The 57,671-nt window shown below is 64.9% G+C and carries 40 protein-coding genes, 1 tRNA gene, 2 rRNA genes, 10 pseudogenes and 1 other annotated feature (2 of these 54 only partly in view); of the genes and pseudogenes, 34 read left to right on the top strand and 19 right to left on the bottom strand.

Going from position 1 to position 57,671, the window contains the following annotated elements:
* From AC6IW9_RS07195 to AC6IW9_RS07205, 3 genes are all read left to right on the top strand, one after another.
* A 23S ribosomal RNA gene (locus tag AC6IW9_RS07195) occupies positions 1–946 on the top strand; it begins 1,900 nt to the left of the window's first position.
* 75 nt (positions 947–1,021) lie between these two features.
* Positions 1,022–1,137, top strand: a 5S ribosomal RNA gene (rrf, locus tag AC6IW9_RS07200).
* 104 nt (positions 1,138–1,241) lie between these two features.
* A tRNA-Met gene (locus AC6IW9_RS07205) sits at positions 1,242–1,318 on the top strand.
* Positions 1,319–1,427: 109 nt separating this feature from the next.
* Here AC6IW9_RS07205 and AC6IW9_RS07210 read toward each other — a convergent pair.
* The 4 genes and pseudogenes from AC6IW9_RS07210 to AC6IW9_RS07225 form a co-directional block, all read right to left on the bottom strand.
* Entirely contained in the window at positions 1,428–1,853 is a 426-nt protein-coding gene (locus AC6IW9_RS07210; protein ID WP_497770766.1) for a protein NO VEIN domain-containing protein, read from the bottom strand.
* A gap of 107 nt (positions 1,854–1,960) precedes the next feature.
* A pseudogene (locus tag AC6IW9_RS07215) lies at positions 1,961–2,884 on the bottom strand (IS3 family transposase); the annotation flags it as partial.
* Positions 2,786–2,898 (bottom strand) — a sequence feature (AL1L pseudoknot). It overlaps the preceding pseudogene by 99 nt.
* Before the next feature lie 5 nt (positions 2,899–2,903).
* Positions 2,904–3,474: pseudogene (locus AC6IW9_RS07220) on the bottom strand (integrase core domain-containing protein); the annotation flags it as partial.
* Positions 3,475–3,870: 396 nt separating this feature from the next.
* Positions 3,871–4,622, bottom strand: a protein-coding gene (locus tag AC6IW9_RS07225; protein ID WP_497770768.1) for an IS5 family transposase whose coding sequence is annotated in 2 segments (ribosomal slippage) — positions 3,871–4,292 and positions 4,292–4,622 — 753 coding nt in all. Because the reading frame shifts where the segments join, the coding sequence is not laid out codon by codon here.
* Positions 4,623–4,890: 268 nt separating this feature from the next.
* Between AC6IW9_RS07225 and AC6IW9_RS07230 the strand changes: the two genes are divergently transcribed.
* From AC6IW9_RS07230 to AC6IW9_RS07245, 4 genes and pseudogenes are all read left to right on the top strand, one after another.
* On the top strand, positions 4,891–5,346 hold the full coding sequence (locus AC6IW9_RS07230; protein ID WP_497770770.1) for a hypothetical protein: 456 nt from the start codon (positions 4,891–4,893) through the stop codon (positions 5,344–5,346).
* A gap of 55 nt (positions 5,347–5,401) precedes the next feature.
* A pseudogene (locus AC6IW9_RS07235) lies at positions 5,402–6,116 on the top strand (transposase); the annotation flags it as partial.
* Between the two features lie 355 nt (positions 6,117–6,471).
* Complete coding sequence (locus tag AC6IW9_RS07240; RefSeq protein WP_497770772.1) at positions 6,472–9,189, top strand: hypothetical protein; 2,718 nt, start codon at positions 6,472–6,474, stop codon at positions 9,187–9,189.
* A 143-nt stretch (positions 9,190–9,332) separates the two neighbouring features.
* Positions 9,333–9,455, top strand: a pseudogene (locus tag AC6IW9_RS07245) (IS256 family transposase); the annotation flags it as partial.
* 70 nt (positions 9,456–9,525) lie between these two features.
* On the opposite strand, the pseudogene AC6IW9_RS07250 reads toward AC6IW9_RS07245, so the two are convergent.
* Positions 9,526–10,105 (bottom strand): annotated as a pseudogene (locus tag AC6IW9_RS07250) (transposase); the annotation flags it as partial.
* Between the two features lie 138 nt (positions 10,106–10,243).
* Positions 10,244–11,176, bottom strand: a complete 933-nt coding sequence (locus AC6IW9_RS07255) for a PhnA-like protein (RefSeq protein ID WP_497770774.1) — start codon at positions 11,174–11,176, stop codon at positions 10,244–10,246.
* Positions 11,177–11,767: 591 nt separating this feature from the next.
* Between AC6IW9_RS07255 and AC6IW9_RS07260 the strand changes: the two are divergent.
* Positions 11,768–11,946: pseudogene (locus AC6IW9_RS07260) on the top strand (IS3 family transposase); the annotation flags it as partial.
* A 223-nt stretch (positions 11,947–12,169) separates the two neighbouring features.
* On the opposite strand, the gene AC6IW9_RS07265 reads toward AC6IW9_RS07260, so the two are convergent.
* From AC6IW9_RS07265 to AC6IW9_RS07275, 3 genes are read right to left on the bottom strand one after another with little or no spacing between them, the layout of a single operon-like run.
* Positions 12,170–13,090 (bottom strand): response regulator, encoded by a 921-nt coding sequence (locus AC6IW9_RS07265; protein ID WP_497770777.1) that lies wholly within the window; start codon positions 13,088–13,090, stop codon positions 12,170–12,172.
* Positions 13,080–16,448, bottom strand: coding sequence for a hybrid sensor histidine kinase/response regulator (locus AC6IW9_RS07270; RefSeq protein WP_497770779.1), 3,369 nt, complete (start codon positions 16,446–16,448; stop codon positions 13,080–13,082). The genes AC6IW9_RS07265 and AC6IW9_RS07270 overlap by 11 nt, the downstream gene beginning before the upstream one ends.
* 20 nt (positions 16,449–16,468) lie before the next feature.
* Entirely contained in the window at positions 16,469–16,780 is a 312-nt protein-coding gene (locus AC6IW9_RS07275; RefSeq protein ID WP_497770782.1) for a hypothetical protein, read from the bottom strand.
* Positions 16,781–16,990: 210 nt separating this feature from the next.
* Here AC6IW9_RS07275 and AC6IW9_RS07280 point away from each other — a divergent pair, with 210 nt between their 5' ends.
* The 14 genes from AC6IW9_RS07280 (at position 16,991) to ureG (ending at position 29,319) form a co-directional block, all read left to right on the top strand.
* A complete protein-coding gene (locus tag AC6IW9_RS07280; RefSeq protein ID WP_497770784.1) occupies positions 16,991–18,181 on the top strand; it encodes a hypothetical protein in 1,191 nt (396 codons plus the stop codon).
* A 36-nt stretch (positions 18,182–18,217) separates the two neighbouring features.
* Entirely contained in the window at positions 18,218–19,492 is a 1,275-nt protein-coding gene (gene urtA / locus AC6IW9_RS07285) for an urea ABC transporter substrate-binding protein (protein WP_497770786.1), read from the top strand.
* A 64-nt stretch (positions 19,493–19,556) separates the two neighbouring features.
* Positions 19,557–21,137, top strand: coding sequence for an urea ABC transporter permease subunit UrtB (gene urtB / locus AC6IW9_RS07290; protein WP_497770789.1), 1,581 nt, complete (start codon positions 19,557–19,559; stop codon positions 21,135–21,137).
* A 10-nt stretch (positions 21,138–21,147) separates the two neighbouring features.
* Positions 21,148–22,290 (top strand): urea ABC transporter permease subunit UrtC, encoded by a 1,143-nt coding sequence (gene urtC / locus AC6IW9_RS07295; protein ID WP_497770791.1) that lies wholly within the window; start codon positions 21,148–21,150, stop codon positions 22,288–22,290.
* Positions 22,287–23,048 carry an urea ABC transporter ATP-binding protein UrtD gene (urtD, locus tag AC6IW9_RS07300; protein WP_497770794.1) on the top strand — a complete coding sequence of 254 codons (762 nt, stop codon included), beginning with the start codon at positions 22,287–22,289 and terminating at the stop codon, positions 23,046–23,048. The genes urtC and urtD overlap by 4 nt, the downstream gene beginning before the upstream one ends.
* 3 nt (positions 23,049–23,051) lie before the next feature.
* Entirely contained in the window at positions 23,052–23,750 is a 699-nt protein-coding gene (urtE, locus tag AC6IW9_RS07305) for an urea ABC transporter ATP-binding subunit UrtE (protein ID WP_497770797.1), read from the top strand.
* On the top strand, positions 23,747–24,559 hold the full coding sequence (locus tag AC6IW9_RS07310) for an urease accessory protein UreD (RefSeq protein ID WP_497770800.1): 813 nt from the start codon (positions 23,747–23,749) through the stop codon (positions 24,557–24,559). Before urtE ends, AC6IW9_RS07310 begins: the two co-directional genes overlap by 4 nt.
* A 40-nt stretch (positions 24,560–24,599) precedes the next feature.
* Positions 24,600–24,902 (top strand): urease subunit gamma, encoded by a 303-nt coding sequence (locus AC6IW9_RS07315; protein ID WP_497770803.1) that lies wholly within the window; start codon positions 24,600–24,602, stop codon positions 24,900–24,902.
* Positions 24,899–25,222: an urease subunit beta gene (locus AC6IW9_RS07320; RefSeq protein WP_497770806.1), complete on the top strand. Its 324-nt coding sequence runs from the start codon at positions 24,899–24,901 to the stop codon at positions 25,220–25,222. Before AC6IW9_RS07315 ends, AC6IW9_RS07320 begins: the two co-directional genes overlap by 4 nt.
* Complete coding sequence (gene ureC / locus AC6IW9_RS07325) at positions 25,212–26,924, top strand: urease subunit alpha (RefSeq protein WP_497770808.1); 1,713 nt, start codon at positions 25,212–25,214, stop codon at positions 26,922–26,924. Before AC6IW9_RS07320 ends, ureC begins: the two co-directional genes overlap by 11 nt.
* 11 nt (positions 26,925–26,935) lie before the next feature.
* Positions 26,936–27,427 carry an urease accessory protein UreE gene (locus AC6IW9_RS07330; protein WP_497770812.1) on the top strand — a complete coding sequence of 164 codons (492 nt, stop codon included), beginning with the start codon at positions 26,936–26,938 and terminating at the stop codon, positions 27,425–27,427.
* Positions 27,354–28,100, top strand: a complete 747-nt coding sequence (locus tag AC6IW9_RS07335) for an urease accessory protein UreF (protein WP_497770816.1) — start codon at positions 27,354–27,356, stop codon at positions 28,098–28,100. The genes AC6IW9_RS07330 and AC6IW9_RS07335 overlap by 74 nt, the downstream gene beginning before the upstream one ends.
* Positions 28,097–28,702 (top strand): HupE/UreJ family protein, encoded by a 606-nt coding sequence (locus AC6IW9_RS07340; RefSeq protein WP_497770820.1) that lies wholly within the window; start codon positions 28,097–28,099, stop codon positions 28,700–28,702. The genes AC6IW9_RS07335 and AC6IW9_RS07340 overlap by 4 nt, the downstream gene beginning before the upstream one ends.
* Positions 28,699–29,319 (top strand): urease accessory protein UreG, encoded by a 621-nt coding sequence (gene ureG, locus AC6IW9_RS07345; RefSeq protein WP_497770823.1) that lies wholly within the window; start codon positions 28,699–28,701, stop codon positions 29,317–29,319. The genes AC6IW9_RS07340 and ureG overlap by 4 nt, the downstream gene beginning before the upstream one ends.
* Before the next feature lie 175 nt (positions 29,320–29,494).
* Here the strand turns inward: ureG and AC6IW9_RS07350 are convergent, their stop codons facing one another.
* The 3 genes and pseudogenes from AC6IW9_RS07350 to AC6IW9_RS07360 form a co-directional block, all read right to left on the bottom strand.
* Positions 29,495–29,908 (bottom strand): plasmid pRiA4b ORF-3 family protein, encoded by a 414-nt coding sequence (locus AC6IW9_RS07350; protein WP_497770826.1) that lies wholly within the window; start codon positions 29,906–29,908, stop codon positions 29,495–29,497.
* Between the two features lie 77 nt (positions 29,909–29,985).
* Positions 29,986–30,033, bottom strand: a pseudogene (locus AC6IW9_RS07355) (hypothetical protein); the annotation flags it as partial.
* Between the two features lie 80 nt (positions 30,034–30,113).
* A pseudogene (locus AC6IW9_RS07360) lies at positions 30,114–31,019 on the bottom strand (DUF6880 family protein); the annotation flags it as partial.
* On the opposite strand from AC6IW9_RS07360, the gene tnpB reads away from it, so the two are divergent.
* From tnpB to AC6IW9_RS07405, 9 genes and pseudogenes are all read left to right on the top strand, one after another.
* The gene (tnpB, locus tag AC6IW9_RS07365; protein WP_497770829.1) at positions 30,952–31,299 is read left to right on the top strand and encodes an IS66 family insertion sequence element accessory protein TnpB; all 348 of its coding nucleotides are present in this window, start codon (positions 30,952–30,954) and stop codon (positions 31,297–31,299) included. The pseudogene AC6IW9_RS07360 and the gene tnpB overlap by 68 nt on opposite strands.
* Positions 31,300–31,367: 68 nt before the next feature.
* A pseudogene (locus tag AC6IW9_RS07370) lies at positions 31,368–31,735 on the top strand (IS66 family transposase); the annotation flags it as partial.
* A gap of 224 nt (positions 31,736–31,959) precedes the next feature.
* On the top strand, positions 31,960–32,508 hold the full coding sequence (locus tag AC6IW9_RS07375; protein WP_497770831.1) for a hypothetical protein: 549 nt from the start codon (positions 31,960–31,962) through the stop codon (positions 32,506–32,508).
* A complete protein-coding gene (locus AC6IW9_RS07380) occupies positions 32,508–32,741 on the top strand; it encodes a hypothetical protein (RefSeq protein WP_497770834.1) in 234 nt (77 codons plus the stop codon). Before AC6IW9_RS07375 ends, AC6IW9_RS07380 begins: the two co-directional genes overlap by 1 nt.
* Positions 32,738–33,418: a hypothetical protein gene (locus tag AC6IW9_RS07385; protein WP_497770837.1), complete on the top strand. Its 681-nt coding sequence runs from the start codon at positions 32,738–32,740 to the stop codon at positions 33,416–33,418. Before AC6IW9_RS07380 ends, AC6IW9_RS07385 begins: the two co-directional genes overlap by 4 nt.
* Positions 33,419–33,626: 208 nt before the next feature.
* Entirely contained in the window at positions 33,627–35,297 is a 1,671-nt protein-coding gene (locus AC6IW9_RS07390; protein WP_497770841.1) for a prenyltransferase/squalene oxidase repeat-containing protein, read from the top strand.
* A 14-nt stretch (positions 35,298–35,311) separates the two neighbouring features.
* The gene (locus AC6IW9_RS07395; protein ID WP_497770847.1) at positions 35,312–35,578 is read left to right on the top strand and encodes a hypothetical protein; all 267 of its coding nucleotides are present in this window, start codon (positions 35,312–35,314) and stop codon (positions 35,576–35,578) included.
* A gap of 100 nt (positions 35,579–35,678) precedes the next feature.
* Positions 35,679–36,275 carry a phytanoyl-CoA dioxygenase family protein gene (locus AC6IW9_RS07400; RefSeq protein ID WP_497770851.1) on the top strand — a complete coding sequence of 199 codons (597 nt, stop codon included), beginning with the start codon at positions 35,679–35,681 and terminating at the stop codon, positions 36,273–36,275.
* A 41-nt stretch (positions 36,276–36,316) separates the two neighbouring features.
* On the top strand, positions 36,317–44,539 hold the full coding sequence (locus AC6IW9_RS07405) for an RHS repeat-associated core domain-containing protein (protein ID WP_497770854.1): 8,223 nt from the start codon (positions 36,317–36,319) through the stop codon (positions 44,537–44,539).
* A gap of 9 nt (positions 44,540–44,548) precedes the next feature.
* Here AC6IW9_RS07405 and AC6IW9_RS07410 read toward each other — a convergent pair whose 3' ends face one another.
* The 5 genes from AC6IW9_RS07410 to AC6IW9_RS07430 all read right to left on the bottom strand — a co-directional run bounded on the left by AC6IW9_RS07410 (position 44,549) and on the right by AC6IW9_RS07430 (position 49,070).
* Complete coding sequence (locus AC6IW9_RS07410) at positions 44,549–45,304, bottom strand: SAM-dependent methyltransferase (RefSeq protein WP_497770857.1); 756 nt, start codon at positions 45,302–45,304, stop codon at positions 44,549–44,551.
* A complete protein-coding gene (locus AC6IW9_RS07415) occupies positions 45,304–46,350 on the bottom strand; it encodes a cytochrome P450 (RefSeq protein WP_497770859.1) in 1,047 nt (348 codons plus the stop codon). Before AC6IW9_RS07415 ends, AC6IW9_RS07410 begins: the two co-directional genes overlap by 1 nt.
* Before the next feature lie 155 nt (positions 46,351–46,505).
* The gene (locus AC6IW9_RS07420; protein WP_497770862.1) at positions 46,506–46,895 is read right to left on the bottom strand and encodes an SAM hydrolase/SAM-dependent halogenase family protein; all 390 of its coding nucleotides are present in this window, start codon (positions 46,893–46,895) and stop codon (positions 46,506–46,508) included.
* A 149-nt stretch (positions 46,896–47,044) separates the two neighbouring features.
* The gene (locus AC6IW9_RS07425; RefSeq protein ID WP_497770864.1) at positions 47,045–48,022 is read right to left on the bottom strand and encodes a S41 family peptidase; all 978 of its coding nucleotides are present in this window, start codon (positions 48,020–48,022) and stop codon (positions 47,045–47,047) included.
* Between the two features lie 121 nt (positions 48,023–48,143).
* Positions 48,144–49,070, bottom strand: a complete 927-nt coding sequence (locus AC6IW9_RS07430) for an MBL fold metallo-hydrolase (RefSeq protein WP_497770867.1) — start codon at positions 49,068–49,070, stop codon at positions 48,144–48,146.
* A 147-nt stretch (positions 49,071–49,217) separates the two neighbouring features.
* On the opposite strand from AC6IW9_RS07430, the gene AC6IW9_RS07435 reads away from it, so the two are divergent.
* From AC6IW9_RS07435 to AC6IW9_RS07445, 3 genes and pseudogenes are all read left to right on the top strand, one after another.
* On the top strand, positions 49,218–49,505 hold the full coding sequence (locus AC6IW9_RS07435) for an FAD-dependent monooxygenase (protein WP_497770870.1): 288 nt from the start codon (positions 49,218–49,220) through the stop codon (positions 49,503–49,505).
* Positions 49,505–49,780: pseudogene (locus AC6IW9_RS07440) on the top strand (FAD-dependent monooxygenase); the annotation flags it as partial. The gene AC6IW9_RS07435 and the pseudogene AC6IW9_RS07440, both read left to right, overlap by 1 nt.
* Before the next feature lie 424 nt (positions 49,781–50,204).
* Entirely contained in the window at positions 50,205–50,639 is a 435-nt protein-coding gene (locus AC6IW9_RS07445; RefSeq protein ID WP_497770873.1) for an energy transducer TonB family protein, read from the top strand.
* A 530-nt stretch (positions 50,640–51,169) separates the two neighbouring features.
* On the opposite strand, the gene AC6IW9_RS07450 is transcribed toward AC6IW9_RS07445, so the two are convergent.
* Both AC6IW9_RS07450 and AC6IW9_RS07455 read right to left on the bottom strand, forming a co-directional pair.
* A complete protein-coding gene (locus AC6IW9_RS07450) occupies positions 51,170–54,535 on the bottom strand; it encodes an amino acid adenylation domain-containing protein (RefSeq protein WP_497770876.1) in 3,366 nt (1,121 codons plus the stop codon).
* A protein-coding gene (locus AC6IW9_RS07455) for an amino acid adenylation domain-containing protein (RefSeq protein ID WP_497770879.1) crosses the window boundary here: on the bottom strand, positions 54,532–57,671 show its 3' end. Its footprint extends 3,967 nt past the window's final position; the window shows 3,140 of its 7,107 coding nt (coding positions 3,968–7,107); its start codon lies off the right edge, out of view; the stop codon is at positions 54,532–54,534. Before AC6IW9_RS07455 ends, AC6IW9_RS07450 begins: the two co-directional genes overlap by 4 nt.

A 57,671-nucleotide genomic window follows, 5' to 3' on the forward strand; every position in this document is an offset into this window, starting at 1 on the left:
CTTGTCGGGTAAGTTCCGACCTGCACGAATGGCGTAATGACTTCCCCGCTGTCTCCAGCGTCAGCTCAGTGAAATTGAATTCCCCGTGAAGATGCGGGGTTCCTGCGGTCAGACGGAAAGACCCCGTGCACCTTTACTGTAACTTTGCACTGGCATTCGTGTCGGCATGTGTAGGATAGGTGGTAGGCGTTGAATCGCGGGCGCCAGCTCGCGTGGAGCCATCCTTGAAATACCACCCTTATCGTCATGGATGTCTAACCGCGCTCCGTCATCCGGGGCCGGGACAGTGCATGGTAGGCAGTTTGACTGGGGCGGTCGCCTCCCAAAGAGTAACGGAGGCGCGCGATGGTGGGCTCAGAGCGGTCGGAAATCGCTCGTCGAGTGCAATGGCATAAGCCTGCCTGACTGCGAGACAGACAAGTCGAGCAGAGACGAAAGTCGGTCATAGTGATCCGGTGGTCCCGAGTGGGTGGGCCATCGCTCAACGGATAAAAGGTACGCCGGGGATAACAGGCTGATAACCCCCAAGAGTCCATATCGACGGGGTTGTTTGGCACCTCGATGTCGGCTCATCACATCCTGGGGCTGGAGAAGGTCCCAAGGGTTCGGCTGTTCGCCGATTAAAGTGGTACGTGAGCTGGGTTCAGAACGTCGTGAGACAGTTCGGTCCCTATCTGCCGTGGGTGTCGGAGAATTGAGAGGATTTGTCCCTAGTACGAGAGGACCGGGATGAACATACCTCTGGTGGACCTGTTGTGACGCCAGTCGCAGTGCAGGGTAGCTATGTACGGACGGGATAACCGCTGAATGCATCTAAGCGGGAAACCCACCTCGAAACGAGTTCTCCCTTGAGAGCCGTGGAAGACGACCACGTTGATAGGCCGGGTGTGGAAGCGCAGCAATGCGTGAAGCTTACCGGTACTAATAGCTCGATCGGCTTGATCGTTCTCATTAATCCATGCTCATCCCGATGGATGGCGCGATCGAAAGACGTCAGTTTGCTTCGCTTGTTCTTTGCCGGCCTGGTGGCTTTCAGCGAAGCGACCAGACCCGATCCCATCCCGAACTCGGCCGTCAAACGTTTCTGCGCCAATGGTACTATGTCTCAAGACCTGGGAGAGTAGGTCGTCGCCAGGCCTGCAAAGAACAAGTTTCCTCTCTACGATCTAATTCTATCGGAATAGTGCGATGGCAGTAGCATCAAGTCTCTACTGTGCTCGTCACTACTTTTTTCTATTTGTCGCGGGGTGGAGCAGCCCGGTAGCTCGTCAGGCTCATAACCTGAAGGTCACAGGTTCAAATCCTGTCCCCGCAACCACTTCCAGCATAACTCAATCACCGCCCCGATCTGATCGTCGGGGTGGTTTTTTGCGTTCACGACTGAAGTTCGAATCCCTCTCGACCCGCCAGTTCAGAACAGAAGTGGGTCAGTCTTGCCGCCTGAGATTCGGCGTGATCTCGACCTCGATCCACTCACCACCCTCGCGATTATCCGGAATGTGTCGCCGCATTTCCAAGCAAGGGAGAATATGCAATTTGCGGTCAGGGAGAGTCCAAATATGGAACTCAAGGGCCTCGCCGAATTGAGCGGCAGTTCTCCACTTGTTGCGAGTGATGATGAGGCGCGGCGGCTGCGCACTGCTCGATTTCACTTCGATGAGTCGGTTGATCTCCGACGCCCCGTCTCGCCGGTAAGACAAAATGTCGTAGCCGAGACCATTGTCTTCGATGGCGGCCCACACAGGCTGCCGCTGGATGCCTAGCTGGGCGAGCAGGGCCAGCTCATGCTGATATGACCACCATTCGGCTTTGCGCCCTTGCTGTAGCAGAGCAGTGTCGCGGTCTGCCCGCACATTAGCGGCCAGATTGTCCCACCATAATCATGTGGCGGGATCTGGCGGGGTCTCCAGCAAGCCTGTGAACCGCCCCGGGTTTGCCGGAGGCCGTTTTGTTTGAGCCACGCCGCCATGGCGTGCTCTTTGATCTGCGCATAGTAGCGCGCTTCGGCTTCGGCCGGGGGGATGTTTCCGATCGGCTCCAGCAGTCTCTTGTTGTTGAACCAGTCCACCCATTCGAGCGTGGCGAACTCGACCTGCTCGAGGCTGCGCCACGGTCCGCATCGCCAGATCACCTCGGCCTTGTAGAGCCCGTTGATCGTTTCGGCGAGCGCATTGTCGTAAGAGTCGCCGACGCTGCCGACGGCCGGCTCGACGCCAGCGTCGGCGAGGCGCTCCGTGTATTTTATAGAGACATATTGCACGCCTCGGTCCGAGTGATGCACGAGACCGCCGCGAACAGGCCGGCGATCATGCAGCGCCTGTTCGAGCGCGTCGAACACGAAGGGCGTCTTCGCCGAACGCGAGACGCGCCAGCCGACGATCCGCCGAGCAAAGACATCGATGACGAAGGCCACATAGACAAAGCCCTGCCAGGTCGCGACATAGGTGAAGTCCGCCACCCACAGCCGGTTCGGCCGATCCGCCGCAAACTGCCGGTTCACCTTGTCTTGCGGGCAAAGCGTCTTCTTGTCGCTCACCGTCGTCTTGATCGCCTTGCCGCGCACGACGCCCTGCAAGCCCATGCGCCGCATCAGCCGCTCCACCGTGCAGCGCGCGACATCCTCGCCCTCGCGCCGCAATTGCCGCCACACCTTTCGGGCGCCGTAGACCGAAAAATTCTCCGCGAAAACGCGGCGGATCTTCTCGGTGAGCCCGGCGTCGCGCCGCGCCCGCACTGAGCGCTTCGAGGGATCACGCCGCTGCGCCGCATGCGCCCGATAGCTGGACGGGGCGATCGGCAAGACCTCGCAGATCGGCTCGACCCCGTAGCTGTCGCGGTTCTCGTCGATGAAGGCGATCATGGCTTCGACCGGCGTGACCTGCCCCCGAAGTTTCATCCAGCGGCGGGCGCCGATGGTTGTAGTCGTGCACCCAAGAGCGAATCTTCTTTCTCGCGTGGTCGAGGCCGAAGAACAGCGTCTCGTTGAGCAGCTCGTCCCGCATACGGCCGTTGAAGCTCTCGCAGAAGCCGTTCTGCATCGGCTTGCCCGGCATGATGAAATGCCGCTCCACCTTGTTCTCGTCCGACCAGGACAGGACGGCGTTCGAGGTGAACTCCGTCCCGTTGTCGGAAACGATCATGCCGGGCTTTCCGCGTCTTTCAATCAACGCCGACAGCTCCCGCGCCACCCGCTTGCCGGAGATCGACGTGTCGGGGATCGCCGCCAGGCAGCCGCCGGTAGCCGAAGCGCCGACGCGCGTTGGCGAGATCGTGCAGCTCGGCGCGAAGCTCGTCGTCGGCCGGACGCTTCGACGCGTAGCGCGCCGTCTTGCGATCGATGGCGACGATCCGGCAGGCAGGCCCAACGTTCCGACAGGCCCATCACGGCCCGAAGGTGCGCGACGGCGTCGCGCTTGACGGCGGGCCCTACCATTTTTTTGACAAGAGCTCCCGAAGCGCCGCCGCATCGAGCATCTAAAACGAAGTGAGAGTTCCCCGGCTCTGCCGGGGTGGCAGTAGGAGTTTGACGTTTCCTGCAGTCCACCGACGAAATTTCCAGTCGTGAGCCGTCAAGCACACGATGAGGAAATTCCGCGATGGACGAGTATGAGAGTTTAAGTCATCTTATTCGTGACGCGGCGATTTTTTGCGTCGTCGTGCTGTTCTGCGGGAGGGGTGCACGGGGTTCTGTCGTAAATTTTTATCGGGGGTCGGTACGGACTATGATCGTGGACGGCGTATTGGCGGTCGGGTCGAGCTGGCGTCTCGATAGACAAATTTTGCGACACAACCAAAACATGCCAACTCGGCGCGGCATCAGCGGGCACGGCTTGTGAACATTCGCCTTCTGGCACTAGGGTCTGTAGACATTTAGGCGATTGCGTGCAATGCGGCGGAGAGTTGGACAAAAGCAGCAAAGCTGGCGTCGGTTTTATCGTAGCGGGTTGCGATGCGCCGCCACTCCTTCAGGCGTTGGATGCAGTTCTCGACCAGATGGCGCCATTTGTACATTTCGGCGTCATGCGGGATAAGCTGTTTGCGATCAGCTTTGGAAGGGATGACGGCGAGAGCGCCTTGCTGCTTCAATCGCAGACGCAGGGCGTTGTTATCGAAGGCTTTGTCGGCAATGAGCGCGGCAACGTCGACATCCTCGATCAAGGGCGCAACGCCGACGCTGTCATGGCGCTGCCCCGGTAACAGGATGAAGCGCGCCAGATAGCCCAAAGCATCGACCAAAAGGACGATTTTCGTCGTCAGCCCGCCGCGCGAGCGGCCGATGGCCTGACTTTGAGTCCCCCTTTTGCGCCGGTTCCGTGCCGGTGAACTTTGATGATTGTGCCGTCGATCATCGCATATTCAAAATCAGGATCGCCCGAGAGCGCCATAAAAATCTGATCGAAGACATCCTTCAACGCCCAGCGGCGGAAGCGTTTCCACACCGAGGACCACTTGCCGAAACAATCGGGCAAATCACGCCAGGGTGAACCGGTACGGGCGATCCACAACACCCCCTCCAAGAACAGACGATTGTCTTCGCCGCTACGGCCCGGATCGCCTGCCTTGCCAGGAAGCAGCGGCGCTATCGTTTCCCATTGCTCATCCTTCAATGCCAAGCGAATCAAGGCTAACCTCCATTTTTCAGCCTTGAATCAAAATTTCAGCCTTGCGGGAATCCCCTTCCTACTCGAATGTCTACAGACCTTAGCGCCCTTCGACCGCTGTCGGCCAGCAGAAATGCGAGCGCTCGAGGCGCTTGGCGAACAGACCGATAGTCGGCTCCAATCACACGCCGGAGCCGTTGTCAATTCCAGCGTGTCCACAGCTTGCGGGGAATCGGCGTATCCGTTTATCTGCTTCGTCGATTTGTCTTTATTCGTCGAAGGAGGCTGATTGCATGAAGTTCCCTATTTTCTCCTAGTGTCGGCGACCCTGATCGTGCCGCCCGGCGCAGCCTTCGCCGGTCCGGGCTACCCGATGGAGTGGAAATCTTGCACCGATCCGCTTGGCCACCACGTCGCCTGCCCGGCTCGCGAAGGCCGCTCGGACGGCCAGCCAAACGAAGACCCGGACCCCTTGCTGGTCAGCGGCGGCCTTCTCTTGCTGGGCGCCGCCGCGGGAGGTGCGCTAGCGCTCAGCAATAGCAATCATAACAGCGGCGCATGGTTCTTCAATCTTTCCGGCCGCCGAGAGCAAGTCCCTGATACGACACCTGCGGACGTCTCGCCTGCGAAGCACAGAAACGAGCGGATTCCCGCGATAAACGCGACCACAGCAGTCGGACACTGTCGTATCCCTCCTGCTCTAGCCCGGATTTCTCACCGAATCGAGGCGCATCGGGGCCTCTGACGGTTTAAACTTGTTTTTTACGATAACGAGTTGCGCCGATTCGAGGGGCTCCCCGATGCAGACGGAGCGTAGCGCGAGCGAGATGGATTTCGGAAGAGCCGGCGCCGTCGCGTCGTTGCCGATTTCGACGGCGGCATGGTCTCCACCGACGCCGGCGCTCTTCTGCTCGGAGAGACGGACCAGACGATCCGGCTCATCGAGCGCTTCTCCGCCTGCTTTCAGGATCGGCGTAATCCCGTCTATGCCGTCCACCCGATCGAGACGCTCGTCGCGCAGTGCGTGTTCGGCCTCGCGCTCGGCTATGAGGATCTCGTCGACCACGACGAGCTGCGGCTCGATCCCGTGCTCGCCGTGCTGCTCGGCAAGTTCGACCGCACGGCGGACGCGCCCGCGCCGCTCGTCGGCAAGAGCACGCTCAATCGCCTGGAGCACGCGCTGCGAGAGGGCAGGAAGCTGCGCTATCACAAAATCGGCCACGACGGCCCCGCGGTCGAGAAGCTGTTCGTCGAGCTGTTTCTCGACGCGCATGTGGAGCCGCCGCGCGAGATCGTGCTCGATCTCGACGCCACCGACGGTCCGCTGCACGGCGATCAGGAGACCGATTCTTTCACGGCTATTACGACTGCTATTGCTATCTGCCGCTCTATGTCTTCTGCGGCGGGCATCTGCTGGCGGCGAAGCTGCGACGCTCGAATATCGACGGCAGCGCCGGCTCGGTCGAGGAGATGGATCGCATCGTCGCGCAAATCTGCGCGCGCGGGCCGAAGGTGATCTGGCTCTACATCTACGAGGCGCTCGCCGCCGCTCTGCCGGGCGGCGTCACGCCCGTGCAGGTGGCTGCTCTGCGAGACGAGGTCGTCGCGGCGACGCCGTTGCGCGCGACGACCGGCGCTCTGATCCGCCGCAGGCAGGCCGCGCCGGCGCTCGAGGCTGCGGGGCTGATGCACGCCTTGCTCAACGCTGTCTCGGCGCGTGAGGACCTCCTGCCCAACATCATGCTCGCCGAGGGCTATTGGCCCGTCGACGGCTGGATGTGGGATTTCATCGCCATCCAGCTCTCTCTTTCGTCGACCGAGATTGCGTCGTTGCAGGCGGCCGCGCTCGCCCTTCCGTGAGGAGATCATCATGAGACGTCCGCTCGTCGCAGCGCTCGCCACTCTGTTCTGGGTGTCGCAGCAACTGCTCGCCCCCGCCATGGCGGGTACCTATTACAATCGCGTGCAGGCGGGCTCCGGCGTCGTCATCGACAGCCACGGCGTGATCTCGATCGCCAGCGGCGCCGTCTATGCGAGCAAGGCGGCGCTGGTCACGGCCGTCGCCGCCGGCGCGTCGCCGCGGATCGTCTCGGTCACCTATGTGGAGACGCCAGCGCCCGGCGCGCCGAGCTGCCCGCTGACCTATATCTATTCGGCCTCCACCGCGGGACTGGAGGGCGAGATCGCGCTCCCGGCGGGCTTCCTGATACCGCAATATACGACCCAGCCCTATGTGGAGGCCTGCCAGTTCGGCGCGCTCGGCGACGCGACGAGCTGGGTGCTGGGCGGCGGCAGCGTCTCGGCCACGGGCAATGGCACCAAAATCGTCACCGTCTCCTCGACCGATATTCTGCGCGCGGGCATGCGGTGCCTCAGCGTGCGGTGGCATTCGGACACGGCCGCGATCCTCCGCACCACTGCGACGTTGCAGCGCGTCGGCTCCGGGACCATCACGCTCGACCGCGCCGCCGCATCGGGATCTGGGCGCATCGCCTGTTGGCGAGAGCTGAGCGACACTCCCGGCAAGGATAATTGCAGGCCCATCCAAAAGGCGATCGACTACGCTCTGATTGTGCGCGCCTCGAACGTGCGATTGCTGGACGGCTCCTATTCGTCGTCTTGCGGCTTCATGCTGGGCTACGGCTACGGCACCTTCAACACGATCGGCCTGATCGGCGCAGGCAAAGCCTTTTTCGATCTGGCCGGCACGAAGATCCTCTGCAGGCAAACAACACGGCCGTGCCTCAATGTGCAGGGCGGGCGAGCGGTGCATGTGCGCCACCTCACTCTCATTGGAGCCAATGTGGGGTTTGGCGCTCACGGGGCCGCCTACCAGACGTATGGAGTCGAGGATTCGGTCTATCCGTCGTCAGACATTCGCGACTGGCTGGCGGAGTCGCTGGACGCCTCCGGCACGACGCCGGGCGGGCTGCAGACAAGGTCGCCGCTCGCCGCCTTTTGCGTCGACTGCTATGCCGGCCCCATGCCGGCGGCGCCCTATGCCGCCTATACGACGCCGGCGGCGCTGCGCTCCGGCTCGCTGCCCGATCAATATGGGCGCGCGGTCACGTCCCATGTGGTTTTCGAAGATGTCGACGCTTACGGTTTTGCGGTCGCTTTCTTAGGAGGCGCGAACTCGCCCTCGCAAGGCGACTTCGTCACAATCGACGAGGCCGGTTTCGGTTTTGGTCCCATCGGCATAGTCTTTGCCAATTCGAACAGCCGCAACCTGCATCTGCAGGATCATGTGGGGCTGGGCCTGCACACGGTCTATTCGAACGACCTGCTCGGCCTTGGCCGCGGCAGGTGGGACGCGACCATCCAGAACGCTTCTTTCTCGAACATCTATCAGCTGATCGACGTGCATGCGACGGCCTTTATCGGACCGACAACGCTGCAAGATGTCTATTGCGAGGGCTGTGTCCGGATCGGCAATTTCGTCGGAGCCTCCTCGTGGCCGTCCGAGCTGATCATCCGCGGCGGCGGGTTTCAGGCCTATGAAAACATCACGCGGCAATCGCCGGCGTCATGGCTGACCGGAGGCTCGCATCAGCGCATCGTGCTGGACGGCGGCGTCCAGCTCAGCGGCCAGGGCAAGCACTGGCCGTCGCTGATCAATGGCGGCGCGAACATATATGTCGACATTCGCTCGGCGCAGCTGCGCGGCATGGCCGATTCCGTCGGCGTCTCCACCGCCGTCGCCAAAGCCGTCGCTACGCTGGGCGGCGCGCCTTTCGGCCCGCCCGAGCTGAATATCTTAGGCGCGCACAATGTCACGCTCGGCAGCGTGCTCTCGACCTATTGCGAAATCGACGGATCGGTCTGCACGGACTCGGCGACATTCTCCAGCGAGATGACGTTCGAGCGATCCTCCGGCGGCAAGACCCGCGCGCCGCTGCATGTCGGCGCGCGCACATTCACGGACACGGGGGGGCGTCCGTGGAGGATTGACCAGCCGGTCTATGGCGGCGTCTTCCCCTCGGCGGATTGGTCGGTCGCCACGACGGGCAAGCCGAGCTGGTCGGCCTGTGACCGCATGGATTTCGTGCAGGTCGGCGGGCAGCATGCGGTCGCCTCGGTGGCGCTGGCGCCAGGGTGGACGCTGGAGGAAGGCAGCTCGGGGATTAATTTCGTGGTGCTTTCGGTGGGGGCCGCCGACGGCTCGGGCAATTTCCCGATTCACACGCAGCAGATGAATGGCATGACGCTGCATGCGGACGGCAGCTGCAAGAGCGCGACGCATCCGTTCACGGACTCGGGCAAATATCTCGTCGCCGTGCCGCCCGCGCCATTGGCGCCGCATGCCGTGCTCTATGCGACCTTCACCGCCGGCCAAAAGACGGTCACGGGCCTGCGCCGCAGCACCAAGGACGACTACGCGGCCGATGTCGCCAATTGGCTGGCGCCGGGCGACACGATCGCGGGGCCGGAGCTGCAGGACACGACCTATTCGCCATGGCCCGTGAGCGACAAAGCGATCGCCACCATCGCCACCGTCACCGCCGGCGTGCCGGGCAGCTTCGAGCTGGTCGACAATTCGGAACTCAGCTGCTCGCACTGTCCCGTGTGGCCGCGGAAGATTCATTGAGCGGGCGGCAGGGGAACCGAAAAATGAGACGCTGACGATTTTTCCTGCTCGCGCTGCTTATCACCCCTGCGCAGGCCGGCTCGACCACATTCTCGAAGGATACGACGCCGGTCGTTTCGAATGATTGGATCGACCTGGGCGCCGGCGCGATCCTGTTGGAACAGAATGACGAATGGGCCGTGCAGCGCGGCCGCTACATGACCCTGGAAACAATTGCCGCTTTGAGCGATGATCCCATCGTCAAGCTGCCTGCCGTGGCCGCCTGATCAAACCGGCTGCCGCCGGAGTCCCTCGATGGGACCGACCTGAGCTACACCACGCTCCGGGACACGATCGCGCGGTTCGCACCATGCCATCTCCAACCTTCCTGACGCCACCATCTCGATCGGTCTCGCCCGACTGATATTTTTTCGGCGTCAGCCCGAAATAGGCGCCGAGCGCCCCGGACTCGCCGAAGCGGGACGGATCACCCACCGCCGAGCGATAGGTCAATGCAACCAGAGCCCCCACGTCGGGTGCGCTCATCAATCTTCGGCAAATCATGTCGGCGCGCGCGATCTTCAGCATTTCACGGTGGAGCTTGGTGAACTCGTTCCACAACGCCGTGAACTGGCCGATACCACCCCATACACAGCAATTGGGCGATCCCTCGCGCGTCTTCCCGGTCTGTCTTCACCGTCATGGCGGACAGAGCCGCTTTCACGTGGCGCGTCTCCAGCAGCACGGCATCGCGGCCGGCGTCGATGAGCCCTGCATGCAGCCACTGCGAATGCGGCCCGGCTTCGAGACCAATGCGGCGGACCGGCAATCCCAGTTCCTCAAAATACCGCACGAGCGCTTCGGGCTCGCCCATCTCGTCCACGACGCACACGCTGCTATCTTTCAAAGACACGTCGATCCCTGCATAATATTCCATGGCTGTTCCTCACTTGATGCCTGGAGCCGATCCTTCGGACTCCGTTCAACACACATCATTCTGAGGGACAGCCACCAGTCTGGCTATTCTCGCGAGGCCCGGCCCATTATGGCATCTCGGCCGCGCCTTCACCCGGCATCAAGAATGAGGTTGAGGCGCGGGGGAAAGGCCGGATCTCGGGAGCTTCCCGGCGATCGTTCCCGAACGTCCTCCGATCCAGGCCGCGACGGCGCCGAGGGCGAGGGCGAAAAAGCCGAAGAGCGCGCCGCGCGACACGACTTTTGCTGTCGTCTGAGCTGCTTGGACAGCCTGTTGCTTGGCTGCATCGACCGTCTGCCGATATTGCAGCTCGTACTGCGCGACCTTTTTTTGCGCTTCCGCCGGGGAGATGTTCTGCGCGCGCGCCAGGGCCTGGGTAGCTCGTTCGCGCGCCTCCTGCGCTTGAGCCTCACCCCCCGTCAGCGCCGCCCGAACGGCTGCGACCGTCGCGTCACGCAACGCCGCGGAATCGCTTCCACCGGAGGCTTCCCGCAATTGCCGCTCGATTGCCCCGAAAGGATCCGTCGCGTTTGCGAGGCCAGGCGCCGCGATCTGCGCTGCGGATGCCGCCGTGCGGCCCACTCCGCCGACTGCGCCGCTGACGCCGCTCAACACGCCCCCGATGATGCCGCCGACCGCCGTCGTCAATAGGAAGAACACGACGAGCGTCGTGACGGCCCAGCTGGTAAGTCCATGGAGAGCCGAATTCGACCCGACGGGACCGCCGGACAGCCGGCCGGCAATGGAACCGCCTGCATAGGCGGCGATGATTCCCGCCACGAGATACCAGATGCCCGCGGCGACCGAGAAGGCGCCGGCCGAAGGATTGTCGGCGGTTCCGGGATCGAGCGTGGAAACGCCGATGCCGAGGCCAAGCAAATTGAGCAGGAGCTGAACGACGAGCGCCACGACGGCGCCGGCTAGCACCGCACCCCACGAGATGCGATTGAGCTCGATGGAGCGCGTCTCTCTGCCAGAGGTCGGCGCCGCCTGCGCCGTTTGCCGATCAGGGTGTCTCGGATAATCAGTCATGGCGCTTCCCTCACGCGCTGTTACGAGTTTGATGGCCGGAGCCGAGATGGCAACATTTCTCGAACCGAAAGGTTCATTCTAATCACGCCCGCACCGAGATGTGCATTAAGCTCGAGCCTCGTCGATGATCATCGTTAGTGCCTCAGATGTCGATAGGGGATCGGGTGGCGCCCACCGCCGCCAAGATTGTGCTGGAGCGATCTTCGAGACGGACTTTGAGAGAATGTTCCGGTCCCCCGCCAGCGGTCCTGTGTCGCCTGAAGAACGATCGGGCCTCCCGTGTCGGAATTGACCGAGAGCGCCGTATGGGCGTAGACGCCGCGCCCCGCCGGGACCAACACGGCCTCGGCCGCGCGTGGTTGTGTGTGGGCGGCGCCGGGGGCGCGTTCGTGACGCGCTGTTCGACGCCAGCGCTCTGTGAAGTCTCGTCTCGAACATCGAAACGCCGACCACTGCGATCGTGACGATCCGCGCCGGGCCGCCGCGTCCGGCTCGGTTGAATTGGCGAAGGTTCGACAGCCACGGGAGTTTCGAAAACAGATCGGATATTTCAATCCTCCGTCAGCGAGGCCGAAACGCTGCGTCCCCGAGGGCGTTTTCGGGCAGGAGAAAACGGAGGCCAAGGAGGCCGCCGTCGATTTGAAGGCGATGCATTCGAAGATCGGCGAACTGACGTTGGAGAACGATTTTTTGTCCGGCGCGCTCAGCAAGGCCGGCCTGCTGAGCGCAAAGCGATGATCGACAGTAGCCACGACCTCCCTATTGCGCGACACCCGACGAGGCCTATTTCGGCGCACAAGCGATGGCGGCGGCCGCATGACCGTCGCCCGCGATTTTGTCGCAGCTTTGGTCGGGCTACGCCCTCCCGACGCCGGGACAAAATCGCAGCACCCCGCATTCGGCAAACCCCGGCAGGAATCCACTTAAAATCCGCGGGGCGCTGTCCAAACAATCGGGGCCAGCTCTTCGATCGATATCCGCCGTCGCGCCGGTTCAATCGCTCGATCGGCTCTGCAGAGCCTGCAGCGCCACCGATGTCGCGGACGAACGGCTGTCCACGCCGAGCTTGACGAAGATGCGCTCGAGATGCTTGTGCACCGTTCTCGGCGAGATGCAGAGAATCTCCGCTATGTCGACATTCGACTTGCCGCGCGCGATCCAGCTCAGAACTTCCGCCTCGCGCAAGGTGAGCGCGAATTTGCCGACGAGGAAAGCCTCGTCGCTGACGAGATGCCGCTCCGACAAACGAAACAGCAGCTCCTCGCCGCCGATCTCACACAGGAAGGAGATCGACATGCGCTCCGTTTCGACCACGAGGGCGCTCTGGTCGCGCCGCTCGATGGCGCCTCGCAAGAGAGCGGAGAAGGCTTCCGGCGGCTTTGCGCGTAAAATCTCGAAGGCGCCGAATTGCGCGGCGAGCAGATCGGCCGCCTGCGGCGTGCACCACAGCGGACGCGCGTTTCCGTCGACCGCGAGGAGATGACGGCCCGCCGCATCCAGCGCGACGCGCGCGCCGAACGCCGCTTTCGCATTGGAGATATGGATGCGAATGCGCGCGACGAGCTCCTCGATGATCACTGGCTTCACGACATAATCGACGCCGCCCGCCTCGAGACCCATCAGCACATGGCCCGTATCCTTGAGGCCGGTGAGAAAAATCACCGGCACATGGGCGAAGCGCGGGTTCTGCTTGATGCGCCGGCAGGTCTCGAAACCGTCGAGCCCGGCCATCACCGCGTCGAGCACGACCACATTGGGTGGAACGCGCTCCAGCAGCGACAGCGCCGCCTCGCCGGTCGTCGCCGCGAGCACGGTGAGATCGGCGCGCTCCAACGCATCGACGAGAAAGCCGAGCTCGTCGCGATTGTCGTCGACGACGAGCGCCGTGTCGCGCTGGCGCAGATCAGTCGACATCGCCGCATCCGTCCCGCAACGCCTGCTTCAACGCTTCGAACTCGAAATTTTTCGCCATCGCGCGCAATTGCGCGACGACGGCGGCATGGCCGGGCGACTCGCTCTCGATCTCGCGCAGAGCCGCCTCTATGCCGCGGCTGTAGCCCGTGTCGCTGAGCCGCAGCAGCCGCTCGACGCGCTCCGGCGAAAGGCCGTGCCGCTGCGGCGCGAGCGTCGCCTCGCCGGCGGGGGCGCGCGCCGCGACATAGAGCCAGTCGAGCCCCAGGAGATTGCCGATGCGATCGAGCATTTCGGAGATCTCGATCGGCTTGATCAGAAAATCGTCATGGGGCGAATCGACCGCGCGGCGCTCGATCAGCTCATGCGCATTGGCCGAAACCATCATGATCGGCGTCTCCGCGCCGAGCGAGGCGCGCAGATGGCGCGCCGTCTCCCATCCGGTCATCTTCGGCATGGCGATGTCGAGCATCACGAGATCGGGACGACGCTCCAGCGCGATGTCGACGCAATCGGCGCCGTTGGACGCGGTCAGCACTTCAAAATCCAGCGCGCCGAGCGATTGCCGCATCAGATCGAGATGGACGGGCGTGTCGTCGGCGACGAGAATCGTCTTGCGCGGCCCGGCATAGCCGCGAATTTGCGGCGGTTTCGGTCCTTCGTCCGGCGAGTGCGCGGCGGTCAGATAGAGGCGCACGACAAAGCGGCTGCCGACGCCCACTTCGCTCTCGACCTTGATCTCGCCGCCGATGATCTGCGTCAGCAGCTTGGTGATGGTGAGGCCGAGGCCGGTGCCGGGAATGGCGGCCACCTGCGGCAGCCGGCCGCGCTCGAAAGGCGCGAAGATTCCCTCCAAATCCTCGGGGAGAATGCCGACGCCGGTGTCTTCGACGATGAATTCGGCGATGTCGTTGCGAAAGCCGACTTTCAGCGAGGCATGGCCCGTCTCGGTGAATTTCACCGCATTGGAGACGAGATTGATGAGGATCTGCCGCAGACGCTTCTTGTCGGTGCGCACGTAGCGGGGCAGTAGCGGGCTGCGCTCGTAGCGAAAGGCGACGCCCTTCGCCGCCGCCTGCAGGCGGAACATGTCCACGAGCTGGTCGAGCGTCTCGTCGATGCGGAAGATGTCGCGCGCGATATCGAGCGAGCCCGTCTCGATCTTGGCGACGTCGAGCAGGCCGTCGATGAGATTGGTGATGTGCTCCGCGCTGCGGCGGATGATGCGCGCCGCATCTCGCGGATTGTCGGTCACGTCGCGCTCGAGCAATTGTGCATAGCCGTTGATCGCGTTGAGCGGCGAGCGGATCTCGTGATTGAGGCCGGCGATGAAGCGCGTCTTGGCGATATTCGCCCCCTCCGCCGCCTCTTTCGCGCGCTGCAGCTCGGCGTCGGTGCGCTCATGCGCCGCGATCTCCTCGCGCAAGATCTCCGTCTGACGGCGCGTCTCCTCCTCCGCGAGACGACGACTCTCCTGCGCGAGAACCAAGGTCCAGGCGGCGACGCCCATCACCAGCAGCAGTCCGACGAAGACGATCTCGAGCGTGGTGCGCACGATCGGCCGCGCGGCGGGGCCGACCGCCGCCGAATATTGCAGATAGATCGCGCCGAGGATCGCCGCGCTGACGAGCGTGAGCAGGCCGAGCACGATGACGAAGCGGCCGGCGCGCGACGAGAAGACGTCGAGCGCGACGCGCGGAAGCAGGCCGGAGAACCGCGCCTTCGCCTGCTCGACGAGGCGGCCGTCCGGCTTGCAGCGGTCGCCGCATCGCATGTCGAGCGAGCAGCAGAGCGAGCAGATCGGCCCGCTGTAGGCGGGACAGCAGGCCATGTCCTGCGGCTCGAAGCTGTTCTCGCAGATCATGCAGCGCACGGGCTGCGCCCCGCCGGCGAAGATCGCCGGCGGCCGCGCGATGTAATAGCGGCCGCGCGTGACGTAAGCGAGCAGCGGCGCCAGCGAGAAGGCGACGACGAAGCCGATCGGCGCCGCGAGCGGCTGCAGCGTCTCGCCGGCGAGGCCGTAGAGAGTCGCGGTGGAGACGATGAGCGAAATCAGCATGGCGCCGCAACCGACCGGATTGAGATCGTAGAGATAGGCGCGGCGGAACTCGATCTGCGGCGCGCCGAGGCCGAGCGGCTTGGAGACGACGAGATCGGCGGTCAAAGCGCCGATCCAGGCCACGGCGAAATTGGAATAGAAGGCGAGCACGCTGTCGACGACGCGGGCGACGCCGAACTCCATCAGCATCAGCGCCAGCATCACGTTGAACACCAGCCAGACGACGCGCCCGGGATGATTATGCGTGAGGCGCGAGAAGAAGTTCGACCAGGCGATCGAGCCCGCATAGGCGTTGGTGACGTTGATCTTGGTCTGGCAGACGACGACGAAGACGAGGGTCAGCCCCAAGGCCAGCGACGGCGAGCCGAACAGTCCGTCGAAGGCGAGACGATAGAGCTCGCTCGGCTCCGCGGCGCGCTCGGCCGGCACGCCGAGCGCGAGCGCCTGGGCCGCCAGGAAAGAGCCGGCGGCGAGCTTGAGCGCTCCGATCACGATCCAGCCGGGCCCGGCGCAGAGCAGCGCGCTGCGCCAGCTCGCGGCGCCGACGCGCTCCTTGCTCGGCAGGAAGCGCAGATAATCGACCTGCTCGCCGATCTGCGGCAGCAGCGAGAGCAGGATGGAGACGGCCGCGCCGAAGCCCGCGAGATCGAAGCCGGCGCCCTGCGCGCCCTGCGCGCCGGGATGCGAAGCCCAGGCGCGCAACGCCGGCGGGCCGGCGGCCATCACATAAGCCAGCGGCGCGATCTGCAATACGAACCAGATCGGCTGCGTCCACAGTTGAAAGCGGCTGATGAAGCGAATGCCGAGCGCGGCGATCGGCAGCACGCAGAGCGCCGATAGGGCGTAGGCGACGCCGATCGGCAGGCCGAGCCCCATCTTCAGCGCCTCGGCCATGATCGTCCCTTCGAGTGCGAAGAGAATGAAGGTGAAGCACGCGTAGATGAGCGAGGTGACCGTGGAGCCGATATAGCCGAAGCCGGCGCCGCGCGTCAGCAGATCCATGTCGACGCCATATTTCGCGGCGTAATGGCCGATCGGCAGGCTGACGAGGAAGGTCAGCGCGCCGACGGCGAGAATCGCCGCCATGGCGTTGGCGAAGCCGAAGCTCAGAGTGACGCCGCCGCCGAGCGCCTCGCAGGCGAGAAAGGAGATCGCCCCGAGCGCCGTGTTGGCGACACGCCACGGCGTGAAGCGGCGCGCCGATTGAGCGGTGTAGCGCAGCGAATAATCTTCGAGCGTCTGATCGGCGACGAACTGGTTATAGGTCCGCCGGACGGGAAAAATACGCTGCTGGTCGCTCATTCGCTCTTTCTGAACTCACCTCACACCGGGCGAGGCTCGCCGACCGGGCGCCACCCCTCTCCCTCGAGACAGTCTAGCATGGCCCGCGACAGGATCATGGTCGAGACGCTCGCCGGCCGCTCGCTCTCGCCGAGCTTCTTCGCGCAGGCGTCGGTCGCCTTCTTCAGCCCGCTCATGTCGCCGCCTCTGTTCCACCACAGATCCACGGCGAATCGCGGCTGCGTCGCCGCCGGTCCCTTCACCGTCTTGCCATTCGCCTGCTGAACGAAAACGAGCAGCGCGAGCACTCCCGCCGCGCAGCCGATGATGTCCATAGCCGTCGATTTACGCATCGCATTCCCCCTGCCGGCGGGTTCTTCGCCGGCCTTGCGCCCTATTCCACACGATGGCGCGTACGGAGCAATACGCATTTCAGCGTATTCCTGCGTAAGGGTAGACCCAGGTAATCCTCGAATACGGACGGCGAGACCGCGGCGGACGAATCGCAGCCCTCGGCCGGCGCCGAAGGGCGAGTGCGCGCCGCATGACATCGAGGGGGACTTATGACCGAAACCGGCGACGAGCAGGCGCGCGACGACGCGCGCATGCGATCCTATTCTTTCGTGAGAGCGGCGTCCCTGACGGCGCTGGCGGCCTGCCTGCTGACGGGAAGCGCGGCGCAGGCGCGCGTCGTGCTGCCGTTCGGCGACGACGACCAATGGTTCAGCATCGGCTTCGGCCTCAGGCCCTTCTTCAGCGATGTGACGCGCAACAACGCCCCCGGAACCAATTCCGCCCGCGTCGATCTCGAGAGCTTCCGCCTCTATTCCTCCGCCTCCTTCAATCAATATCTGAAGGCGACGTTCAACACCGAGATCACCAGCAACAGCACGATTCAGGTGCTCGACGGCTATGCGCAGATCGAGCCCATGGACGAGATCAACGTCTGGGGCGGCCGCATGCTGCCGCCGAGCGATCGCGCCAATCTCGACGGTCCCTATTATCTGCTCGCCTGGTCCTATCCGGGGATCGTCTCCCGCTATCCGCAGAAGGTCGCCGGCCGCAACGACGGCGGCACGATCTGGGGCAAGCTGTTCGAGAAGCGGCTCACTTACGTCTTCGGCATCTATGACGGACACAACCAGATCGTCGGCGCCTCGAATCAGGCGGGGCATCCGCTGTTCGCCGGCCGCGTGAACCTCAATCTGCTCGATCCCGATCCCGACCCGGCCTATTACACGAGCAGCACCTATTTCGGCGGCGCGGATGTTCTCGGCGTCGGCTTTGCGATCCAGCATCAGCAGGACGGCGTCGGCAATGCGCTGCAGCGCGCCGACTTCACCGCCTGGAACGTCGACGTGCTGTTCGAGAAGAAGCTCGGCGAGTTCGGCGCCGCGACCTTCGAGGGCGCCTATTACCGCTATTATACGCATGGCGTGAACGACGTCGCCACCAATCTCAACGGCGCGCGCACGACCGATCTCGTCGGCGGCATTCGTCCGGGCGAAGCCTATATGCTCGGCGCCGGCTATCTCATCCCATACGTGATCGGCTGGGGCAAGCTGCAGCCCTATTTCCGCTTCCAATCCTTCCGCGACACGCTCGCCCTCACATGGGAGCGCCAATACGACATGGGCGTCATTTATATGATCGATGGACATAATCTGCGCATCACCGCCAATTACGCGATCAATCAGTTCACCGCGCGCAAGGACGTCGACAAATTCATCCTCGGCCTGCAAATCCAGTTCTGAACGCGTCGACGCAATCGGCGTCAGGGAGCCAAGCGAATGAAACGTAGAGTAGTGGTCAAGAGCCTCGGCCTCGTCGCCGCCGGCGCGTTGCTCGCAGCGAGCGCGATTCTTCCCGTGCGCGCCGCCGACAAGGGACCGATCAAGGTCGGCATTCTTCATTCCCTGTCCGGCACCATGGCCATCAGCGAGACCGTGCTGAAGGACACGGCGCTGATGGCCATCGAGGAGATCAACGCCAAGGGCGGCGTGCTCGGCCGCAAGCTCGAGCCGGTCGTCGTCGATCCGGCGTCCAACTGGCCGCTGTTCGCCGAGAAGGCGCGTCAGCTGCTCGCCGCCGACAAGGTCGCCGTGGTGTTCGGCTGCTGGACCTCGGTGTCGCGCAAATCCGTGCTGCCGGTGTTCAAGGAGCTGAACGGCCTCTTGTTCTATCCTGTGCAATATGAGGGCGAGGAGCTCGAGAAGAACGTCTTCTACACCGGCGCGGCGCCGAACCAGCAGGCGATTCCCGCGGTCGAATATCTGATGAGCAAGGCCGGCGGCGGCGCCAAGCGTTTCGTCCTGCTCGGCACCGATTATGTCTATCCGCGTACGACCAACAAGATCCTGCGCGCCTTTCTCCACTCGAAGGGCGTCGCCGACGCCGACATCATGGAGGAATATACGCCCTTCGGCCACAGCGATTATCAGACGATCGTCGCCAACATCAAGAAATTCGCCTCGGGCGGCAAGACCGCGGTGGTGTCGACCATCAACGGCGATTCGAACGTTCCTTTCTATAAGGAGCTCGGCAACGCCGGCCTCAAGGCGACGGAAGTTCCGGTCGTCGCCTTCTCGGTCGGCGAAGAGGAGCTGCGCGGCGTCGACGCCAAGCCGCTCGTCGGCCATCTCGCGGCGTGGAATTATTTCATGTCGCTGAAGAACCCGGTCAACACGGAGTTCAAGAAGAAATGGGCCGCCTACGCCAAATCGCATGGCGTCGCCAATCCGGAGAAGCCGCTCACCAATGATCCGATGGAGGCCACCTACATCGGCGTCAACATGTGGAAGCAGGCGGTCGAGAAGGCCAAGACCACCGACGTCGACAAGGTGATCGCCGCAATGGCCGGCCAGAAATTCGCCGCGCCCTCCGGCTTCACCGCCGAGATGGACGAGACCAATCATCATCTGCACAAGCCGGTGTTCATCGGCGAGGTGAAGGCCGACGGCCAGTTCAACGTCGTGTGGAAGACCGCGGGACCGGTGCGGGCTCAGCCCTGGAGCCCCTTCATTCCCGGCAACGACAAGAAGAAGGACGAGCCGGACACGAACTGACGGCGAGAAGCGGACGGCCCGGACCCGGGCCGTCCGGATCAGGCTTTCGATGGAGCGTCTCGACTTGCGTATTCTGCGACTGATCGCCGGCCTCGCGATGGCGATGATATTCTGCGCGCCGGCCGCGGCGCTCGATCGCGAAACGATCGCGCATCTCGCCAGCGGCGACGCCGACGAGCAGCGCCGGGCGCTTGACTCGCTGGTCGCGAGCGGCGACGTCTCCGTCGTTCCCTTTTTGAAGGACTTGCTCGCCGATCGCGTGAAGACCGCCGAGGACAAGACCTTCGTCGTCGAGGACGATCGCGGCCTCGACGCGCTGGAGCGCACGCCCATCGCGCTTCCCGCCGATCTCGAGGACGTCTCCACGAGCAATAGCGTGCGCATAGCGATCGAGGAGGCGATCGCCGTTCTGGAGCTCGCCTCTCCCGATCCTACGCAGCGGCTCGAATCGGTGAAGCGCCTGCAGAGCGCCGAGCTCGACCAGTCACGGCTCGCGCTCATCGCCGAGGCCGAGAGCCGCGAGCGCGATTCCGCGGTGCGCGACGCGCTGCGCCAGATTCGCGCGCTCTCCGAATTGCAGTCTGGACATCGCGCTATCCGCCTCGCCGCCGCGAAGACGCTGCGCGCCAGCGTCTCCGGCCGCGTGCGCGAAGCGTTGAAGACGCGTCTTGCAGTCGAGGACGACGGCGAGGTGCGCGTGGCGCTCACCCGCTCGCTGCGCAATGTCGAATCGAGCCTCGCGATCGGCGAGAATCTGGGCATCGTCTTTTCGGGCGTCAGCCTCGCCAGTATTCTTCTGCTCGCCGCCCTCGGCCTCGCGGTCACTTATGGGCTGATGGGCGTCATCAATATGGCGCATGGCGAGATGATGATGATCGGCGCCTACGCCACTTATGTGGTGCAGAATCTCTTCCGCGCGCATCTCCCCGATCATTTCCAATGGTATCTCGCCGCCGCGGCGCCGGTCGCCTTTCTGGTCGCGGCGCTCGTCGGCGTCGTCATCGAGCGCCTGGTGATCCGTTTCCTCTATGGGCGCGCGCTGGAGACTCTGCTCGCCACCTGGGGAGTGAGCCTCGTCCTGATGCAGATGGTACGTACGATCTTCGGCGCGCAGAATGTTCAGGTCGAGAATCCGGTCTGGATGTCCGGCCGGCTCTTCGTCACCGACAATCTGGAGCTCCCTTATAATCGCGTCGTCATCATCGTGTTCTCGCTCGCCGTTCTGCTGCTCGTCTCTTTCCTGCTGGCGCGCACGCGCCTCGGCCTCTTCGTGCGCGCGGTGACGCAGAACCGGACGATGGCCAAATGCGTCGGAGTCGACTCCTCGCGCATCGACACGATCGCTTTCGCGCTCGGCTCCGGCATAGCGGGACTCGCCGGCGTCGCGTTGTCGCAAGTCGGCAATGTCGGGCCCGATCTCGGACAACATTATATCGTCGACAGCTTCATGGTCGTCGTGCTCGGCGGCGTCGGCCAACTCGCCGGCGCCGTCTACGCCGCGCTCGGCCTCGGCGTCGCAGGAAAAATCTTCGAAAATCTCGTCGGCGCCGTGCTCGCGGAGATCGCCCTGCTCGTGTTCCTCATCGTCTTCATTCAAAAGCGTCCGCAGGGCCTGTTCGCGCTCGGCGGCCGGCAGGCCGATTGAGCGCAGACCCATGCTCCATCTCCCTCCCTCCCTCACTCTCACGCGGCGCTTGTTCGACCGGCGCGGCTGGATCGTCTTCGCGCTCGCCGCGCTCGCCATTTTCGTCGTCGCTCCATTCGCCAATCTCGCCACCGCCGAAGATTCGCTCCTCCATCTTTCCGACGCTTCGGTCGCGCTCGCCGGCAAGCTGTTCTGCTACGCCATGCTGGCGCTCGCCATGGATCTCGTCTGGGGCTATGCGGGGATACTCAGCCTCGGACATGGCGTTTTCTTCGCCCTCGGCGGCTATGCTTTCGGCATGTATCTGATGCGTCAGATCGGCCATGACGGCAGCTATCACGCAGACCTCCCGGACTTCATGGTCTTCCTCGATTGGAAGGCCTTTCCCTGGTTCTGGACTTTTACGGATCATTTCGCCTATGGCGTCGCTCTCGCGATCCTCGCGCCGGCGGCGCTCGCCTTCCTGTTCGGCTTCTTCGCCTTCCGTTCCCGCATCAAGGGCGTCTATTTCTCGATCATCACACAGGCGCTCACATATGCGATGATGCTGCTGTTCTTCCGCAACGAGACCGGCTTCGGAGGCAATAACGGCTTCACCGATTTCAAGCGCATTCTCGATTATCCGCTGACGACGCCGCAGACGCGCATCATCCTGTTCATGCTCTCGGGAGCGAGCCTGCTGCTGCTGCTGCTCGTCTCGCGCTTCATCGTGACGAGCAAATTCGGCCGCGTGCTCACCGCCATCCGCGAGGCGGAGAGCCGGGTGATGTTCTGCGGCTACGACACGCTCTCCTACAAGCTCGCGATCTGGACATTCTCCGCGGCGATCTGCGGGCTCGCCGGCGCGCTCTATGTGCCGCAGGTCGGCATCATCAATCCGAGCGAAATGTCGCCGGCGGCCTCGATCGAGATCGCCATCTGGACCGCGGTCGGCGGACGCGGCACTTTGATCGGCCCGCTCGTCGGCGCCTTCGTCGTCAATGGCGCGAAGAGCCTCTTCACCGCGGCCATTCCCGAATATTGGCTGTTCTTTCTCGGGCTGCTGTTCGTGCTCGTCACGCTGCTGCTGCCCAAGGGCGTCATCGGCCTCGTCGACGCGCTGCCGTCGACGAGGATCGCGCTCCTCTTCGCCCGCAAGGAGCGCGCGTCATGATCGAGCAGACGGGGATCTCGAACGGCGTCGCGCTCTATCTCGACGATGTGCAAGTCGCTTTCGACGGTTTTCGCGCGCTACGCGGCCTGTCGCTGTCGATCGACGTCGGCGAGCTGCGCTGTGTGATCGGGCCGAACGGCGCCGGCAAGACGACGATGATGGATGTCATCACCGGCAAGACGCGGCCCGATGCGGGCCAAGTCTTCTTCGGCCGCTCGCTGGACCTCACCAAGCTGAACGAGCCGCAGATCGCGGCCGCCGGAATCGGACGCAAATTTCAGAAACCGACTGTGTTCGAGAATCTCACCGTGTTCGAGAATCTCGAGCTCGCGGTGAAGGCCGACAAGAGCGTGCGCGCGTCTCTCTTTCGCCGCATCAGCGGCGAGCAGATCGACCGCATCGGCGAATTGCTGGAGACGGTCGAGCTCGCCGACAAGGCGTGGGAGAGCGCCGGCCTGCTCTCGCATGGCCAGAAGCAATGGCTGGAGATCGGCATGTTGCTGGCGCAGCGCCCATTGCTGCTGCTGCTCGACGAGCCGGTCGCCGGCATGACCGACCATGAGACGAAACGCACCGCCGAACTACTCCAATCGCTCGCGGGCCTGCATTCGATCATGGTGGTCGAGCACGATATGGAATTCGTCGGCGCCATCGCCCGCAAGGTCACGGTGCTGCACGAAGGAGCCGTGCTGGCCGAAGGATCCTTGTCCGCTGTGCAGAGCGACGAGCGCGTCATCGAAGTCTATCTGGGACGCTAGGCGATGCTCGAGATCAGCGGCCTCCATCAATATTACGGCAGCAGCCATATCCTGCGCGACGTGTCCTTCACGGCGCCCAAGGGCGCCTGCACCGTGCTGCTCGGCCGCAATGGCGTCGGCAAGACGACGCTGCTGCGCAGCATCATGGGCGTGACGCCGATCCGCGGCGGCGCCATCCGCTTCGACGGCGAAGATATGTCGAAGCTCTCTCCGAATCAGCGCGCAGCGCGAGGCTTCGCCTATGTGCCGCAGGGGCGGGAGATCTTCTCGCGCCTCACGGTCGAAGAAAATCTCTCGATGGGCATGGCCGCGAAACCCGCCCGCAAGGCGCGCTCCGTGCCGAGCGAAATTTACGAGATGTTCCCGGTGCTGAAGGAAATGCTGCGTCGCCGCGGCGGCGATCTTTCCGGCGGCCAGCAGCAGCAGCTCGCCATCGCGCGGGCGCTCGTCTCCGATCCGAAGCTCATCATCCTCGACGAGCCGACGGAAGGAATCCAGCCGTCGATCATCAAGCTCATCGGCGAGGTGATAAAGAGCTTGAGCCGGCGCGGGGATTTCGCCATTCTGCTCGTCGAGCAGTACTATGACTTCGGCCGCGACCTCGCCGATCATTATCTAGTGATGTCGCGCGGAAGCATCGTCAGACAAGGGCTCGGAACCGATATGGACAGGGACAACATCAGGGATTTCGTGGCGTTGTGAAGGGTCCCGAGCGTGCGAGGGGCCGCATCGAAATGCGCTTTGCGCAAGTTCAGGGAGCGAGCCGGTTGCGACATCTGGCGCAGGAGGCGCCGCTGAGGGCGCTGTTTCCCGCTGTCGAGCCTCATGAGGCGCCGGAGGCGGCGATCGTCAACACCGGCGGCGGAGTCGTCGGCGGCGATCATTATGCGCTGGACATCAAGGTCGAGGCCGGCGCCGCGCTGACGATCACGACGCCTGCGGCCGAGAAAATCTATCGCTCCACCGGCGCCAGCGCAGAGATCGTAACCCACCTTCACTGCGCAGAGAGCGCGCGGCTCGAATGGCTGCCGCAGGAGACCATTCTGTTCGATTGCGCGCGTCTGCGACGGCGAATTGACGTCGATCTCGCGCCGACGGCGCGATTTCTCGGCGTCGAGACCATTCTGTTCGGCCGGCGCGCCAGCGGCGAATGGCTGAACACGGGCGCGCTGCGCGATTGTTGGACCTTGCGCATCGGCGGCCGGCTCGTCTGGGCCGACGCCATCGGCCTTCACGGCGATCTCGCCGCGCATCGCGCCGGGCCGTTCGGCGTCGGCGACGCCGTCGGCTATGCGACCATTCTCGTCGCTGGGCCGAATGTCGCGGAGCTGCTCGTACTCGCGCGCCGATGCGCGCAGGGCGCGGCCAGTCTCGTCAATGGCGTGCTGCTGCTGCGTTTCCTCGAGAGTGACGCCGCGCAGCTGCGCGGTATGGTCGTCGAGGCGTTGGCGGCGTTGCGGCCGCCCGCGACGGACGGGCGCGGCGGCGCGCCGCGTCTGTGGATGAATTGAATAGGCTCGCTCCAAGAAGAACGTTCAGGGAGAACGCGGGATGCATCTGACGCCGCGCGAAAAGGACAAGCTGCTCGTCGCCGTCGCGGCGATGGTGGCGCGCCGGCGCCTCGAGCGCGGCGCCAAGCTCAACTATCCGGAAGCGATCGCGCTCATCACCGATTTCGTCGTCGAAGGCGCGCGCGACGGACGCTCGGTCGCGCAATTGCGCGCCGAGGGCGCGAATGTGCTGACGCGCGAGCAGGTGATGGAGGGCGTGGCGGAGATGATCGAGGCGGTGCAGATCGAAGCGACTTTTCCCGACGGCGTGAAGCTCGTCACCGTTCACGAGCCGATCCGATGATCCCCGGCGAGATCATTCCCGCGGAAGGCGAGATCATCCTCAACGAAGGCCGCGCGACGATCACGATCGAGGTCGCCAACACTGGCGACCGGCCGATCCAGGTCGGCTCGCATTATCATTTCGGCGAGACCAATCCTGCGCTGCGGTTCGATCGCGCCGTCGCGCGCGGCATGCGGCTCGATATTCCCGCGGGCTCGGCCGTGCGCTTCGAGCCCGGCCAGACGCGCATGGTCGCGCTCGTTCCTTACGCCGGCGCGCGCGCTGTGTTTGGATTCAATGGCGCCGTGATGGGACCTCTGGAGGCGCGCGATGACGAATAGAATCAGCCGGCGTGCCTATGCCGGAATGTTCGGACCGACGGTCGGCGACCGCATCCGTCTCGCCGACACCGAGCTCTTCATCGAGATCGAGCGTGATCACACGATCTATGGCGAGGAGGTGAAATTCGGCGGCGGCAAGGTGATCCGCGACGGCATGGGCCAGAGCCAGCGCTCCAATGTGCAAGGCGCCGTCGACACGGTCATCACCAACGCCGTCATTCTCGATCATTGGGGAATCGTCAAAGCCGATATCGGCGTCGTCAATGGACGCATCGCGCGCATCGGCAAGGCCGGCAATCCCGACATACAACCCGGTGTCGACATCGTCATCGGTCCGGGCACGGAGATCATCGCCGGCGAAGGGCGCATCGTCACCGCCGGCGGGATCGACACGCATATTCATTTCATCTGCCCGCAGCAATGCGAGGAGGCTCTCGCGAGCGGCGTCACCACGATGCTCGGCGGCGGCACCGGTCCCGCCGAAGGCACGAAGGCGACGACCTGCACGCCTGGGCCCTGGCACATGAAGCGCATGATGCAGGCGGCGGAAGGATTGCCGGTCAATCTCGGCTTCTTCGGCAAGGGCAACGCCAGCGAGCCGCGCGCGCTCGTCGAAATGATCGAGGCCGGCGCCATCGGCCTCAAGCTGCATGAGGATTGGGGCTCGAGCCCCGCGGCCATCGATTGCGCGCTCTCCGTCGCCGATGACTATGACGTGCAGGTCACGCTGCACAGCGACACGCTGAACGAGAGCGGCTTCGTCGAGGCGACCATCGCCGCCTTCAAGGGCCGCACCATTCACGCCTTCCACACGGAAGGGGCGGGCGGCGGCCATGCGCCGGACATCATCAAGGTGGCGGGCGAGCCGAATGTGCTGCCCTCCTCCACCAATCCGACGCGCCCTTATACGGTCAACACGCTCGACGAGCATCTCGACATGCTGCTCGTCTGTCATCATCTCGATCCGAAGATTCCGGAGGACATCGCCTTCGCCGAGAGCCGCATCCGCAAGGAGACGATCGCGGCGGAGGATATTCTCCACGATCTCGGCGCGCTCTCGATGTATTCCTCCGACAGCCAGGCGATGGGGCGCGTCGGCGAGGTGATCATCCGCTGCTGGCAGACCGCGGACAAGATGCGTCGGCAGCGCGGGAAGCTCGCGGGCGACAGCGCCGGCGCCGACAATTTTCGTGCGCGCAGATATGTGGCGAAATATACGATCAACCCGGCCATCGCGCATGGGATCGCCGATCTCGTCGGCTCGATCGAGCCCGGCAAGCTCGCCGATCTCGTTCTCTGGTCGCCGGCTTTTTTCGGCGTGAAGCCGGAGCTGGTGATGAAGGGCGGCGCCATCGCCATGGCGGCGATGGGCGATCCCAACGCCAGCATTCCGACGCCGCAGCCGGTGCATTATCGGCCGATGTTCGCCGGCTTCGGCCGCAGCCTCACGCAGAGCTGCGTCACTTTCGTCAGCCGCGCCGCACACGAATCCTGCATCGCGCAGAAATACGGCCTCACGCGCGCGCTGCATGTCGTTGCCAACACGCGCGGCGGAATCTCGAAGCGCAGCATGATCCTCAATGACGCGACGCCGAAGATCGAGGTCGACGCGCAGACCTATGAGGTGCGCGCCGACGGCGAGCTTCTGACTTGCGAGCCCGCGGCCGTCTTGCCGATGGCGCAGCGCTATTTCCTGTTCTGAAGAGGCGAAGAATGCGTGCAGCACGAGTGCTTCCCGCAGGGAGCTGGGACAAGGCCCGTGAACGCGGCACCACGACGCTCGACTGGGACGAGCGTCACCGCCGGCGCCGCAGCCTGACGAGCGATCAAGGCGAGCCTTTTCTGCTCGATCTGGCCGAAGCCGCGCGTCTCACGGAGGGAGACGGGCTCGCACTCGACGACGGCTCCGTGATTCGAATTGTCGCGAGACCCGAACCGGTGCTGGAAATCCGCGGCGGCGCGGCGGGTCTGCCGCGCCTCGCCTATCATCTCGGCAATCGCCATCTCGCCATTCAGATTTTTTCGGACCGCCTCGTCATTCGCGACGACGCCGTCATCGCGGCGATGGTCGAAGGACTGGGAGGCGAGGCGACGCCGCGGCTCTCGCCCTTCGATCCGGAGCCCGGCGCCTATGGCGGACATGGGCATCGCCATCATCACGACGATCATGCGCATCGTCCCCAAGCTGGACATCGCCATGACTGAGACGCGCGACTGGCTGCTGCAGCTCCTCGTCTTTACCTCGCCGGCCTATCCGATTGGCGGCTTCGCCTTCAGCCATGGACTCGAATGGGCGATCGAGGCGGGCGACGTTCGCAGCCGCGAGGATCTCGAAGCCTATGTCGCTGCTGTGCTCGAGAACGGCGGCGGCTGGTGCGATCTCGTTTTTCTCGCCGCCTCCTGGCGCGCCGCGCGCGCGGGCGATGTCGAGGCGCTGAACGAGATCGCCGACTTTTGCGCCGCCTGGCGCGGCAGCGCGGAAATGGCGCTGGAGTCCAGCCACCAGGGCGCCGCATTCGCGCGCGCGACGCTCGCCGCCTGGCCAGGCTCGCCGCTCGACGCGCTGGCGCGACTGCGCGGCGGCGAAATCGCTCATCCCGTCGCGCTCGGCGCCGCAGCGATCGCGGCGCCGCTCGACGCCGCGCTCATCGCCTATGCGCAGGCCTTCGCCGTCAACCTCGTCTCGGCCGGCGTGCGGCTCGTCCCGCTGGGGCAAACCGACGGGCTGCGCGCGCTCGCCGCTCTCGCGCCGACCATTCTGCGCGCAGCGAATGCGGCCGAAGCAACGTCGCTCGATCAATTGTCGACATCCGCCCTGCGCATCGACATGGCGTCGATGCGGCATGAAACGCAATATACGAGGCTGTTCCGCTCATGAGCATTCGAGTCTCACAGCTGCGCCGTCATCGCGAGCGCAGCGAAACGATCCAGAGCCGCAGCGCAGCGCGCCTGACGATCGCCACGACGATTTTCTTTTTCTTCGCCATGCCGGCGCATGCGCATGTGGGCGTCGGCATGACTCATGGCTTCGCCTTCGGCTTCGAGCATCCCTTCGGCGGTATGGATCATCTCGCCGCAATATTGGCGGTCGGCTGGCTCGGTGCGCGAATGCGCGGGAGGCGGAGGCTCGCGGCGCCGCTCGCCTTCGTGACCTTCATGACCATGGGCGCGACGCTCGGGGAGCTCGACGTTCCGTCACACCTCCTGCAGGCGCTGACATTCAATTCGGCGGTCATGCTCGGCGTCATGCTGACGACACGGCTCGGCGCGAACGCGCTGATTGCCTTGTTTCTCGTCGGCGCGTTCGGCGTGATGCACGGTCTCGCACATGGCGCCGAGGCGCCGCAGGGCGTGGAAGGTTTCGCCTTCCTCTGCGGTCTCGTCGCGGCGACCGCCCTCGGCCATGCGCTCGGTTTCGTCACGGCGCTGGTTGTCACGCACTGTCGACGCTCGCTTCTTTCGACGAGGGTGTTTCGATGACCTCTCCTCACGGACCTCTGCGCATCGGCGTCGGCGGGCCCGTCGGCTCCGGCAAGACCGCGCTGATGGATCGGCTCTGCAAGACATTGCGCGAAAAATTCCGCCTCGCCGCCATCACCAACGACATCTACACGAAAGAGGACGCCGAATTCCTGACGCGCTCCGGCGCGCTCGCGCCCGAGCGCATCGTCGGCGTCGAGACCGGCGGCTGTCCGCATACGGCGATCCGCGAGGACGCCTCCGCCAATCTCGCCGCGGTCGCCGAGCTCGAGCGCAAATTTCCTGATCTCGATCTCATCCTCATCGAGAGCGGCGGCGACAATCTCGCCGCCACCTTCAGCCCGGAGCTCGCCGACATCACGCTCTATGTGATCGACGTCTCGGCCGGCGACAAGATTCCGCGCAAGGGCGGGCCGGGCATCACGCGCTCCGACCTGCTGATCATCAACAAGATCGATCTCGCGCCGATGGTCGGCGCCTCACTCGAGGTGATGGATCGCGACGCGCGCCGCGTGCGCGGGGAGCGCCCCTTCGTCTTCGCCAGCCTGATGAGCGATCTCGGGCTCGATCGCATCGTCTCCTTCATCGAGAGCGCCGGCGGCCTCCATTCGCATTAGCGAAACGCTTTTCGCGATGCGCAGCATGCCGCGGCGGCGCGCCTATGGCGTTGTCGCACGGCACGCGCTAATGTCGTGCGCTCGCCATTCACATGACGAGCTCTCGGCAGGGACCGACGACGACCCGCGCGTGTTCGCGGCTCGTCCCCGCAATGTCGAATTGATTTCTCGACAATTACTTGGAGGGAACGAAAATGGCCGACGCTGCCGAACTCTTTGGCTGATGAAGCCGGCGTTTCACGCCGGGCCTCAGCGCGTTCCGCACGTCCTTGTCGACGATCGCGAGATCGAACCATTCCGGATCGAAATGCCCGCCGCACCAGGTCAGAGTCTCACGATATTCCGGATGCTCCGGGTCAGAAATGACCCCGAGGAAATTCTCATAGCCATATTTCCCGCCGACATCCTCCGGCGCGCGCACACGAGCGCCCGCGACGCATGTTGCGTGCTTCGGAGAGACCGGTAGCGTGAACTTGTCTTCGATCTCGACGGTGTGATCCCAACAGTTTCCAAAGTCGTAACGATAGCCGAAGGCAATTCCGTCTTCACCGGAAAAGTCCGCCAGCCGCACTTCGCGCTCAGCGAACACTCGGGATCCATATCCGACCAGCCGTCGTCTTCGACTTCCAAGTCGCCGTAGCGCAATCCGCCGATCCGAAATTCATGGAGATGGTAGTTCCACCAATTGAAGGCAGCCTGAATCGCGAGATGCAATTGGTGAAGGTTCCAGTAATTCGACTCTGATCGAGCGCGAATTCGATCACGGCGCGCAACGCCAGCGTCGCCTCCAATGGATGCCTTCCGGCCAGGGCTTCGGCGACCGGCGTCAAAATCTCAAAGCGATTTCCGTCGAGATTCTGCGGTCGCTGCAAGTTGAGCTTCGCCGCCCCGTCGGGCGCCAGCCACGACGCCAGGAACCACAGTGCCTGGAGAAAATCGGCGTGGCCTTCGACGGCGTCGAGCGCTCGTGTTTCCGCCTCGATATTATCGAAGTCGGGAAGTCGTTTCAAATGCTCGCGCAAATGCTGCTTTGACAGAAGTTGCTCGAAGCACGACCAGCGGGCCGCTTGCACGTCTTCGCTTCGATTCAGCGCGTCGAGCGCCGCGATGCGCGCGTCTTCCCATTCGAATTCGGGCCGGCCAGGCCGCCCGCGCTCGGCGGCTTCCACTATCTGCAGCGCCTCGTCGGCGCGGCCGGCAGCGACGAGGCGTCGGGAAATTTCCGCCGCGATCCTCAGGAACTTCGTCGTTTGTGCGTCATATTGCGCGATGAAGGCGTCGACGTCGCCCTACGCGTCGGCGATGTCGCTCAACGCAAACCGTATGACGCTGGCCTGATGGCGGCTCTGGATCTCGTCTTCGTAGATCGGTCCGCTCGACGACCAGCCGATTTTGCGCCTCTCGTGATCTTCGAGTTTTTTTATCGGCTCGTTGGACAACGTGATGAGACGCTGCTTCAAATGCGAGAGACCGGCGCTGCCGAGCGAATTGGTCAACGCCGCGATGAGCTGGTCGTATTGTCCATAGTCGTTGGCGAGCAGCGCCTGATATGTGCGGTCGGCCGGCTCCACTGCGTCACAATGTGCGTTCTCGGCCAACCGCGCTGTCGCGGGTCGTGAAGGCGCTGCGTCGATGATCCCGCTGCCGGCAGGCTGTCGGGTCTGGATCGCCACCGGCCACACCGACATGCGGCGCGGCATGCAGGGCTTGGCGCTTCAGGTGCAGGAGCAGTTGAAGCGCGACCCCCACGCGGGCGATCTCTACATTTTCCGGGGGCGCCGAGGCGATCTCGTCAAAGTCCTCTGGCACGACGGAATCGGCTTGTCGCTTTACGCCAAGCGGCTCGATCGCGGAAAGTTCATCTGGCCCTCGGCGAGCGCCGGCGCGGTGTCGATTTCGGCCGCCCAGATGGCCTATATGCTCAAGGGGATCGACTGGCGGAATCCGCAATCGACCTGGCGTCCCGCAAGCGCAGGATGAGCGAAAAAGCTGGGGTCGGACGCATTTTGGGGCGCCACAAATCGAAAGATTTGTGATTCACTCGCTATATGGACGTCGCCAGCAAAGCTTTGTCGGACGAAAACGCCGCGCTGAAGGCCGAGCTCGCCGTGCGCGCGCAAAGGCGTCGGAGGATATGGCGCTGATCGCCGCGCAAAAGCTTCAGATCGCCAAGCTGGAACGTCAGATCTACGGGCAGAAATCCGAGCGCTCGGCGCGTCTTCTCGAGCAATAAGCGCTCTTGTTCGAAGAGCTGGAAGCGAGCGCGACAGAGGACGAGCTCGCGGCGGAGCAGGCGGTCGCGAAAACGACGACGGTCGCCGGCTTCACGCGCAAGCGGCCGGATCGCAATACATTCCCGGAACATCTGCCGCGCGAGCGCATCGTGATCGAGGCGCCGACGAGTTGCACCTGCTGTAGCGTTTGCGCAAGCTCGGCGACCCGACCAGAACGGCGTGCTCTGTGACCGCGACGGCGGCGCCGTCCGACGCGCGGCTTATCTAGAAATTGCATCTAGAAATTGCAAAAGCCCCGTGTTAGCTTCCTGCCGCGACGAACCTATCGGCCATTATTATTGCCGGGGAGGACGAAATGGATTGCGGTTTGCTTAGTGCCAGATCAGGAAGCTCGACTACGCCCCTCGTGTACGATCATCCAATTGACGCATGGGGAGGAAGTTCCCGCCGCACGTTCCTGCAGGAGATCGGTCTTGCTGGGGACGAAGCTCCGACGCCGGTCGAGATCGGGTTCGGCGCTGTCGTCAACCTCGAGCCGGGCGTCGCGGGCTTTAGATATGAGAGCCTGAACACGACCTCGATCGCCGAATACAAGCGCTGGATCGGCGTCGACGATGCGACGGCGATCCCGATCCCGTCGAACATTTGTCGAGCCCCCCACGGCTCCGTCCTGGCGACCCAAAAGGACGTGCGCGATGCGGGCTTCCATTTCCTGTTCGGCGACTCCCGGCGTTTCGCGGAGTTCGAGGAGCAGCTGGACGCTGCGCTCGGCCCATTCCAGGCCGACCTCTATGTGGCCGGAACAGTGCGAGTGCCCGCGGGCGCCCGTCTCGTGGCGCGTCGACCTTCCGTGCTGGTCTTCGAACGGCTGCTGCTCGAGAATGGCGGCCAGCTCGTGCTTCATGCGCCCTGCCGGGTGCGTCTCGAATGCCTCGAGAAGAGGAGTGGGCACTGATGTCCGAGCAACAATCCGACTACAAAAATACCGGGCTCGAGATCGCTTCCATCACCGGAGACGAAGAGCAGCCCCGCAAGGTCACCCCGGGCGACCCGCTGGTGATCGCGTCCACCAATGCGAAGTTCGAGTGGATCCAGATCGAGCCGGGCGGCGAGATCCAGGTGCAAGTGGAGAGTTCAATAACGATCAAGAAACTCGAGAAGTTGGGCAATAAGGAGCCGTTGTCATGATTCTGGAGAATTTGAACGTCGGCGACGTTCTCGTGCTCGGCTTCTCGGGAGCCTCGGGCGCATATGGCGCCAATGGCGGCGACGCCCTGCCCGGCGAGCATGGCCGCGATTGCAACTGTAATTGGGCCAGCGGCTGCCGGGACTGCGAGACTGGCGGCAATGGCAAGGATGGCGGCAACGGGGGCCGCGGGCAGGACGGGTCGGACGGAGAAAAAGCGTATCCGGCGACCTTCACCATCGACGAACTCATCGGCGAGGTCGTCTTCATGTCCGCGGGCGGCAATGGCGGATCGGGCGGCGCCGGCGGCGCCGGCGGCAATGGCGGCAATGGCGGCGACGGCGGCAAGGCGGACCAAGACGGCGCCTATAAATGCACAGGTTGCAACGGCGGCAATGCCGGCAATGGCGGCAATGGCGGCAATGGCGGCAACGGCGGCAATGGGGGCGACGGCACGATCGTGACCATCGCCTGGTCCTCCACCCAGGGCGGGAGGATCACGTGCAACACCGGCCAGTCCACCGTCGGCGCCGCCGGAAAGGGCGGAGCCGCAGGCGGCAGCGGCAAAGCCGGCTCGCCGGGCGGATCCTCGGGCAGCGCTGGTAGCCCCGGTCAGTTGGGCAACGCCGGCAGCCGCCGTGGGGCGTCGTCCACCTATAACGTCTCGAAGGCCGGATAAGGAGCGCCCGACGATGGTCCCGGCGAGCGCGTCGCATCTGCTGAGGGCCGTCGCCTCCTCCTTCGGGGCCTCACAGGAGCGCGCGCTCGCGCTCGGGAAATGCGTGCTGTCGCCTACTGCGACCGCTCAGGGCGACGGCGTCGGACGTTCATTCATCAATTACGACGGCACGCCGCTCCAGATGTGTCTCAGCAGCAGCGCCGGGGGCGTGCAGCTGCGCGTCCTCGGCGACCCGGCTTGGACGCTCGGGCCGCAAGCCCGCTGGGAAGCGAGTCGCCGAGCGCTTCGCAGCACGCTCGAGGCGGCGGATGCGTTCGATCTGCATCCCCGAGCGCTTCGCTGTCTCGACGCCGCGGTGCGCGCGCCGCTCGACGACTATACTCGGGGCTTCGTCTGGCTCGGCGCCGGTCTCGACGGCGGCGGCGCCATTTATGTCGACGCCATGCCATGGGGGGGCGATAGCCTCGGGCGAGCGCTCTCCTGGGCCACCGACCTCCTATCCGACGCCGAGGAGATCAGCGACGACCTCAGACGCCTCGCCCCCTATGTGCGGGTCGTCAGCGTCGGGGTCGAGGGCGCCGACGCCGACACGGCGCGGGCGAAGATCTATCTGCGACTGGACCGGCCGACGCCGCTCGATCACCTGGGCGTCCGCTTCCTCGAACATCCTGCCTTCGCGCGCGTGTTGGCCCACCTCGTCGGCTACCGACGGCTCCGTGTGGAAGGTCTCGTGCTGGCTCTCGGCTATCGCCTTCGGGACGGTCGCCGCATCGACGCCAAGCTGGATGTTTGCGGGCATTGCGTTCCCCGTCCGCCCGACCGCTGGCAGGAGGCAATTGCGCGGACTGCTCGGGCGCTCGGCGTCGCCGCGCCCGACGTGCGCGAACTCCTGTCATCCGGAGCCGCCGAGGTGGCCTTCATTGGCGTCGGAATCGATCGCGACGACAACCGCAGACTGAACATCTACCTCAAGCCGCTCGAAGGCCCACCCTTGCTCGCTGGCCCGGCGGCGGCTCGGGCCGCGCTGCGGGACGGTGTGCGAGCGCTCATGGAGCTCCAGGGCGTTGACGGGCGCTTCTCCGAATACGCGCTGCCAGTGGGCGCCGCCGACGGATGGGTCACGGGTCTCGCCGGCGTTGCGCTCGCAATGGCGTCGAGCGTCCAAGGCGCTCGGCGAGCGGCCGAGCGCGCGGCCGATTGGCTCGTCGCGAACCGCTATCGGCAAGGATGGGGATACAACGACCGCACCGGGCCGGACGCCGATAGCACTGGCTTTGCGGTTCGGCTGCTCCGGCTGCTCGACCGCACGGCGCCGCCCGAGGCCGAAGCGTTCCTCGCCGAACAGTGGGTCGGAGACGGATATCGCACCTATCCGCGCGATGACGGCTGGGGCGACGCCCATCCGTGCGTAACGGCGGCCGTGGGGCTCGCCGTGTCGGACGAGGCCTTCGCGTTGCGCCGGCGCGCCTTGGCCGAAGCCCTGGGTCGCACGCGCCTCGACGATGGCGCTTGGCCCTCGTACTGGTGGCTTCGCCCGGGCTATTCGACGTACCACCACCTGCGACTAGCAAAACGTCTCGGCGTACGCGTCCCCGGCGGCGCCACCGAGGCGCTGTTGCCGCCGAGCACCGCTTTCGAACTGGCTTGGGCGACCGGCGTCGCCCTCCTCGAAGAATCCAACCTACTGCCTGAACTGGTCGACGCGCTCGTCTCGGCGCAGCGCCCGGATGGTCGCTGGGAGGGGTCGGCCGAGCTGCGTGTGACCGATCCAGCGTGCCGAATGGGCCAACCGTTGCGAGGAGACCTCTACGAAGACCGCTCGGGCCTGGTGGCTACAGCGGCGGCGGTCATGGCGCTGACGGAGGTGTGCGGATGTTAGAACGACCCATTCTCATGTACAAGCCCGCCTGCCCGCCCTGCCGGTGGATGTCGCTGTTGGCGTGCGTCCTTTCGCTCGGAGTCGTGCGTCGCGTCCCCGTCGAGGGCGCCGAGGCTCAGGCCCTCTACGATCGCCACCCCGAACACCGCGGCGAACTCGTCCTGCAGTACGGACGCGACACATGGTTTCAGCGCCGTGTGTTCCTGGCGATTCCGTCGGTACTCTTATGCGCCTGGGCAAAGACGATCGGCGCGCGCCTGAGCGCGCTGCGGCCGTCGTAACATGATCGGCGCGCTCGACAATCAAGGCGCCTTCGCCCGACAGGGGTGGATTCGGCCGCCTCAACCCTCGGCTTCAACGTTGGATAGGCTCCGAGAGCTGTTGAACGAGCACGCCACACGCTATGTCGAGAGCTTCCACGCCACCCTCCAGATACCCGACCCCGCGCATCGCGCCGAGGTGAATGAGGCCCTCGATAGGTTGCTGCGGCCGTGGTGGTCTCTCCACATCGCCGGTTACGATGCGCTCTTCAGCGGCTTCGTCTGCAAGGGGCCGGGCGCCGCGGCTCTTTCATGGCACCAGGATATTCGAGTGACGCCCTTGGGAGCGCCGCCCGCCTTGTCGCTCTGGCTGCCGCTCCAGGCCGTGGGGCCGCAAAACGGCGGCCTCGCCGTGGCTTCCGGCAGTCACAGGCTGGACGGACTCCGCGCCGTCGGCGACCAACCGCCAGCCGGATGGGCTGCGCAGTTCCCCCCGACGCAGCTCGAGTTGGCGCGAGGCGAAGCGGTGCTTTTCCATCCTGCGCTCGTGCACGGCTCGCCTGCGAACGCCTCGGATCAGACACGCGCCGCCGCCGCCGTGCTCCTCATTCCCAAAAACACGCCGCTCACGCTGTTCGCGCCCGAGCCCATGCCGCTCGACCGGTCGTTCTTCCTGTCCGGCGACCTCGTCGCCCTTTGCCGCCAGCGTTCGAGCTGACGTTACCGCATTCCGAACCAGCGTATTTCCAGGAGGATATCATGTCGTCCCTCGTCACCGCAGAAGGCGCATCGCTCGGATTACTGGCCCAGATACCGGGTGTGGACGCCCTCCAGATCGCCTCGCCCGCCGGCGGGGTGGAGCAAACGCTCAATCTGTTCCGCTCCGACGTGAACCTTCCCCTGCCGCTGGTGAGCCTGAACGAGCCCGACGGGCTCGCCTACGCTATTACCGCTTATCTCACCTCCAATGTGCGACGCCAGGCCGACAGTTGGAACCAGACGGCGCCCACCGGATACCTCGGACTCGGCTGGTCGCTGTCGTTCGACGCGATCCTGGTCGATAACCCGCCAGCCGAAGCGCCGGGCATGTATTCATACTTTCTCGCGAGCGGCGGCGGCGCCACGCGACTGCACCAGATCGGCGCCGACAGCGACGGAGTTCTCGTCTTCGAGGCCGAGGCGTTCCAATTCTGGCGTATTCGATATTTTCCCCGACACGCGCGGTGGGAAATCACCCGCGAGGACGGCTCCATCTACATCTATGGCGGCGCTCCCGGCGCCGACCCCGCAGCGTCAGCGCTCCAGCTCGGCGTCCGCTGGCCCGGTCAGGAAGGCAATTGGACCGGGCCGTCGGTCCAATCCAACGGCATGACGCAGATGTACACCGGCTTCAACCTCACCGAGGTGCGGAGCCCGTGGGGCGCTCGCATCTCGTTCGAATATGAGAACGATTTGCGTCAGCTCGGCTCGACCGCCGGGCTTTCGTATACGGCGTCGAGCCGGTTGCGTCGGGTGACCGATACGCGGGGTCGCACGGTCGAGCTGCAATACGGCGAGAAGGAGCCGGACGAATACCGAATTCCGCATGTCGATCCCTCCGGCCAGGTGGTCGCTTACCAGGACCGCTTCGAGACCCGCTACCTCGACCGCATCCGCGTGTTCGGCGCCCCCGACGGCGTTGCGACGCCCCGCCTTTTCACTCTGGAGTTCGGCTATGAGTTGGCCGCGGTAGGCATCGGTCCGGGTCCCGACGCCGATCTCCGCAAGCGCTACCTGACCGAGGTGGTCATCTGCGATCCGGACGGACGCGCGTCGCCGGGCTTACGATTCACCTATCTGAATAAGCCGAGCGACCGGAAGGCGGAGGTGAACCGGGGCGCGGTGGCCACGGTCGCATATCCGACGGGGGCAGTGTCGACGTATCATTACGTCGATCGCACGCTGTCCGGCTCGGAGCTGGCCCGGCTGATCGAACCCGACGCCACACCTGGAGTGTTCTGGGGGCCCGACTATGCCGTCGTGCTCAGCCACGACGATTCGGCGCAGCTGCTCACCGTCGAGGCATGGGCCTGGAACGGCCGATGGGTGTCGCAGCGACTGCTCGACAAGGAGCGTGTCGATTTCGACCCGGACACGCTGGCGGTGGGAGCGCAAGCGAACTTCTTCGCGCTCACCTTTCGAACCACCGCGACCCGCGAGCAGATCGTGGTGCGGAAATTCGCTCGGCGCAAGGGCGCCGTCGCCGAATTCGAGGCCGATAGTCGGTTCACCCGCCTCGACATCGCGTCCAACGGCAACGGGATCGCCGCTACGGGCGCGTCCTTCGTCGTGGCCGTGGCGACGGGCAGCAGACCGGTCGTCGAAGTGTGGGACCCCGCGAACGAGCAATGGATCGACAGGTCGTCGATACTCGACCCGTCGAGCGGAAGCCAGTTCGCGCTGTCGGCCTACGGAGATTCGTTTGCGTTCGGCGAGGTCGACCTGACCCGCGGCGAAGCGCGGCTTCGGGCGTTCGCGTTCGATCCGATGGCGCGTGACTTCAAGGCTTTCAGCCTGGATCGCGACCGAGTTTCGCCCGTCTATTGGACCTCGTCCTCACCGTACACTTTCCTGACCATGGGGCCATGTGCGCTCGCCGTCACTTGGATCTCGGCGGACGAGGACGATCGGTTCGACGTGACGCTCCAGGTCCAGCAATGGGACCAATTGCTCCGGGCCAGCACAGTAATCGATAACGTCCGCCGCGGGATTTCACGCTCCAGCCCGCTCGCCTTCACCCAGACGCACATCACTGTCTCGGTCGTCGCCAATGTCGACCGGTTATGGCGGTTCGACGGTCGTGACTGGGCCTATGCGCAAATGGACGGGGCCACGGATGACTCGAATTTCGCCTACGGCGACGACATTGCCGTGCGGTCGGGCCCGAACGGCAATGAGGCGTGGTTTTTCGATCCCTACAAACTGAAGTGGAAGCAAGCCAACCCGACGGGGTCGAGCAATATTCCGTCCACGGCCAGCGGAAACACCATCACGGTCGGGCGCGACGTATACTCGCGCGGTCGCGACGGTTCCCTCGAACTCTTGGGTTCGCTCGACCCCAATATGAAGCCCGGCAGCCTCGCCAACCGAGCGCCGTCCTTCCTCGCTTATGAAGACCAATCCGGCAACGCCTTCGTCGTTCCCTTCGACAACGGGCGGCTCGACAAGAGCGCCACGACCAAATTGCCGTCGGAGCGCATCGTGGCGGGCCACAATGCGCCGGGCGGCGCTCTGGTGGGCGACCTGGCGCTCATGACCTGGACCGGCTCCAGCTTCGCGAAGCCGAAGTCCGTCCACCTCCGGCAGGTGCATCGGGGCCGAGTCACTGGTCGGCTCACCCATCCGGTGGTGGCTTCGGCCGAGCTCGACGTGGGGCTCGACGAGACGGGCCAAACGTCCGCCGGACGCGTCCGTCGCACCGCGCTGGCCTATGACGACGGCACGGTCACTGTATCGGCCGACGGGGAGACTGCCGAATTCGCCGAGACCGCGGTGATCGCAGGCCTCGGCGGAAAGAGCTGGGAGCCCTCCTGGCCGCCACCCGACGCGACGCCGCGCGGCCAGACACGGACGACCTACCACAACAACCGTTCGGCGAGCGAGGTCGGCTGGCCGCTCGAGCCGGCCCCCAACGACGTTCGTCAGCGCCTCTACGGCTATCTGCACGGGCAGATCGCCGAAGAACAGGAACTCTCGAGCGCCGGCGGACTCACCCAGCGCCGCACTTGGGACTATGAGGTCTACACGGCGCGCACGCCGCTCAGAGGCGGGAAGCCCGTGGGTTTATACGGCGCGTGGGTGCGCACGGTCGGTTCGACGACGACATTCGACTACCAGGAGACCTCGATAGGGACCGCCGACGACCTCCAGTCCCTGAGCGGCGAGAACATGCCCCAGGGGCTGCAGGACGCCCTGCGCCGAGCCCGAGTTCGGACGCCCCGTCCGCGAGTTTATACCGACCATGGGGGGCGGACATGGCTGGTCCCCGACGCCTGCGGCGTCCAACGATTCGCGCTCCGGATCGACAATGGTCGCCTTCTGGTCTCCTTGCCGGTCGTGCAGACGAAGCGCGAGGCGTTCAGCCAGCAATCGGGTTTGCCGATCCGCAGCGCTGCGAGCTACACCGACACGTTCGGCGAGGCTCGCGAGCAGGTCGAGGATAATATCTACGCTTGGCAGGCGCCGGCATACTCCGACGCATTGATCGAGACGCACCAGCTCGCCATGCCCTGTATCCAGGTGCAGCGCGACGCGCCCGCGGACGACCCTGCGGCGGACGGCGTCCTGACCGCGATCCTGTTGCGCACTTTCAAGGAGTGGCCGGGCGGCGGTTGGGGGTCTTTTGCGGAATATCGGGCCCGCACCGAGGCGGTGTGGCGGCCGAAAGCCGCCGTGCCGGTCGAGTTTTCGGCCTGGAGCCCGCAGGACGAGCCGCCTTCCGCGTCGCTCTGGGTGGCGACGAACCGTGTGCAGGCGCGCGCGCCGAGCACGGGCGAAGTGGTCCAGCAAACCGATGCGATCGGCGTTCCGTCGACGAACCTCTACGATGTGACGGGATCGGCGGTGGTCGCGACGTTCCGTGGCGCGCCCGCCGAAGCGGTGGCCTATGTCGGGTTCGAGAGCTACGAGGCGGATGGACCGTGGGAGATGTCGGACGGCTCGCGGATTTCCGCCCATTTCGTCCGCGGTGACGCCCACACCGGGAAAGGCTCCCTGGCCCTCACCGCCCTCGGACCTTCGGTTTCGGCGCGCTTCGATTGGTCGAAGGCCGATGGGCCGTCCATCGTGGCGTTCTGGGCCAAGAGTTCGGCGTCCGGGGCGACGTGCGACGTCCGCGTCGGCGGCGTGGTCGTCGCGACCCTCGATATCGGCGATACAGGCGCCGTGTGGCGATATGCTCGGCTCCCCGTCGCGGCTTCGGGGAACCTTGCCGACGTCGAGGTGCGCTTTACAGCCGGCGCGAGGGGCGACATCCTCCTCGACGACATATTCGTCTGCCCGGTGCATTCCGACGCGTCGGCGAACGTCTACGGAGCGGCGGGCGGCGCGACGGCGTCGGTCGCTCCCGGCGGCCAATGCGGCCGCCTGTTGCGCGACGGTTTTTCGCGCGAGCTGTTGCATACCAACGCGGCGGGCGCGCTGGTCGCGTGCAACCTCTACTTCCTCTCGACCCAACTCGGCGGATTCGACGCCGCCCAACCCAACGGGCAAACAACCTGGAACCCTGCCGATAGCGGCGTGATCGCCGACCTCGATCAGGGTGGCGATTGGCGTTCGGACTGGTCCGGCGCCGAGGGCTGGGAGGTCGAGGACGGGACGCTTACGCGCGCGACCGACGGCGAGGCCGTCATCGCCTTTACGGCCGGCGGAGATGGCGTAGACAGAGCCGTACGGGCGACTGTGGCGCTGCCGACGGATGCGAGCGGCCGTCCAATCGCGCCGAACGCCTCTGTCTCCATCGGCATCGGAGATGCGATCGTTGCGAAATGGTCGCCCGGCGTCGGATGGCGGCTCACGCTTTCGGGCGCTCCGATCACGGGCCTCCCTGGCGACGCTGCGCTTCCGGCGGCCGAGCTGGGGCTGATCGCCACCTCGCCAAAGAGCGGGACCGGGTTCGTCGGGTTCTACGCGGACGGCCAGCTCCTGGCTTGGACGCGTACGACCGCAGCGCCCGGCGGCCGCCTCACTCTCGGCTGCGGCGACGCGGGCGTCGGTTTCCGGAACATCGCGGTGGCCAATCGGCCGTCTTCGACTTCGGTTTACGCCGATGGGATCGGCGCCGAGCGCCAGCAGAATGTGCTCTCGGATACCGGCGTCCTCGCCTACCAGGACATCCCCGACGACCAAGGGGAAACCGTCATCACCACCAAATCGGCTTCGGTGGATGGAGCGGCGCCGATCTACAACTCGAAATTGGTCTCCGCCATCGACTGGTCGTCGGGTGTGATGGAGGGCCTCGTCGCCACGTATTATTCGGACAAAGGGCAAGGGAGCGACGACCAAGGCTATCCTTATTACCGGGTCGTCACGGCCCCTACGCCATCTCGACGGCAGATTATGCGGTCGGCGGCCGGCAAGGACTTCGCGATCATCCAGGACGACACCGGGGCATCCACGAACCCGCACATTACCACTTACGCCTACGAGACGAATATTCGGGGTGAATTCGGCGGCGACGACTTCCCGGACGCCGCATTTCACGTGCAGACGACGACCGACGCCGACGGGCGTGTGGTGCGCATATGCACCGACGTCCTCGGCCGGAAAGTCGCCACGAAGGCGGGCCCCGCGACCCCCGGCGGCGCGGACTACGCCATCGTTCGGCTCGAGCTCGACGCCGCAGGGCGCACTAAAAAGGTCTACCTGCCGAATGCGCTCGCCGAGACCAATCCGGATGACCGCTTCATCCTCACCAACACCTTCGACTTTCTCGGCAACCCGATCTCTCAGTGGACGCCCGACACGGGCGCCGTCGAACGAATATTCGACCTACGCGGCTCCGAGCGCTTCACGCTCGACGCCGTGAACGCGGCCAAGCCGCCCGGCGAACAGGCCATTCGCTACCAGAAGTACGACGGGCTCGAACGACTGGTGGAGGAGGGCAGCGTAATCGGGACGTGGAATCGAGCGGCGCTCCAAGCGATCGCCGACGATGACCCATGTTGGCCGAAGGTCGAGGATGGCGGGTCGGTCGCCCGCACGCTCGAATATGATGGCGACGGCGCCAAACCGACCGACATCGGCCAGCTCGTCTCGGCCCGGACGGTGTCTGGTCGAGCAGTCGTGAACGAGCAGCTCGCCTGGACTCTCGGCGCTCGGCTCGAGTCGGCCACGATCGCCACTCTCGCCGGCGTCCGGCGCATCGGGCTCGCCTATGATGGCCTCGACCGCCCCATCCGATGGTCCTATCCGGAAGGCGCGGCCGCGCCCGAGGTGACATATCACTATAATCGGGTCGGAAACGTCGCATCGGTAGGCACTCCCGCCGACGCGGAGGCGTTCGCGACTTTCACTTACGACCCGGGCGGTTCACTGCTCTCCCGCCTGTCGCGAGTGGCGGCGCGCCGCTTCGCGCGAAACTGGACCTACAACAGCCCCGGCTGGGAGACGCTGATCGTCGATCGCGAGGTCAGTGATGACCCGGTAGCGCCGACGATGACCGAGACGCTCGCCTATACTTCAGGCGGCGCTGGCGGCGTCGGCTATTACTCTGGGCAGGTCGCCTCGGTCACGATCGTCCGCAATGTGCCCGAGGCGCCGAGCGAACAGAGCTGGGCCATGGCCAGCGACGGGCTGAGCCGCACCACCATCGCGGACGGGGGCCAGAATGTCGGCTTCTCCTATGACCTCAACGGCAATATCGACAAGATGACCGTCGACGCCGAAATCCGAACTTTCGTCTACGAAGACGGAACCGACCGCGTCTCCGAAGTAAGAGCGTCGAACGCGGCGGAAGATAAGCTCTCCTATGACCGCAACGGCCGCACGCGGTCGTCCACGGCGCGTCGCATCCATGACGTCCGATACGACGATGTCCTCGCGCAGCCGATTTTCATGGACTGGAGCGGAGCGGGCGATCACACTCTGGCGTTCGCCTACGACAGCAATGGCAGGCGGGTATGGGCGCAGGACGAGGCGGGCCGCGCATTCGTCACCGTCTATGGGGAAGACCCGTTCCCTTGGGCGGAGGAGCTCCCGGACGGCGCTTTGCGACAATATGTGTTCGGGCCGGGAGGCCCGATCGCGGTCTTCGACGGCGATGCTCCTCACGTGATGTGGGCGGACCATCTCGGATCGGTGCGATGGGTGGGCGCCGCCGACGGATCGACGGTCGGGGCGTTCGACTACAGGCCTTACGGCGGCATGGCCGACAGCAAAGGCGCCGACGTCGACCGCTGGACGCGCCGATTCACGGGCAAACCCCAAGACCCCACAGGACTTTACGATTTCGGGGCCCGTTGGTACGACGCCGAGCTCGGCCGGTTCTGGACGCCCGATCCCGACGGGCAATTCGCCAGTCCATACACCTATGCCGGGGATCGTCCCTTCGACGCGGTCGACGACGATGGAGAGCTGGCCTTTCTCGCTGTGCTCGCCATTGCCGCTCTGGCCGGAGCGGCGCTCGGCGGCACAGTCAATCTCGCCGTGAATTGGGAGGGAAGCTCGCCCGGCCAGCGGGCGGCGTATTTCTTCATCGGCGCTGGTTTCGGCGCTGTGGCGGCGACCGCCGGCGTCGGGCTCGCCGCAGCCACGGGGGGCTTGTCCATCGGCGCGGCCATCGCGGCGTCCGTCGTCGCGGAGGGTTCGCTCGGCGCGGTCGAGGGCTATCTCGCGAATGGCCTCAACAATACCGTGGCGGGACGGGGATTCAACGAGGGCGCGGGCTTGGCGGCGTTGACCGGCGGGATCATCGGCGGCGTCTCCGGCGGGCTTGGCGCAGCCGCGAGCAGCCTGCGCCAAGGCCTGCGAACTGGACGCGGACGCTTCGCCATGGCGGATGGTTCCGAGCTCAGAGGACCAACCCGGCGAAATGCGCGCAACGCTCCTCGCGGCGCAGATCGTTTCCGATACCATCGCAATTCGAACGGCCGGCGAGTTTGGCTGTCACGATACGGGACGACCGGCAGGGACATCGTCGATCTGGTTCGATCCGCCCGAAACCGAGGGCGTCGGGTCACGATCCTCTCGGGCACTCACGGGAACACCAGAGGAGGCCTGAGCCGCGAGCGTCGATTCTTTTACGAGGACGTCGAAACGGCGCGTCGTTTCGGCGGTCGCCGGAACGTGCTCGTGGTGGATGTGTTCCAAATCTCCCCGAGGGAAGTCCGCCGGATCCTGAACGGCGGCGACGAGGTCATCGCGGCCTTCTGCTATAGCCGGAACAACGACGACGTGGTTCGGGCTCTCGGTCTTTCGCCGGGGACTCTGTTCCCCGGTCAGTGACGAGTCCGCTCAGCGCCGCCGCGCCACGGCCAGAAGGTAGCGCCGCGCGCCTCGGACTCCGAGGTCGACGAATGCGCTGCGCAGCGGCTCCGTTTCGGCGGCTGCGCGGCGCGCGCAGAAGGCGCGCCAAGTATGCTCCGTGATGTCGTCGAGCCGGATTACCTCCAGCCCGGCCAACTCCAGCGAGGTCCGGTAGTCGTCCAGATCACGCTCGGCGTTCTCGGCGGGCAGCATCCAGCGCCCCAGGCAGTCGGGGTCGTTCGGAAGGAGATCGGTGACGACGAGACGCCCGCCGGGCATGAGGACTTCCGCGGCGCGGTTGAAGAAAGCTCGCCGAGTACGGACGTGGAGCAGCGCTTCGATCGACGCGAGCGCCTCGACCGAGCCGGTCGGGAGAGGCAGCTCGGCGGCGTCCATACGCGCGAAAGCAATGTGGGGGTAGCGGGCGCGCGCCCAGGCGAGCTGGGCCTCTGACGTATTCACTCCCGTAACTCGACGGCCGGGGAGGGCGGCGGCAAGCCGGGCGGTTGTCGCGCCCAGGCCGCAGCCGACGTCCACCACCGGGCCGGAACCGGCGGGCAGCTCGGCGATCACCCGGTCCACGAGCATGCGGCAGGCCGTAGGCTGGTCCGGCGTGTCCGCCTCCCACCAGCCGACGTTATAGAAGCCCTCCTCGCCAAACCAAATTCGGTTTGCGCTGTGCAGGATGCGCGCGTCGTAGCGGCTGTCGAAGTCCGTCTCGTCGCCCTCGATTTCGCCAAGCATCACCGGCGCTCCAACATCAGCGAAGCCGGTCCGCGCAGGAACGGCGGCGCGATACGCCAAGCCGGCGCGCCGACGGGCTTCAGCGACGGCGCGATCCTCGCAAATCTTCGAGCGAAAGCCGTCAGCACATCGGTCGCCAGATTGGCGCCCAGACATTTGAGGGGGCCATGTCCGAAGCTCAGCGGTCCCGGGTCGTCGGGAACCAGGCGGGGGTGTTCGGCGTCAGCGAACACCGCCGGGTCGCGGTGCGCAGCGCCCACCGCAGCCAATGCTCGATCGCCTTTGGTGAGGCGCATGCCCGCGATCATGACGTCGCGCCGGGCCAGTAGCGGCACCGCCTGCACCGGGCTGTCGTAACGCAGCAGCTCCGCGGCGACTCGGCCGTGACTCGTGGCCACGACCTCGGCGAAATCCGGATGGGCCGTCAGCGCGTGAGCGGCGAGCCCGATGGCGTTCTGAAGATTGTCGGTCAAAGCGTAAATTAGGAAGGCGGCGAACGCAGGGCCGCCCCGGTCCACCAGCGGCGCCAGGACCGAGCCGCCTGCGATCGTCTCGATGAAGGATGTCCATGGCCCCGGGGCGCCCTCCGCCAGCTGTGGAAGCGCCGAGGCCAATGGAGCGCCCGGAGGCGCGACTTCCCATGGGCCGAGCAGGCTGGCGGCGAGTTCCCAGACTAGAGGATGGGCGACGTCGATGACCATGTCGCCGCCGCTGAAGTTATCGACATGAACCGCGATCAGGGCCTCGATGTCGAGACTCTCCCAGGCGGGCCGGAGCTGACCGAGCACGGCGGACCGGACACAGCCGTCCGTCGCGCCGGCCTCGCTGAACCAATGGCGGCTCGCCGCGCCGAACGGTCGGGCCGGGTCGCCTGGCCAATGAGCGAGGTCGGGATGGGCCAGCGCGTCGCGGACTTCGCGATATCCGAGCAGGACGAGCTGGCCGTCCACGCGGCGGACCCGTCCTTCATCGAGCCAGCGCCGCCAAGCCGGATGGGGATCGGCGCGATGCGCTTCGGCCAGAGGCTCGATCCACCCCTCGATCATTGCGGCTCGCTCCCCATTTGTAAGGCCCGGGACGATGTGTTTCGCCGAGATCTCGTCTCGGCGTGGCGCAACGGAGCAATCCGCCGCGCGGATCAAAACAGCAATGGGCAATCCGACGACGGGATGATGGCGAAGTTGGACCTTGGTTTCCAGCGTCATTGCGGCCCTGTGAACAAACGCTCGGCGACGAATGTGAGCAGTCCATTGTTGGGCGCGAGAAAAAAGCGGCCGCTCGAGGTCTCGAGCGCTATGGCGAGCCTCTCCGTTCCGACGCCGGGATCGACGACGGCGACGAAAACCGAACCCGTGGGCCAGTAGGGCTCAGCCTGGTAGAGGCGATAGGCGCCGGCAAAGATGCTTCCCGGATCTTCATGGCTGAGGTCCGCGATCAGCAGATCCTGCGAGATCGAATAGGCGACGCCCTTCATTGCTGTGACGGCGCCGTCCGCCGTCCCGAAGTCCGTGAACAGCACGAGCGGAGAACGGGCGATGGCGGCGCCGCAGGAAAGACAGAAAAACAAGGCAACAACGATCGGACGAAGCATGGGCTTTTCCTCTTCGGGTCGAAGAGACCACAGTCATCTCGCCGAAACCCGACTAAGCAGAGATGCGTTGGCGCGCCGGCGTATCTCTGCTCGGATCCCTTGCATTCTTGCATTATTTTGCCCGAATGCCGATCAGCGACGTCGAGACGTCAGCGCGCAGTCGCCAGCTGCAATGCGACGTCTAGCGCAGCCTCCGGAGCGACCTCGATGTCGGATCGAACGCCGACGCCGTCCCAATCACTCTTCGTGATTGCATTTTCCGACCGGCCGTTCGGCGCGACGAGGAAAATATCCGGCGCGACTGCGACCACCGCGTTCGGCTCGGTCGCATGAGCGCCGCCCTTGGTCTTGGCCCCGATGATCGTCGCGCGCTTCAGCGCTTGTAGATGATACGCAAATCCTTCGCCTGCGGAGAATGTATCCGGGCCGGCGAGGATGTAGACAGGCTTGCCGAGATAATGGCTGGGGGTCGGGCTCGTCCACAATTCCTCTGTCCTGAAATTCAATGTTCCCTTGTCGCGCCAGACGGCGCTCGCGACATGGATCGAATGCGACGGATCGAGCAGAAAGCTGATCGGATAGGCGACGGAGCGAGGATGGCCGCCCCTGTTGCCGCGGATATCGAAGACCAGCGCCTCCGTGTCCATCACCTCGCGCATGGCGTCGTCGGCCGCATCCTTGAATATCTCCGGCGGAGCAAATCTGCCGAAGCGAATATAGCCGATGTTTCCTTCGAACCGGTCTACGCGTCCGCAGCCGGCGTCATTGGGCTGCGGCGCGACTTGGGTCGGAGGCCGTAGATCGCGAACGACGAATATATGATTGTCGCTCGTGATCGACCGAAGGTCCGCGGCGATGCGTCGAACGAATTCGTCCCGATCGGCGAGGTTGTCATAGGCGTTTGCCGCCAGCGCCTTCTCGAGGGCTTCGGCCGCTCGATCGCCTTTCTCCGGATGGACATATGCCGCCCGAAAACCGGCCGCGATCTCGCCGACCAAGCGACGGATCGAGACAGGGTTCAATTGCGCCGCTTGCGACGCATTTTCGGCTCGCAGGGGCCACGGTAGAACCATCATCGAGGCCAGCAGCGCGCAAGCCTCGACGAAATGCCGCCGAATGGATCGCATCGAACTCCCCCAAGTCACCGTCGGCGAAAAGCGCCACGTCGGATCAACGGTGACGACGCAAGCCCGGTGGAGGAGAAGGCCGGGGGCCGGCCTTCTCCTTTTCATTGGGCCGACCCCGTCCTCAGCGCGCGGCCGTCTTGGTCTTGGCGGCCTTGACCTCGGCGTAGAGCCATTTCACGAAGCGCTCGGAGGTCTGCTCCGCTTGCGGAACCTTGGCGTCGAACTCGGCGGTCGGCTTGGCGGCGATCGTCTCCTCGAGCGTCTTGCCCTGGTCGATGAGCGCGGCGACCTTGTCGCGCACGGCGACGATGAGATCGCGTTGCGCGATGAGCGCGTTGCGATCGACGATCGCGCCGTGGCCGGGAATGACCTTGGTGGCGAGGCCGGCTCTGCCGATCGTGGCGCCGAGGCCGTCGATGATGCCGGCGAGAGTGCCGCCATTGTTGAGATCGACGACTGGATAGCCCGTGCTGCGGAAATAATCGCCGACCGCGAGAATATCGTGCTCGGGGAAATAGACGAGCGTGTCGCCGTCGGTATGGGCGTTGCGGATCGGGATGAGGCGCACATGCTCGCCGTTGAGATGGATGGTGACCTGATTGTCATAGGTGACGACCGGCAGCGCCTGGGCGGCGGCGGGTTTGCCCGGCGTCCCGTCCGGGGCCGGATTCGGGTTCTGCAGACGCGCGCGCAGCTGGTCGCGCGCAAAAACCAGCGCGCCGAGCTTGGCGAGATTCTCATTGCCGCCGACATGGTCGCCATGCACATGCGTGTTGACGAGGAAGCGGATCGGCTTGTCCGAAACCTTCTTGATCGCTTCGACGATCTTGTCGGTGAGCGGGGCGAATTGAGAATCGACGAGCAGCACGCCTTCGGGGCCGGTCAGCACGCTGATCGCGCCGCCCTGGCCCTCGAGCACGAAGAAATTCTCTGCGAGCTGCGTCGTCTTGATCTCGACCTTGCTGAAGTCGGGGCGCTGCTGCGCCACGGCCGCGAAAGCAAAAATGCTCGCCGCGAGGGCGAGGGACGTGCAGGCGACTTTGCGCATCGGCTGAGGCTCCATTCGTTCATAACTCTACTAACTAACTAGATATATCTTGGGGCGCGCGGCGCAGACAAGCGCTTTTTTGCCAGGATCGAATTTTGGCGGCGCGACGGCGATAGAACGAGGGGCGGCGATGCAGATGCAGATCGATTGGACGAATTGACTCTCGGAGCGCAACGATGTGCTCGACGAAGCGACCGGCGTCGCGAGAAGACCATCCGCGCGCGCTATCTGATCGCCGCCGACGGCGTCCGCAGCCTCAGGCGCCAAGCGCTCGGCGTCGGCGAGAGCGGACACGGCGCCTTCGGAAATTCGATCAACATGCAGTTCCGCGCCGACCTCGAGACGCAGCGTGCTGGCCGCTATCGCGGCTTGTTCTGGGTCTTCAACGCCGACACGCAGGGAGCGCTCGGCTGGCGCCGCCAGACCAATCGCTGATCCTACAATTTCGAGGCGGCGCCCGACGAGGACCGCAGAGCTACACGCCGGAGCGATGCCGCGACATCATTCGGCTCGCGGTCGGAGATCCCGACGCCGAGCTCGAGGCCACCAGCATCTTGCATTGGAAGCATGATCAGGCCGTCACCGACAGATGGCGCGTCGGCCGCGTGTTCTTCGTCGGCGATTCCGCGCATCGCTTTCCCCCGCATCACGGATTCGGCATGAACTTTGGCGTGCCGGACAGCATCAATCTCGTCTGGAAGCTCGACCTCGCGCTGCGAGGGCTCGCCGACGACGCGCTGTTCGACACCTATGAAGATCGAGCGCAAGCCGGTCACCGAGTTCAACGGAGCGCAGTGTCTCGAGAACACGCGGTGGATGCCCGACCTACCGAGCAACCGGTACAGCGGTCCCGCCAATACCTTGTCGTCCGTCATTGCGTCGTGGTTCAGCCAGGACGGATCGTGCAGCTCATCGGCGCTCCACGGCCGATAGTCCGAATTGACGACCGGACCTGCACGCCACTCGGTCTCGCGCCCGAGCGCAACCTGGACGTAGTCGGCTGCGCCAGGACCGGTCGGCGCAAGGCAAAGGCGGCGTTGCCATGCCACTCCGTAAGCTCCATGCCGCTGTCGCGTAACGCACTCCACACGGCGTTGACGTCGCCGCCGCGCTTCTCGAGCTCCGCTGTCATCCATGGCCGAAGCTCGGCGAACCAAAGCGGTCGAGCGCCGGAAGCCGGTCGATCCGGACAAGGCGCGCGCGCCGCAGACGACGGCGCCGCCGACCGCCCGGGCCGAGCGTTCCGATCGCGCGGCGGCGCCGGTCGCGAGCTCCTCATTCGATTCGTCCACATCGCCCGCGACCTGGCGCGGCGCGCTGATGGCGCATCTCCACCGCCACAAGCGCTTTCCAGCAGGAGCCTCCGCCACCGGCGTGGCTCAGGTCGCATTTTCCATCGACCGCTCCGGCCGGGTCCTCTCGTCGCGTCTCCTTCGTTCGTCGGGCGACCACCTCCTCGACGCCGAAGCCGTTTCTCTGCCGCGCCGCGCGAGCCCGGTGCCGACGCCGCCCCCCGAGGTCGGCGGAGCGACCATCACGCTCGCCGTGCCGATCAACTTCAGCCGATAGCGAAGGGACGAGAAAGATCACGTTCCGGCGATCGCAGGGCTGAGTCTTAAATCGTCGATTCGTTAACCATGTTGGATTCGAAGGGGCGGGGGAGGAAGGCGACGGGTCGCCCACATGTGTGGCCGTTACTACCAAAGCCAAGGCAGACCCGGACGCCCTGCCCGCCCCACTGGTCGCGGATGTGATCGCGCACCCGCACCGCCCTGTGCCTCGAACTGGCGAATAACCCCGACATTGCCCTTGCCGCCACCGTGCATGCGCTGGCGCTCGACCTGCTCTATCGCTGCTTCTCCGCGACGGTGCCGGGAGCCTCTTTCCCAGCCCTCAATGTCGCGGCGACGCGGCCTGCACTCTCCTCTCGGCGGGCGTTGCGGGGCGGCAGGCCCCGCAGAAGGGGGCGGTCGAGACCAAAGACTCGGCCGTAGGGGAAGGCGTTCCCATCGAGGGCTTGGTCGGTCCGAATCTTCCGGTGAGTTCAATCGGCGAAGCGGGACTTCCGATCAGCCGGAAGGCGGCGAGACCCGAACGCGTTACGCTGTCATCAGCTCGGCGAGCGAATCCAGCAGCGCCGGACTGGAGACGATCGATTCATGATCCGAGTCGGTGTACGAATGCGAAATTCTCGCCGTCCGCAGCTGACTCGACACTTCATCGATCACGGCTCTCTGCCGACCTTTCGACCACCAGCAATAGACAGGCGCCGCCACCGGCGGCAGCGAGCCGGCAAATCGCTCTGTCGCCAATCCGAGCGTCCTGCTCATCAGACAGGCTCGGGTCAAATCTTCCGCCTCCAGACCTGCATACTGACCCTGTGGACGAAGCAAGCCCGCTTTCATCAGAGAGCGGGTCCATTCGAGCAATGGCTGCTCGGAATCGAGCGGATCACAGATCTCGTCGGGAATCTGCAAATGCTCCCCGCTCGCCTCTCCGACCCTTCCGAGCAGATAGGCATGTCCTGCGCGCCAATCGCTGGACGCGACTTGTCGGGCGAGTCCGCTCGGCAATGGAGGATCGACCAAGCCCAGGAATTGAACCTCCTGTCCGATGCGCTCGAGCCTCTCCGCGATGAGAGGCGCGAGTATGCCCCCCAACGACCAGCCGAGGAGATAGTAAGGCCCTTCGCTTTGAATCGATCGCATGAGCCCGACATAATCGTCCGCCATCGTGTCGAGCGAGACGTCTCGATGATCTGGATCGACGAGCGTTCTGCAAGAAATTCCATATACGGAGCGCGCGCCGCTCAACGATTTTGCCAATGACGAATATCCTAGGGCGGTGCCGAGCGCCGAATGGATGCAGAAGAGAGGCTCCCGCTCGGAGACGCGTCGGTTGAGCAGCATCGTCGAATTCGGACGCGCCGATACGGAGTGAATCGTGGGCTTGCTGATCATGTCGCGCAAGGTGAGCGTCAGGCCTGGGATGCGCGATCGAGCCGAGGTCACGACGCGCAACGCCGAGATGGAGTGTCCGCCGAGCTCGAAGAAGTTATCGTTTCGTCCGACGCGGGTGACGCCGAGCGTCTCGGCCCAGATGGCGGCGAGCGCCTCTTCGACGTCGCCCTGCGGCGGCTCATAGCCGCGATCGCTCACGAACTCCGCCGCCGGCAGCGCCTTGCGATCGATCTTGCCGTTCGCGTTCAGCGGCAGGCTCTCCAGCACGACGAGCGCGCCCGGCGTCATATGATCCGGCAGCGTCTCGCGCAGCCGCGCGCGCAGCGCCGCGGCGTCGATCGCACGCCCGGCCGCCGCCGATACATAACCGACGAGCCGCGCGCCCGCAGGACCGGCCTGCGCGACCACGGCCGCCTCGCGCACCTCCGGCTGCGCCAGCAGCTGCGCCTCGATCTCCCCCGGCTCGATGCGGAACCCCCGCACCTTCACCTGATGGTCGATCCGCCCGAGATATTCCAGCGCGCCCTCGCTGTTCCAGCGCGCCAGATCGCCGGTGCGATACAGCCGCCCGCCATGATCGTCGAACGGATCGGCGACAAACCGCTCCGCGCTCAGCGCCGGACGATTCGAGTAGCCGCGCGCCAGCAATTCTCCGCCGATATAGAGCTCCCCCGCGACGCCCGCCGGAGCGGGAGCCAGCGCCGCGTCCAGCACATGGACCTGCGTCTCCGCGATCGGCCGGCCGATCGGAACCCGGCTGCCGCCATCGTCGCGGCAACGCCATCGCGTGACATGGATCGTCGTCTCGGTCGGACCATACAGATTCTCCAGGCTCGCTCCCTTCAAGCGCCGCAGGGCGTCCCGCTGCGTCGCCGCCGGCATGGCTTCGCCGCCGCAGATCACATGGCGCAGACGCGTCTCGACCTCAACGCCGTCATGCGCCAGAAACGCCTGCAGCATCGCCGGCACGAAGTTCAACGTCGTGATCTCGTGCCGGCGGATCAGCTCGACGATCCGCTCGGGATCGCGGTGATCTCCCGGATTCGCCGCCACCAGGCGCGCCCCCGAAGTCAACGGCCAGAAGATTTCCCACACCGACACGTCGAAGCCGAAAGGCGCCTTGTGCAGAACCGCATCGTCGCCCGTGAGCCCATAGGCGTGCTGCATCCAGTTCATGCAGCTCGCCAGCGACCGATGCCGGATCGCCGCGCCCTTGGGGCGTCCGGTGGAGCCGGAGGTGTAGATCACATAGGCGAGGCTCTCGGCATGAACGGCGACCGAAGGATCGAGATCGGATTCGTCGTCGAGAGCGAGCCGGTCGAGCTCCAGCGTCGTCAGACGCTCCGCGAAAGCAAGACGCTCCTTCACCCCGCTCTGCGTCAGCAGCAGGGCGATCCCGCTGTCCTGCGCCATATAGGCCAGCCGATCCGCCGGATAGTCCGGATCCAGCGGCACATAGGCTCCGCCCGCCTTCAGAACCGCCAGCAGGCCCGCCACCATGTCCAGCGAACGCTCCACCGCGACGCCGACCAGCGCATCCGGCTTCACGCCCAATGCGATCAGACGATGCGCCAGCCGGTTGGCGCGCGCGTTCAGCTCGCCATAGGAGAGCGATGCGCCGTCGAACGTCAGCGCGGTCGCGTCGGGGCGGCTGCGCGCCTGTCGCTCGAACAGCCGCTGCACGGGCTCCACATCGGCGAAACGCAGATCATTCGCGCCCCACCGCCGCAACTGCGCCCGCTCTGCTGCGCCGAGCACTGCAATGTCGACAACCGGTCGCTTCGATCCCTGCTCGAGAGCGTCGACAACGCCATCGATCGCCGCCTTCATGTATTCGCAGACTTGGGAAGCATCGACCGAAGCGCTGACATGCGCCACCAGCTCGAATCCTCGGCCGAGGTCGTTCACGGATATACCGAGAGGATAATTGGTGCGTTCTTCACTCTTTATGACCTCGACGCCTTCCCATGCTTCATCGGCCGCTTCATCGGCCTGCTGCTCGCTGTGGCGATAATTCAACAGCGTCGAGAACAAAGGCGCATCGTTCGGCAAACCACTGCAACGCTGCGCCAGTGAGAGACTGGCGTGTTCGTGATGTATCAGGTCGGTCAGCATCGCATGAGTTCGGCGAAGGCACTGCTCGACGTCAAATCTCTTCAATTCCACGCGGAGCGGCAGCGTGTTGATGAACATGCCGAGGGTCCGATCGCCGCCCGCGCCGCTCTGCATGCGGCCGAACAGCACCGTGCCGAACACGACGTCGTCTCTCCCCACCAATTTTCCCAGCACCAGCGCCCATGCCAAATGGAAAAGGCTCGCAGAACTCACTCCGTGGCGTTGCGCCTTTCGGCGTATTCGCGCAGCCGAGGCCATTGTCAACGGCAGCCGCGCCTCTGCGACGTCACTGCCGTCGCCTCGCACGTCGAGCAGATCGAAAGGCGCCGTCGTCTCCGCCACATCACCCAGCATCTTGCGGAAGAACCCTTCGTGCTCGGTCGTGCTCATGCTCGATCGAGCCCTCGCCACAAAATCCCGGAACGGCGACGGCTTCGGCAACAGCTCTTCCTTACCGAGCTGATCAGGGCGACTTCCTCGATCAATCGCTTCACGGTGGTGTTGTCGTCCACCATATGGTGACCCAGCAGCCTGAGCAGCCAGCGCCCATTGGCGCCATCCCCGACCCCCACGGCGTGAAACATCGGGGCGCGACGCACATCGATCCGGAAGCGCCGGGGATCTGCGAACAGAGCCAGCCGCTCGCCGGCGTCGCTACCGGCCGTGTCTTCATCGGCGAGCCAATGCACCTGCATTTCCGCGCGCCGGTAGACCACTTGCACGGGCGTGGTCAGATTCTCCCAAAGCACGGCCGTACGCAAGATATCGTGACGTCCGACCACTCGATTGAAGCAAGCGACGAAGCGATCCAATCGTTCCTTGCTGTCGAACATCAATGTATGCGCCGTCACATAAGCATCGCCTTCGCCGTGAAGCAGATGGTGGAACAGCATCCCTTCCTGAAGCGGCGTCAACGGGTAGATGTCTTGAATATTCGCCGCGCCGCCGGGCACACTCGCCTCGATGTGACGAATCTCTTCGGCGTCGAGATCGAGCAGCGTCAACATGCTCGGCTCGATAGCCGCGCAATCCGCGGGAATGAGATTGGGGGGCGCGATCGTTTCGTCCGGCGCCGAACTCTCGGCTACCGCCTGCGCGAAAAGGGCCAGCGTCGGCTGCTGAAACAAGGCGCGCACATGCGTCCGCCAGCCTTGCATCCGCATGCGCTCCAGCAAGCGCAACGCTAGCAGGGAATGCCCGCCGAGCTCGAAGAAATTATCGTTCCTGCCGACGCGCTCGACGCCGAGCGTCTCCGCCCAGATCGCCGCCAGAGCTTCTTCGACCTCGCCCTGCGGCGCCTCATAGCCGCGATCGCTCACGGCCTCCGCCGCCGGCAGCGCCTTGCGATCGATCTTGCCGTTCGCATTCAGCGGCAGGCTCTCAAGCACCACGATGGCGCTCGGCGTCATATAGTCGGGCAGCGTCTCGCGCAGCCGATCACGCAGCGCCGAGGGGTCGATCGTTCGTCCTGACGTCGCCGATACATAAGCCGCCAGCCGCGAGCCCACAGGACTTGCCTGCGCAATCACCACCGCCTCGCGCACATCCGATTGTGCGAGCAGCTGCGCCTCGATCTCGCCCAGCTCGATGCGGAAGCCTCGCACCTTCACCTGATGATCGATACGGCCGAGATATTCCAGCTCGCCGTCGCTATTCCAGCGCGCCAGATCGCCGGTGCGATACAGCCGCCCGCCATGATCGTCGAACGGATCGGCGACAAACCGCTCCGCGCTCAGCGTGGGCCGATTCAGATAACTGCGCGCCAGACCGTCCCCGGCCACATACAACTCGCCCGCAACGCCGATCGGCGCAAGATGTAACGAGCCGTCCAGCACTCTCAGTCCGAGGTCCGGAATGGCCACGCCGACAGGGCTACGGCGCCCTTGCAGGTCCTTCGCCGTGATCGGTCGGTAGGTGACATGCACCGTGGTCTCGGTGATCCCATACATGTTGATCAATCGCGGCCGTTCATCGCCCCAGCGCTCGATCCACGGACGCAAGCGTTCCGGATCGAGCGCCTCCCCGCCGAAGATCACGGCCCGCAGAGCCAGCGACTCGTCATATGGCCCGATCGCATTCATCAATTGACCGAACGCCGAAGGCGTCTGGTTGAGCACGGTCACTCCATGCCGGCGCAACAGTCGCAGAAAATCCTCCGGCGAGCGGCTCACCCAATAGGGCGCCACGACCAGATGCCCGCCCGTGCATAGCGCTCCGAATATCTCCCACACAGAGAAGTCGAAAGCGTAGGAGTGGAACATCGTCCACACGTCGCGCACGCCGAACTGGAACCAGGCGTCGGTCGCAGAGAGCAACCGGGCGACATTGCGGTGGCAAAGCTGGGCGCCCTTGGGGCGTCCGGTGGAGCCGGAGGTGTAGATCACATAGGCGAGGCTCTCGGCATGAACGGCGACCGAAGGATCGAGATCGGATTCGTCGTCGAGAGCGAGCCGGTCGAGCTCCAGCGTCGTCAGACGCTCCGCGAAAGCAAGACGCTCCTTCACCCCGCTCTGCGTCAGCAGCAGGGCGATCCCGCTGTCCTGCGCCATATAGGCCAGCCGATCCGCCGGATAGTCCGGATCCAGCGGCACATAGGCTCCGCCCGCCTTCAGAACCGCCAGCAGGCCCGCCACCATGTCCAGCGAACGCTCCACCGCGACGCCGACCAGCGCATCCGGCTTCACGCCCAATGCGATCAGACGATGCGCCAGCCGGTTGGCGCGCGCGTTCAGCTCGCCATAAGAAAGCGATGCGCCGTCGAACGTCAGCGCGATCGCGTCGGGGCGGCTGCGCGCCTGTCGCTCGAACAGCCGCTGCACGGGCTCCACATCGGCGAAACGCAGATCATTCGCGCCCCACCGCCGCAACTGCGCCCGCTCCGCTGCGCCGAGAAGATCGACATCGCCGACCGCCTGCTCCGGCCGCTCCGCCAACGCCTCCAGCAGCGCCATGTAATGACCCGCCATCCGCTCGATCGTCGTCGCATCGAACAGCTCCCGCGCATAGATGAACGTCACGCTCAAACCGCCGTCCGCATCCTCGACGCTGTCCACCGCCAGCTCGAATTGCGCGCCCTGATCCCCGAGCGCGAGCTCCGTCAATCGCAATCCCGGCAGATCCCGCAGCGCCCGCCGATCCTGCCGCTGGTGATTGAACATCACCTGGAACAGAGGATTGGTTCCCAGATTGCGTTCCGGCTGCAGAGCCTCCACCAATTGCTCGAACGGCAAGTCCTGATGCGCCTGAGCGCCCAACGCCGCTTCCCGCGTCCGCCGCAACAGCTGCGTAAGGCTCTGCCGGGGCTCGACGACATTGCGCAGCACCTGCGTGTTCACGAAGAAGCCCACGACGCCCTCCGTCTCCGCCCGATGACGATTGGCGATCGGCACGCCGACGCGGATATCGCTCTCGCCGGCGTAGCGATGCAGCAGCGCCTGCAGGCTCGCCAGCAACGCCATGAACAAGGTCGCTTCTTCCGCCTGCGCACGGCGCTGCAGAGCGCCGACGAGACGCGCCGGCGCCTCGA

It is taken from the genome of Methylosinus sp. shoA, from assembly GCF_059718125.1.

Excerpts from the sequence above, each read along its gene's own strand:
- AC6IW9_RS07430 (WP_497770867.1), bottom strand. The coding sequence starts at position 49,070 with ATGCGCAAAGTCGCCTGCACGTCCCTCGCCCTCGCGGCGAGCATTTTT.
- AC6IW9_RS07275 (WP_497770782.1), bottom strand. The coding sequence starts at position 16,780 with ATGCGTAAATCGACGGCTATGGACATCATCGGCTGCGCGGCGGGAGTG.
- AC6IW9_RS07240 (WP_497770772.1), top strand. The coding sequence starts at position 6,472 with ATGAGACGTCCGCTCGTCGCAGCGCTCGCCACTCTGTTCTGGGTGTCG.
- AC6IW9_RS07385 (WP_497770837.1), top strand. The coding sequence starts at position 32,738 with ATGATTCTGGAGAATTTGAACGTCGGCGACGTTCTCGTGCTCGGCTTC.
- urtC (WP_497770791.1), top strand. The coding sequence starts at position 21,148 with ATGCTCCATCTCCCTCCCTCCCTCACTCTCACGCGGCGCTTGTTCGAC.
- AC6IW9_RS07335 (WP_497770816.1), top strand. The coding sequence starts at position 27,354 with ATGGCGGACATGGGCATCGCCATCATCACGACGATCATGCGCATCGTC.
- AC6IW9_RS07410 (WP_497770857.1), bottom strand. The coding sequence starts at position 45,304 with ATGCTTGGCGAAATCGAGGGCGACGAGACGGACTTCGACAGCCGCTAC.
- AC6IW9_RS07415 (WP_497770859.1), bottom strand. The coding sequence starts at position 46,350 with ATGATCGAGGGGTGGATCGAGCCTCTGGCCGAAGCGCATCGCGCCGAT.
- AC6IW9_RS07445 (WP_497770873.1), top strand. The coding sequence starts at position 50,205 with ATGGCCGAAGCTCGGCGAACCAAAGCGGTCGAGCGCCGGAAGCCGGTC.
- AC6IW9_RS07450 (WP_497770876.1), bottom strand. The coding sequence starts at position 54,535 with ATGAGCACGACCGAGCACGAAGGGTTCTTCCGCAAGATGCTGGGTGAT.
- AC6IW9_RS07315 (WP_497770803.1), top strand. The coding sequence starts at position 24,600 with ATGCATCTGACGCCGCGCGAAAAGGACAAGCTGCTCGTCGCCGTCGCG.
- AC6IW9_RS07425 (WP_497770864.1), bottom strand. The coding sequence starts at position 48,022 with ATGCGATCCATTCGGCGGCATTTCGTCGAGGCTTGCGCGCTGCTGGCC.
- AC6IW9_RS07420 (WP_497770862.1), bottom strand. The coding sequence starts at position 46,895 with ATGCTTCGTCCGATCGTTGTTGCCTTGTTTTTCTGTCTTTCCTGCGGC.
- AC6IW9_RS07340 (WP_497770820.1), top strand. The coding sequence starts at position 28,097 with ATGAGCATTCGAGTCTCACAGCTGCGCCGTCATCGCGAGCGCAGCGAA.
- urtA (WP_497770786.1), top strand. The coding sequence starts at position 18,218 with ATGAAACGTAGAGTAGTGGTCAAGAGCCTCGGCCTCGTCGCCGCCGGC.
- ureC (WP_497770808.1), top strand. The coding sequence starts at position 25,212 with ATGACGAATAGAATCAGCCGGCGTGCCTATGCCGGAATGTTCGGACCG.
- tnpB (WP_497770829.1), top strand. The coding sequence starts at position 30,952 with ATGATCCCGCTGCCGGCAGGCTGTCGGGTCTGGATCGCCACCGGCCAC.
- urtD (WP_497770794.1), top strand. The coding sequence starts at position 22,287 with ATGATCGAGCAGACGGGGATCTCGAACGGCGTCGCGCTCTATCTCGAC.
- AC6IW9_RS07270 (WP_497770779.1), bottom strand. The coding sequence starts at position 16,448 with ATGAGCGACCAGCAGCGTATTTTTCCCGTCCGGCGGACCTATAACCAG.
- AC6IW9_RS07395 (WP_497770847.1), top strand. The coding sequence starts at position 35,312 with ATGTACAAGCCCGCCTGCCCGCCCTGCCGGTGGATGTCGCTGTTGGCG.
- AC6IW9_RS07280 (WP_497770784.1), top strand. The coding sequence starts at position 16,991 with ATGACCGAAACCGGCGACGAGCAGGCGCGCGACGACGCGCGCATGCGA.
- AC6IW9_RS07330 (WP_497770812.1), top strand. The coding sequence starts at position 26,936 with ATGCGTGCAGCACGAGTGCTTCCCGCAGGGAGCTGGGACAAGGCCCGT.
- AC6IW9_RS07380 (WP_497770834.1), top strand. The coding sequence starts at position 32,508 with ATGTCCGAGCAACAATCCGACTACAAAAATACCGGGCTCGAGATCGCT.
- AC6IW9_RS07320 (WP_497770806.1), top strand. The coding sequence starts at position 24,899 with ATGATCCCCGGCGAGATCATTCCCGCGGAAGGCGAGATCATCCTCAAC.
- AC6IW9_RS07255 (WP_497770774.1), bottom strand. The coding sequence starts at position 11,176 with ATGACTGATTATCCGAGACACCCTGATCGGCAAACGGCGCAGGCGGCG.
- AC6IW9_RS07265 (WP_497770777.1), bottom strand. The coding sequence starts at position 13,090 with ATGTCGACTGATCTGCGCCAGCGCGACACGGCGCTCGTCGTCGACGAC.
- AC6IW9_RS07405 (WP_497770854.1), top strand. The coding sequence starts at position 36,317 with ATGTCGTCCCTCGTCACCGCAGAAGGCGCATCGCTCGGATTACTGGCC.
- ureG (WP_497770823.1), top strand. The coding sequence starts at position 28,699 with ATGACCTCTCCTCACGGACCTCTGCGCATCGGCGTCGGCGGGCCCGTC.
- urtE (WP_497770797.1), top strand. The coding sequence starts at position 23,052 with ATGCTCGAGATCAGCGGCCTCCATCAATATTACGGCAGCAGCCATATC.